Origin of the sequence: Streptomyces ficellus, assembly GCF_030406405.1 — a bacterium.
Classification (GTDB): Bacteria; Actinomycetota; Actinomycetes; order Streptomycetales; family Streptomycetaceae; genus Streptomyces; species Streptomyces ficellus_B.
The window spans coordinates 1-57,671 of sequence record NZ_JAUEPL010000002.1 but is presented as its reverse complement, the minus strand read 5'-3'; the positions used below and the strand labels follow the sequence as shown (position 1 = coordinate 57,671).

41 protein-coding genes (1 of these 41 running past the window's edge) are annotated in these 57,671 nt (G+C 72.6%); 9 read left to right on the top strand and 32 right to left on the bottom strand.

Annotation, left to right across the window (positions count from 1 at the left end; translation table 11 throughout):
• Positions 1-1,263, top strand: the 3' portion of a protein-coding gene (locus tag QWM81_RS01710; protein WP_290109582.1) for an outer membrane protein assembly factor BamB family protein. The gene continues 351 nt to the left of window position 1, outside the view; the window shows 1,263 of its 1,614 coding nt (coding positions 352-1,614); its start codon lies off the left edge, out of view; the stop codon is at positions 1,261-1,263.
• Positions 1,264-1,328: 65 nt separating this feature from the next.
• Here the strand turns inward: QWM81_RS01710 and QWM81_RS01705 are convergent, their stop codons facing one another.
• From QWM81_RS01705 to QWM81_RS01660, 9 genes are all read right to left on the bottom strand, one after another.
• A complete protein-coding gene (locus tag QWM81_RS01705; RefSeq protein ID WP_290109581.1) occupies positions 1,329-2,900 on the bottom strand; it encodes an MFS transporter in 1,572 nt (523 codons plus the stop codon).
• A gap of 73 nt (positions 2,901-2,973) precedes the next feature.
• A complete protein-coding gene (locus tag QWM81_RS01700) occupies positions 2,974-4,365 on the bottom strand; it encodes an alkaline phosphatase family protein (protein ID WP_290109580.1) in 1,392 nt (463 codons plus the stop codon).
• Positions 4,362-5,465 carry a metabolite traffic protein EboE gene (gene eboE, locus QWM81_RS01695; protein WP_290109579.1) on the bottom strand — a complete coding sequence of 368 codons (1,104 nt, stop codon included), beginning with the start codon at positions 5,463-5,465 and terminating at the stop codon, positions 4,362-4,364. Before eboE ends, QWM81_RS01700 begins: the two co-directional genes overlap by 4 nt.
• Entirely contained in the window at positions 5,462-6,322 is an 861-nt protein-coding gene (locus QWM81_RS01690; RefSeq protein WP_290109578.1) for a TatD family hydrolase, read from the bottom strand. Before QWM81_RS01690 ends, eboE begins: the two co-directional genes overlap by 4 nt.
• A complete protein-coding gene (locus tag QWM81_RS29055) occupies positions 6,319-7,854 on the bottom strand; it encodes an EboA domain-containing protein (protein WP_353938269.1) in 1,536 nt (511 codons plus the stop codon). The genes QWM81_RS01690 and QWM81_RS29055 overlap by 4 nt, the downstream gene beginning before the upstream one ends.
• Positions 7,855-7,909: 55 nt before the next feature.
• On the bottom strand, positions 7,910-8,812 hold the full coding sequence (locus QWM81_RS01675; RefSeq protein ID WP_290109577.1) for an SCO3242 family prenyltransferase: 903 nt from the start codon (positions 8,810-8,812) through the stop codon (positions 7,910-7,912).
• Entirely contained in the window at positions 8,809-9,972 is a 1,164-nt protein-coding gene (locus QWM81_RS01670) for an inositol-3-phosphate synthase (RefSeq protein WP_290109576.1), read from the bottom strand. Before QWM81_RS01670 ends, QWM81_RS01675 begins: the two co-directional genes overlap by 4 nt.
• A 58-nt stretch (positions 9,973-10,030) precedes the next feature.
• Positions 10,031-11,320 carry a PQQ-dependent sugar dehydrogenase gene (locus QWM81_RS01665; protein ID WP_290109575.1) on the bottom strand — a complete coding sequence of 430 codons (1,290 nt, stop codon included), beginning with the start codon at positions 11,318-11,320 and terminating at the stop codon, positions 10,031-10,033.
• A gap of 146 nt (positions 11,321-11,466) precedes the next feature.
• Positions 11,467-12,636: an LLM class flavin-dependent oxidoreductase gene (locus QWM81_RS01660; protein ID WP_290109574.1), complete on the bottom strand. Its 1,170-nt coding sequence runs from the start codon at positions 12,634-12,636 to the stop codon at positions 11,467-11,469.
• A 246-nt stretch (positions 12,637-12,882) separates the two neighbouring features.
• On the opposite strand from QWM81_RS01660, the gene QWM81_RS01655 reads away from it, so the two are divergent.
• Positions 12,883-14,301 (top strand): DEAD/DEAH box helicase, encoded by a 1,419-nt coding sequence (locus tag QWM81_RS01655; RefSeq protein ID WP_290109573.1) that lies wholly within the window; start codon positions 12,883-12,885, stop codon positions 14,299-14,301.
• A 197-nt stretch (positions 14,302-14,498) separates the two neighbouring features.
• On the opposite strand, the gene QWM81_RS01650 is transcribed toward QWM81_RS01655, so the two are convergent.
• Positions 14,499-15,944 carry a glyceraldehyde-3-phosphate dehydrogenase gene (locus tag QWM81_RS01650; protein ID WP_290109572.1) on the bottom strand — a complete coding sequence of 482 codons (1,446 nt, stop codon included), beginning with the start codon at positions 15,942-15,944 and terminating at the stop codon, positions 14,499-14,501.
• Between the two features lie 204 nt (positions 15,945-16,148).
• A complete protein-coding gene (locus tag QWM81_RS01645; RefSeq protein WP_290109571.1) occupies positions 16,149-17,639 on the bottom strand; it encodes a carboxylesterase/lipase family protein in 1,491 nt (496 codons plus the stop codon).
• 224 nt (positions 17,640-17,863) lie between these two features.
• On the opposite strand from QWM81_RS01645, the gene QWM81_RS01640 reads away from it, so the two are divergent.
• Together QWM81_RS01640 and QWM81_RS01635 are read left to right on the top strand one after the other, a co-directional pair.
• Positions 17,864-18,841, top strand: coding sequence for an SDR family oxidoreductase (locus tag QWM81_RS01640; protein ID WP_290109570.1), 978 nt, complete (start codon positions 17,864-17,866; stop codon positions 18,839-18,841).
• 105 nt (positions 18,842-18,946) lie between these two features.
• Positions 18,947-19,288: a hypothetical protein gene (locus QWM81_RS01635; RefSeq protein WP_290109569.1), complete on the top strand. Its 342-nt coding sequence runs from the start codon at positions 18,947-18,949 to the stop codon at positions 19,286-19,288.
• A gap of 140 nt (positions 19,289-19,428) precedes the next feature.
• Here QWM81_RS01635 and QWM81_RS01630 read toward each other — a convergent pair whose 3' ends face one another.
• Positions 19,429-20,163, bottom strand: a complete 735-nt coding sequence (locus QWM81_RS01630; protein ID WP_290109567.1) for an oxygen-binding di-iron domain-containing protein — start codon at positions 20,161-20,163, stop codon at positions 19,429-19,431.
• Positions 20,164-20,347: 184 nt separating this feature from the next.
• Between QWM81_RS01630 and QWM81_RS01625 the strand changes: the two genes are divergently transcribed.
• Both QWM81_RS01625 and QWM81_RS01620 read left to right on the top strand, forming a co-directional pair.
• On the top strand, positions 20,348-22,357 hold the full coding sequence (locus tag QWM81_RS01625) for a GDSL-type esterase/lipase family protein (RefSeq protein ID WP_290109566.1): 2,010 nt from the start codon (positions 20,348-20,350) through the stop codon (positions 22,355-22,357).
• A gap of 94 nt (positions 22,358-22,451) precedes the next feature.
• Complete coding sequence (locus QWM81_RS01620) at positions 22,452-23,057, top strand: response regulator transcription factor (RefSeq protein ID WP_290109565.1); 606 nt, start codon at positions 22,452-22,454, stop codon at positions 23,055-23,057.
• 120 nt (positions 23,058-23,177) lie between these two features.
• Here QWM81_RS01620 and QWM81_RS01615 read toward each other — a convergent pair whose 3' ends face one another.
• Both QWM81_RS01615 and lanKC read right to left on the bottom strand, forming a co-directional pair.
• Complete coding sequence (locus QWM81_RS01615; RefSeq protein ID WP_290109564.1) at positions 23,178-23,294, bottom strand: class III lanthipeptide; 117 nt, start codon at positions 23,292-23,294, stop codon at positions 23,178-23,180.
• Positions 23,295-23,300: 6 nt separating this feature from the next.
• Positions 23,301-25,877 carry a class III lanthionine synthetase LanKC gene (gene lanKC / locus QWM81_RS01610; protein ID WP_290109563.1) on the bottom strand — a complete coding sequence of 859 codons (2,577 nt, stop codon included), beginning with the start codon at positions 25,875-25,877 and terminating at the stop codon, positions 23,301-23,303.
• Between the two features lie 348 nt (positions 25,878-26,225).
• Here lanKC and QWM81_RS01605 point away from each other — a divergent pair, with 348 nt between their 5' ends.
• Entirely contained in the window at positions 26,226-27,233 is a 1,008-nt protein-coding gene (locus tag QWM81_RS01605; RefSeq protein ID WP_290109562.1) for an SAM-dependent methyltransferase, read from the top strand.
• A gap of 101 nt (positions 27,234-27,334) precedes the next feature.
• Here the strand turns inward: QWM81_RS01605 and QWM81_RS01600 are convergent, their stop codons facing one another.
• Entirely contained in the window at positions 27,335-28,465 is a 1,131-nt protein-coding gene (locus QWM81_RS01600) for a site-2 protease family protein (protein ID WP_290109561.1), read from the bottom strand.
• A gap of 184 nt (positions 28,466-28,649) precedes the next feature.
• Between QWM81_RS01600 and QWM81_RS01595 the strand changes: the two genes are divergently transcribed.
• Positions 28,650-29,060: a four-helix bundle copper-binding protein gene (locus tag QWM81_RS01595; protein ID WP_290109560.1), complete on the top strand. Its 411-nt coding sequence runs from the start codon at positions 28,650-28,652 to the stop codon at positions 29,058-29,060.
• A 124-nt stretch (positions 29,061-29,184) separates the two neighbouring features.
• Positions 29,185-30,990, top strand: coding sequence for a thiamine pyrophosphate-requiring protein (locus tag QWM81_RS01590; protein WP_290109559.1), 1,806 nt, complete (start codon positions 29,185-29,187; stop codon positions 30,988-30,990).
• 104 nt (positions 30,991-31,094) lie between these two features.
• On the opposite strand, the gene QWM81_RS01585 is transcribed toward QWM81_RS01590, so the two are convergent.
• The 17 genes from QWM81_RS01585 to QWM81_RS01505 all read right to left on the bottom strand — a co-directional run.
• On the bottom strand, positions 31,095-31,514 hold the full coding sequence (locus QWM81_RS01585) for a Pepco domain-containing protein (RefSeq protein WP_290109558.1): 420 nt from the start codon (positions 31,512-31,514) through the stop codon (positions 31,095-31,097).
• A 90-nt stretch (positions 31,515-31,604) separates the two neighbouring features.
• Entirely contained in the window at positions 31,605-32,489 is an 885-nt protein-coding gene (locus QWM81_RS01580; RefSeq protein ID WP_290109557.1) for a peptidoglycan-binding protein, read from the bottom strand.
• Between the two features lie 34 nt (positions 32,490-32,523).
• Positions 32,524-34,086: a DUF6519 domain-containing protein gene (locus tag QWM81_RS01575; RefSeq protein WP_290109556.1), complete on the bottom strand. Its 1,563-nt coding sequence runs from the start codon at positions 34,084-34,086 to the stop codon at positions 32,524-32,526.
• 187 nt (positions 34,087-34,273) lie between these two features.
• Positions 34,274-36,445 (bottom strand): hypothetical protein, encoded by a 2,172-nt coding sequence (locus QWM81_RS01570; RefSeq protein ID WP_290109555.1) that lies wholly within the window; start codon positions 36,443-36,445, stop codon positions 34,274-34,276.
• Entirely contained in the window at positions 36,442-40,293 is a 3,852-nt protein-coding gene (locus QWM81_RS01565; RefSeq protein WP_290109554.1) for a putative baseplate assembly protein, read from the bottom strand. Before QWM81_RS01565 ends, QWM81_RS01570 begins: the two co-directional genes overlap by 4 nt.
• Positions 40,290-43,436, bottom strand: a complete 3,147-nt coding sequence (locus QWM81_RS01560) for a putative baseplate assembly protein (RefSeq protein WP_290109553.1) — start codon at positions 43,434-43,436, stop codon at positions 40,290-40,292. Before QWM81_RS01560 ends, QWM81_RS01565 begins: the two co-directional genes overlap by 4 nt.
• Positions 43,433-43,816 (bottom strand): GPW/gp25 family protein, encoded by a 384-nt coding sequence (locus QWM81_RS01555; RefSeq protein ID WP_290109552.1) that lies wholly within the window; start codon positions 43,814-43,816, stop codon positions 43,433-43,435. Before QWM81_RS01555 ends, QWM81_RS01560 begins: the two co-directional genes overlap by 4 nt.
• Positions 43,813-44,151, bottom strand: coding sequence for a hypothetical protein (locus QWM81_RS01550; RefSeq protein ID WP_290109551.1), 339 nt, complete (start codon positions 44,149-44,151; stop codon positions 43,813-43,815). Before QWM81_RS01550 ends, QWM81_RS01555 begins: the two co-directional genes overlap by 4 nt.
• 77 nt (positions 44,152-44,228) lie before the next feature.
• Positions 44,229-44,768, bottom strand: a complete 540-nt coding sequence (locus QWM81_RS01545) for a phage baseplate assembly protein V (protein ID WP_290109550.1) — start codon at positions 44,766-44,768, stop codon at positions 44,229-44,231.
• A gap of 39 nt (positions 44,769-44,807) precedes the next feature.
• The gene (locus QWM81_RS01540) at positions 44,808-45,947 is read right to left on the bottom strand and encodes a hypothetical protein (protein WP_290109549.1); all 1,140 of its coding nucleotides are present in this window, start codon (positions 45,945-45,947) and stop codon (positions 44,808-44,810) included.
• A complete protein-coding gene (locus tag QWM81_RS01535) occupies positions 45,940-46,314 on the bottom strand; it encodes a LysM peptidoglycan-binding domain-containing protein (protein ID WP_290109548.1) in 375 nt (124 codons plus the stop codon). Before QWM81_RS01535 ends, QWM81_RS01540 begins: the two co-directional genes overlap by 8 nt.
• Before the next feature lie 7 nt (positions 46,315-46,321).
• A complete protein-coding gene (locus QWM81_RS01530; protein WP_290109547.1) occupies positions 46,322-47,005 on the bottom strand; it encodes a hypothetical protein in 684 nt (227 codons plus the stop codon).
• On the bottom strand, positions 47,002-47,586 hold the full coding sequence (locus tag QWM81_RS01525; protein WP_290109546.1) for a HEAT repeat domain-containing protein: 585 nt from the start codon (positions 47,584-47,586) through the stop codon (positions 47,002-47,004). Before QWM81_RS01525 ends, QWM81_RS01530 begins: the two co-directional genes overlap by 4 nt.
• Positions 47,583-54,386: an eCIS core domain-containing protein gene (locus tag QWM81_RS01520; RefSeq protein ID WP_290109545.1), complete on the bottom strand. Its 6,804-nt coding sequence runs from the start codon at positions 54,384-54,386 to the stop codon at positions 47,583-47,585. The genes QWM81_RS01525 and QWM81_RS01520 overlap by 4 nt, the downstream gene beginning before the upstream one ends.
• Positions 54,383-54,733: a hypothetical protein gene (locus QWM81_RS01515; protein WP_290109544.1), complete on the bottom strand. Its 351-nt coding sequence runs from the start codon at positions 54,731-54,733 to the stop codon at positions 54,383-54,385. The genes QWM81_RS01520 and QWM81_RS01515 overlap by 4 nt, the downstream gene beginning before the upstream one ends.
• Positions 54,730-56,790: an ATP-binding protein gene (locus tag QWM81_RS01510; protein ID WP_290109543.1), complete on the bottom strand. Its 2,061-nt coding sequence runs from the start codon at positions 56,788-56,790 to the stop codon at positions 54,730-54,732. Before QWM81_RS01510 ends, QWM81_RS01515 begins: the two co-directional genes overlap by 4 nt.
• A 62-nt stretch (positions 56,791-56,852) precedes the next feature.
• Positions 56,853-57,671 (bottom strand): Pvc16 family protein (locus tag QWM81_RS01505; protein WP_290109542.1); only part of this gene is annotated, 819 nt, incomplete at its 5' end.

The following is a 57,671-nucleotide window of genomic DNA, read 5'->3' as shown; positions in this document are numbered from 1 at the left end:
ACGGTCTACGCCATCGACCTCAACTCCAACGTCTACGCGGTGGACAAGGAGACGGGCCGGGTCCGCTGGAAGCGCGAGTTCGACGACCCCAGCGTCGGGCCGAACGGTGTCGCGTACCGCCACGGGCTGCTCCTGGGCACCACCTTCACCAGCGCGTTCGCACTGGACGCGCGCACCGGGCGGACCGTGTGGTCGAGGCACCTGATCGACGCCGGTAAGGGCGGCGTCGACGTCGCTCCCCAGGTCTACGGGCGCACTGTCGTGGTCAGCACCGTACCGTCGACCTTCGGGACGTACGTGCCCGGAACGATGGGGACGGTCTGGGCCCTCGACATCGCCACCGGCAAACCGAAGTGGAGCTTCAACACCGTCAAGGACGGCGATCTGTGGGGCCACCCCGAGATCAACTCCGGCGGTGGCCTCTGGTTCCCGCCCGCCATCGACAGCCAGGGCCGGATCTTCCTGGCCGTCGGGAACCCGGCGCCCATGCCCGGCACCCCCGAGTATCCCAACGGGAGCAGTCGGCCGGGCCCGAACCTCTACACCAACTCCCTGGTCGCCCTCGACGGCCGCACCGGCAAACTGCTCTGGTACCGCCAGGCCCTGCCGCACGACATACGCGACTACGACCTCCAGATATCGCCCATCCTCACCACCGTGCCGATCCGCGGCAAGAAGACCGGCATCGTGATCGTGGCGGGCAAGATGGGGAAGGTCTTCGCCTACCGCGCCGACGACGGTGAACCGCTGTGGACCCGCTCGGTCGGTATCCACCTGAACGACGAGGGGCCGCTGCCGAACGAGCCGGTCACCATCTATCCGGGCGTCCTCGGCGGGGTGGAGACACCGATGGCCTCCGCGGAGGGACGGGTCTTCGTGCCCTGGGTCGATCTCCCGTCCGAGATGAGCGCCACCGGCGGGATGTCCTATCCGGGTACGGACGGGGGCCGCGGCGGACTCGCGGCGGTCGACACGAGGACCGGCAAGGTGCAATGGCAGCGTGCCCTGCCGCAGATGCCGCTCGGCGCCGCCACGGTCACCAATGACGTGGTCTTCTGCCCCACGTACGACGGCCGGGTCTTCGCCTTCGACACGCGTACGGGCAAGACACTGTGGACCGCGACCACGCCGGCCGGCATCAACTCCTTCCCGGCCGTCAGCGGTGACACGCTGCTGGTGGGCGCGGGTGTCGCCGGGGACTCCAAGGAGGCGCAGCCCGCGCTCATCGCCTACTCGCTGGAGGCCGAGCGTCCGCACACGTAGTGGCGGGCGTGCCCGCCGGCCGGCCCCGGACCGTGACACGGCCCGGGGCTGCGCCGCGCGGGGCGTCAGGCGGACGGGTCGCTGTCCGCGGGTTCGGCGGGCTGCCGGCGACCGGTGGGCGGGACGTGGCGGAGCAGGGCGGTCACCAGGACCGCCGCGGCGAGGAGCAGGGCACCGGCGAGGGCGACCACGGTGTGGAGTTCCGTGGCGAAGGCCGTGCGGGCGGCGTCGAGGAGGACGTCGGCGGTCCGGCCGGGAAGCGTCCGTGCCGCCTCGTCCGCGCTCGCGAGCGAGTCCTCGGCCGCCGTCACGGCAGGCGCGGGAAGCCCCGGGGGGAGGTCGATCGTACGGCGGTAGACCGCGGCGCCGACGCTGCCGAGGGCCGCGATGCCCAGAGCGAATCCGAGCTGGCCGCTGGTCTCGTTGAGGGCCGCGGCGGAGCCGGCCTTCTCCGGCGGGGCGGAGCCGATCACCAGGCCGATGCCCAGGGTGACCATGGGACCCGCGCCGAGGTAGACCACGGCGAAGCCGGTGATCAGCAGCGCCGGGCCGGAGTCGGCCCGGGTCTGGGTGATCAGCGCCATGCCGATGACGCAGATGAGCAGACCGGAGCCGATGACGTGGGCGGGACGGAAACGCTGCGCGAGCCTGGGCGCCACCACGAAACCCACGGTGTTGGTGACGATCGCCGGCAGCATCCACACACCGGCGCTCAACGGGCTGCGGCCGTGGAGCAGTTGCAGCGACTGGGTGACGAAGTACATCACCGCGCCGGTGAGCATGGTGCCGAGGAACAGGCTGACCAGCGCGGCGGTGAAACGGCGCCTGGAGAACAGGCTGAGATCGAGCAGCGGGTGGGACAGTGTGCGCTGGCGGCGGGTGAACACGACACCCGAGCCGATGCCGATCAGGACGGCGACGACCGGCAGGGTGCGCCAGCCCTCCGTGGCCAGCTCCTTCATGCCCCAGACGGCCGGGAAGACGGCGGCCACCGACTGCAGGACGCTGACGAGGTCCAGGCGGCCGGCACCGGGATCACGGTACTCGGGCAGCAGCACCGGTCCGAGGACCAGCAGGAGAACCAGGGCGGGCACTCCGACGAGAAAGGCCGCGCCCCACCAGAAGCGGGCGAGCACGAGCCCGCCGACCAGCGGTCCGACCACGGCGCCGACGGAGAAGCACGCTCCCCAGATCCCGATCGCGGCACCGCGCTGCTTGGCGTCCCGGAACATGGTGGAGATCAGCGAGAGGGTGGAGGGAGCCAGGGTCGCCCCGGCGACGCCCATGAGGGCGCGCGCCGCGATCAGCATGCCCGGACCGGTGGCGTAGGCGGCGCCCACGGACGCGACGCCGAAGGCCGCCGCGCCGATGAGCAGCAGCTTGCGCCGGCCGATCCGGTCGCCGAGGGTGCCCATGGTGATGAGCAGACTGGCGAGCACGAACGGATAGATGTCGGTGATCCACAGCTGCTGGACGCCGCTCGCACCGAGCGCCGTGGACAGGGCGGGCAGAGCGAGCAGCATGACGTACACGTCGATCGAGACCAGCAGGGTCGGCAGGGCGAGCACGGCCAGCCCGATCCACTGCCGTCCGCCGGCTCGCGAGGCCGCTTCGCTCGATGCCGCGGTGGCACTCATCACGGGTCCCTTTCCGGTGGTCGACGCGGTGAACCCCGAGCCTGCCGGGGGGCACGCGGGGGGCCGCCCGCGGTCAGCCCCGCAGGCCCTGCAGGCGCAGCAGCACGTCCGGCAGGTCGACCGCGCGCACGGCACCACCGGGGGAGGCCGGGCCGGGCTGCCAGCCGGGTTCGGAGCAGAGCACGACGGGGCCGTCGGACAGGGAGTCCGGCAGGCGGCCGTGCGAGCCCCGGACACAGGACGGGTCCAGCGGCACCGCGTTCATGGTGTAGCGCAGGCCCAGTTTCTTGCGGGCCAGACCCACGGCCGCCTTGGCCTTGACCAGCCGGTCCGCCGGGTCGAAGAACAGTTCCGCCGGGTCGTAGCCCGGCTTGCGGTGGATGTCGACCGAGCGGGCGAAGTCGGGGGCCCGGGCATCGTCCAGCCAGTAGTAGTAGGTGAACCAGGAATCCGGCGCGGCGACGGCCACCAGTTCACCGGAGCGCGGATGGTCGAGACCGTACGCGGCCTGCTCCTCGCGGCCCAGGACGTCGGCCACCCCGGGAAGCCGCGTCAGCAGGTCGCGCACCTTGGGTACGTCGGCCTCGTCGCCGACGTAGACGTGCGCGATCTGGTGGTCGGCGACCGCGAAGGCCCGCGAGGCCCACGGATCGAGGTACTCCATACCGGCCTGCTCGTACACCTCCAGCCGGCCGTCACGGCGCAGCGCGCGGTTGATGTCCACCGGGCGGTCGACCGGCGTGATGCCGTACTCGCTGAGCGCGATCACGGCCGCGCCTTCCTGATCGGCCTGCTCCAGCAGCGGCGCGAGTTCCGCGTCGACGGCCCGGGCGGCGGCCACGGCCTGCGGGGAGTCCGGGCCGTAGCGCTGGAGGTCGTAGTCCAGGTGCGGTACATAGACCAGCGACAGGTCCGGACGCTCCGTGCGCAGGATGCGGCGGGCGGCCGCGATGATCCACCGGCTGGAGGCCGGCCCGGCGGTCGGACCCCAGTACTGGAACAGCGGAAAGGGACCGAGCTCCTCGGAGAGCCGGTCGTGCAGCGCCGGCGGCCGGGTGTAGCAGTCGGGCGACTTGCGTCCGTCGGCGTGGTAGACGGGGCGGGGGGTCACCAGCACGTCGGTGGAGGCGCCCATGGCGTACCACCAGCAGACATTGGCCACGCGGTAGCCGGGATACCGGTCGCGGGCGGTCTCCCACACCTTCGGGCCCCGGACCAGCCGGTTGTGCTGGCGCCACAAGTGGATCTCGCCCAGCTCGCGGAAGTACCAGCCGTTCCCGACGATGCCGTGCTCGACGGGCAGCCGCCCGGTGAGAAGGGTGGACTGGACGCTGCACGTGACCGCGGGCAGGACGGTGCGCAGCGGGGCGGACCCGCCCCGGTCGGCGAGCCGGGAGAGGTTCGGCATGTACGGCAGCAGACGCGGCGTCATGCCGACCACGTCCAGGACGACCACGGGCTTCATACCGACCGTCCTCCGTCCAGCAACTCGCGCTGTGCCCAGGTGAGTTCGGCGGCTATGCCGTCGACGAGGTCGGAGCCCTGGGGCAGTACCTGCCAGGTGTAGGTCTCGACCTCGACCACGGTCCGGTCCCGGACGGCCGCCACGGCCCGCCGCAGTACCTCGGTGGTGCTCCTCAACGGGGCCTGCGGCTCGGCGTGCAGCGGGATGTGGAAGTGCACCCGCCAGGGCCCGCGGCCGGGCAGCCCGTCCAGGGCCTCCGGGAGGTCGTCGGCCGCGAGCACCCGGCCTTGGCCGCTCAGCTCCCTGACCTGGTGGAGGTACCGGGGCTCGGCGTACTCGGCGAGCAGTCGGCGGGCCCGCGGATCACGGGGGTCGTCGACGTGCAGGGCCGCGGACGCCTGGATCTTGACGACCGCGAGGCCGGCCCGCTCGATCGTGGTGACGGCCTGTTCCGGGTCGGCGAAGGAGACGGCGAGATGGGCGGTGTCCAGGCAGATCCCGATGACCTCGGGATCCACCCGGGGCGCGAGCCAGCGCACGGCGTCTGCGACGGTTTCCAGCACGCAGCCCGGCTCCGGTTCGACGGCGAGCCGCAGCGGACGACCGGCCCGCGCGGAGGCCTTGCGCAGTTCGGTGGCGGTCCACCGGAGCGCCGACTGGGCAGCCCGGTCGGCGGCGGGCGGCCACGGCGTGCGCCAGCCGAGCGGCAGCGTGGACAGGCTCCCGCTGTCGGCATCGTCCGGCAGCAGCCCGGCCAGCACGTGCGCACAGTCGGCGGTGTAGCGGGCGCGGGCCGGATCGGTCCAGTCCGGGCGGTACACGGTGTGCTTGACGACCCGCTGGTGGAAGCCCCCGTAGGGAAACGCGTTGAGGGTCAGCACCGACAGGCCGCGGGCGTCCAGTTCGGCGCGCAGACGGCGGAGCGCGGCCGGGTCGGCCGCCAGTTCCGCGGCGGCCCCGGCCGCCAGCCACAGACCGAGGCCGAGCCGGTCGTACCCGAGCCGTTCGCGCACCGGGACGGCGTGGCTGTCGAGCTGACCGAGGATGCCGGCCACGTCCTCCGCGGGGTGGACGTTGGTGCAGTAGCACAGCCGGGTCACGACTGGCCCCGCAGCACCGAGTTGCCCTCGTACAGGGCCGCTGCGGCGCCGGTTCCGTGCTCCGTACCAAGGAGCAGATGTCCGCTGCGCCCGTAGAACTCGACCGGGTTGTGCCAGAGCACCCTGTCGACGTCGGCGTCGCTGAATCCGGCTGCCAGCATCGCCAGGCCCACCTGGTGGGTCTTGAGCGGGTCCGACCGGCCCCAGTCCGCCGCCGAGTTGACCAGTATCCGGGCCGTTCCGTACTCCTTGAGCACGGCGACCATGCGGTGTTCGTCCATCTTGGTCTCGGGGTAGATGGAGAAGCCCATCCAGCAGCCGGAGTCGGCGACCATCCGCGCCGTGACCTCGTTGAGATGGTCCACCAGCACGGCGCCCGGGTCGATGCCGGATTCGCGGACCACGTCCAGGCTGCGGCGGGTGCCGACCCGCTTGTCCCGGTGCGGGGTGTGCACGAGGACCGGCAGCGACCGCTCGACGGCGAGCGCCAGTTGACGCGTGAAGGCGTCGTCCTCGGCCCCGGTCATCGAGTCGTAGCCGATCTCCCCGACCGCGACCACCCCGTTCTTGCCGAGATAGCGCGGCAGCACGTCCAGTACCTCGGCACAGCGGGGGTCGTTCGCCTCCTTCGGGTTGAGGGCGATCGCGCAGTTGTGGCTGATGCCGAACTGCGCCGCCCGGAAGCGCTCCCAGCCGATCAGGCTGTCGAAGTAGTCGATGAAGGAGGTCGGGCCGGTGCGGGGCTGGCCGAGCCAGAAAGCGGGTTCCACCACGGCCCGGACACCGGCCGCGCGCATGTTCTCGTAGTCGTCCGTGGTGCGGGAGGTCATGTGGATGTGCGGATCGAAGATCCTCATCGGGAGTCGTCCTCTCCTCGCGGCGGCGGCGGCGGGGCGGGCGGTACGGCGGTGCCCAGCAGGGCGCGCAGGTCGGGTTCGATGTCCCGCCCGGCAGCCCGGCGCTCCTCGGCCAGGTCGCGGGCCATCCGGAGCAACTCGGAGTCGGTCCGCCGGCCCAGGCCCGCCACCGCCGCGAGCGGCACACCGATGAACAGGCACTTCAACACGCCCTGCCGCCAGGCCGGCTGGTCCAGGTGCGCGGCGGCGAACGGGCCCATGGCCGCCGCCACCAGCCGCGGGTCGTTGCTGCGCAGGCCGTCCTCGACGAGCGTGAGACCCAGCCGTGTCACCGAGGCGGGCAGCACGGGCAGGGCACGCAGCACCCCCCGCCGTTCGGCGTCGTCCCCGTGCCGGTAGAGCCGTTCCGTCTCGCGTTCCAGTTGCCCTTCGGGCAGTACCTCGGCCAGCACCGACAGCAGCCGTGTGCGGGCACGGTCGTCGGCGGTGCCGCGGACCAGTGAGTCGGGGTCGATACCCGCCGGCCGGGCGGGAGCCCGCCCGGCCAGCGGGTACTCCTCGTGAATGGCGGAGGGCCGCTCCCGTACGCGCCGTTCCGCGGCCGTGAGCCGGTCGTCCTGCCGTGGGTCCCTGGCCGGCGTCCCTTCCTCGGGGACGGTACCGGGGCACCGACGAGCGCCGACGGACCGGCCGGCCGTCCCCTTCCGGGCCCGGCGCAGGGCGGCCAGGGCCTCCGACGCCACCTGGGGCGCGGCGTGGCTGTGCCGTGGCAGTTCGACGGCGGCGACGCCGCGGTACCCGATCCCGTCGAGGGCGGCCAGCGTGCCGGCGAGGTCGAGCGCGCCGCGCCCGAACTCCAGGTGCTCGTGCACACCCGGCAGCATGTCGTCCAGCTGGACGTTGAACAGCAGCCGCCCGGCCCGGCGGACGCACTCCGCGGCGTCCACCGGTTCCACGGCGACACAGTGCCCCACGTCCAGGGTGATGCCCAGCGGATCAGGCTCTCCCAGTGCCCGGCGAAGGTCCAGCGCCTCGTCGAGCCGCTCGACGACCATGCCGGGCTCGGGCTCCAGAGCGAGCCGCACCCCGCGCCGCTGCGCCTCGGCGACGACCGGTTCCAGGTGCCTGACCAGCCGGCGACGGTTGGTCTGCCCTGACACGCCTGGTTCACCCACACCGGACCAGAAGGACACGCACCCGGCGTCGAGCGACTCGGCGATCCGCACGGAACGGCGAAGGAAGTCGACACGCCGCCCGGCCGCCTCCGAGACCAGCGTGGGGTGGTGCTTGCGGGACGGATCGAGCAGATAGCGCGCGCCCGTCTCCACCACACACCGCAGCCCCAGCGAGGAGAGCAGCGCCGCCAGCCGCTCGGTGGCCCTGGCAAGATCGGGCGCGAACGGGTCGAGGTGGTGATGGTCCAGGGTGAGACCGACCGCGGTGTAGCCGAGATCGGCGATGACCCGAACCGCGTCGTGCAGCCGATGGTTCGCAAACCCGTTGGTGCCGTAACCCAGGTCGAATGAACTCATGTCGGACTCCGTACGGCGGCTGAACTCATGTCGGACTCCGTACGGTGGGATGAACTCATGTCGGACTCCGTACGGCGGACAGCCTGCGGACCAGTGGCAGAACGCCCAGCACCAGCGCGGCGCCCCTGACCGACCCGGACCGCGCCGCCAGCCCGGATTGCAGCGGCACCATGCCGTGGATCCCGGCCACCGTGGCGGTTCGGACGGCCGCGGGCTCGACCGGACGGGTGCCGGTGGTCCGTGCCGCGGCCGCGGCGAGCTGGGCGGTGGCCGTGGTCCCCGCGTAGACCAGTGAGCACAGGACGGCCGCTGCCCGGTGCCGCACGGAGGACGCCCGCCCACCGCAGGTCAGCGCCGCGGAGACCAATGTGGTGGTCAGGGCCACCCGGACATCGGCCCGCCGCCCGCCGTGGACCTCGCCCCGGGACAGTACGGTCACCCCGAGGGTGTGGGTCGCCAGGGCCAGCGCAGGCGTCAGGGCGTACGCCCCGCGACCGGCGCCGGCACCGAGCAGGACGTCCAGAGCGCGACAGGCGGCCATACCCAGCGGCGCGGCCCGAGTCGGCTTGAGCACGGTGTCGTACGCCCAGATCGCCGCGGTCAGCGGAACGGCGACGCGCAGGGCGTCGGAGCCGCCGGCGAAGGCGGCCAGCGCGAGCCCGCCGCCACTGAGCAGGGCGGCCGCGGCGAGGGCCGCCCCCGGCGCGATCCGGCCCGACGGAAGGGGACGCTCCGGGCGTTCGTCCGCGTCCGCCGCACGGTCGGCCCAGTCGTTGAGGGCCATGCCCGACCAGTACAGCGCGGCGGAGGCGAGCGGCAGCGCCAACCGCCGCCCGCGCAGCGGCCGCCCGGCGGCGGCCGCCCCGGCCACCGTGTCACCGAGCACGGTGAGGGCCGCGGGGGCGCGGACCAGGTCGAGCCAGGCGCCCAGCCGGTGTCCCGGCGCGGCAGCGCTCACCGGGACACCGCGATGCGCCGCACCCAGGCCACCAGGTCCCGTTCCTGCTGGGCGAGTCGGTGCTCGTCGCTGCCGACCGGGTCCTTGAAGAAGAAGGCGAGCGCACCCAGGGGCCCGGACTCACCTGCCGCGTGCGCGCCCGCCACCAGTCGGGCGAGGTCGAGGACCAGCGGCGCGGCCAACGCGGAGTCGTGGCCCTGCCAGGTCAGTTGGAGACTCATCCGCGCGCCGAGGAACCCCTCGAAGGAGATGTGGTCCCAGGCCACCTTGCGCTCCCCCAGGTCGGGCACGTAGTCGATGTGCAGGGGTGCGTCGGCCTTGCCGCCGAGCAGCGCCTCCAGCCCGCGGGACTTGGAGGCCAGCTTCCCCGCGGCACGGCCCTCCTGGGCGAGGTTCGCGCCGTCGCCGCCGCCGAGCAGGTTGGTGCCCGCCCACGACCGGACGTGCAGCCCGCGCGCAACGAACATCGGCGCCAGCGCGCTGCGCAGGAGGGTCTCACCGGTCTTGCCGTCGCTGCCCGCGTAGGACAGGTTCCGTCGGTGCGCCAGTTCGACGACGGCGGGGATGCGCAGACCGGGCGAGGGGGTGAAGTCGACGTAGGGGCAGTCGGCGAGGAAGGCCGCGTAAGCCGCCAGCGCGCTGGACGGGAGCACATCGCGCCCGGGGGAGGCGAGGGCGCGGTCGAGTGCGGCGAGGTCCGCGTGCTCGGGCAGCGGGCGGACGGGGGGCTCCGTACTGGAGACGTTGACGACCACGACCCGGCCGAGGTCATGGGTGCGACGGAACTCCGCGATGTCGCGAGCCAGGCCCTCGATGGCGTCGAGCTGGCGGGCGGGCCCGTCGACGGCGTCGTATCCCGGCCGGATCTCGCGGTCGGCCGCCTCCAGTTCGTCGGTCACCGCCGCCGGGAGCCGGGCAGGCAGCACACCGGCGGCGGCGAGTTCCTCGGCCCGCTTCCGCAGCGGGGTGCGGGCGATGTCGTGGCCGCCGACCACCAGCTCGGACCAGCTGGGGAACATGGCCGGATCCAGGTCCAGGCGTTCAGTGACGGAGCCGGTGGCCGGCGTCAGGTCCGCCCTGAGTGCGGCGAGGCCGCAGATCGCGGTGGTGGCCACCGATCCCCTGCCGCCGATCAGCCACAGACCGCTTCTGCCTTCCATCGTGTGACTCCCTTTCCCAACCGGGTGACAGATGACGACTGAAATGCCCGCCGGCCGCTCAGCCGTTGGTGGCGGTGGGCCGGTCCCAGCCCTCCCAGCGCAGGAGCCGGCCGCTCCCGGCCTTGGCTTCGACACCGTGGTCGGTCATCTCGAACTCGCCGAAGTCCAGGACGTACAGGGCCGGATCACCGGGTGCGAAGCCGGCATCGATCGGCCGGTGCAGGTCCGGCTCCCACGGCAGGACACGAGTGGACCACCCGTCCGGGTCCACCATCAGCAGGTGCCGGCCGAGCTTCGGTCCGCCCGGCGGCAGCGTCATCGGGGCCTCGTCCCCGAACAGCGTGACCACCAGCTGTCCGGCGAGCGCGGAGCCGGGCGGGACGACGGCGAACTTGGTCGCCGCGACATGTGCCTCGAAATCGAGCACGGGCGGCTCCGGAGGCGGTAGCCGGTCGTGGTTGGCGAGCAGGAACGCCGGCTGGGGGCCGCGCGTGGGCTTGAACCTGGGGTCGGTCACCGGGATTCCGCCGATGAAGTCCGGCCAGCCGTACCATGCGCCCTCGCGCACCTCCAACAGCAGGTCCGGCGCGTCGCCGATGGGCCGGCTGCCCCGGTCGTCCGCTCCCTGGTCCACCGCGAGCAGCCGGCCGTCCGGCAGGAAACCGAGCCCGAAGGCGTTGCGTATGCCCCAGGCCACCAGTTCCAGGTTGCCGCCGTCGAGATCGCAGCGCATGACGGCCGCGGAGCAGGGCAGCTCGGCCCGGATCCGCTGACCGGGGCGGGTGGCGGTGCCGAAGGGGACGAACGCGCCCGTGACGGCCTGCGCGCCGGGTGTGCCGGCCAGCGGGTCGCGCGTGGTGACGTTGACGCCGGTCAGTTCCACGTCGAGGCCGGGGATGTCGTACGAATGCGGCAGCCGGCCGAGCCAGCCGAGCTCGTAGGCGTCCAGTCCGATGATCCCGAGGTTGGACATCGCTCCCTGGGCGAAGTACAGCTTGTCGTCCGGGCCTGCCACCGCCATGTCGACGTGGTAGTTGCCGGGGCCGGGCAGGCCGTCGACGACGACGGTGCGCTGCCCGTCCGGGCCGATCCGGATGATCCGGCCGGCACCGCCCTCGGACACGTACAGGAAGCCCCGGTGCCAGAGAAGCCCGGTCACCGGCGGGGCCAGCTGGTCGGCGACGAGCCGGCGGTCGGCGCCGTCCTTTCCGAGACGCCAGATCCGGCCGCCCGGCGCGGCGCCCCCGAACGGCAACCCCGACTCGGCCAGGTACACGCCGTCGTCGTTGTCGAAGGCCAGGCTGGTCGGGAAATCCAGCCCCTCGGCCGCTGTGGTGGGTGAAGACACGAAGGCTCCTCCAGAGGGTGCGCCTGGCGATCGTCGACGCGGACATCAGCAGGTCGTCAGGGTTACGGGGATCGGCACGGCCCCGCCCCGCAGAGCGCCCCGGCCCGGCGTGGTTGGACGCCGGGGGAGCGGGGCGGACAACCCCGTCAGGCGGCCGCCTCGCCCGGTCCGGACGTGGCGGCGGAGAAGAGGCCGGGTGCCACATCGGTGGCCATGGCCGTCGCCGACTGCCAGCCGACTTCGTGTGCGTTGCCGACTCCGCCGCAGAGCAATACGAAGCGCCGGAATCCGGCCGACATCAGTGCGTCCAATTTCGCCTTGACCGTCTCGACCGATCCGACGAGGGCGAAAGGATTCCTGAGGTAGGAATCCGCCGGTGCGTCGAACAACCCTTGGACTCCGGTGTCACCCTCCTTCGCCAGCGTTTCCAGCGCGCCCGCGGCCGGACCGGCTCCGGACAGCCGCGCCAAATGCCCTCCGGCGGCCTCGACATGCGAAGCGAAACCATCGCGCACGATCTCGGCGGCTTCCTTGTCCGTGTCCGCGATGACGGTGAAACAGCTGGCCGCGACATTCGCCATGGACAATGCGTGCTCGTTTTCCTGACCGATCTCGAAATACCGGTGCAGGCGCGCGACCATGTCCTCCACGCTCACCTTGGACATACCGCCGGCGGACGGGTCGAGGTTCAGTCCCGTGAACACGTTCCATCCGCGCCGTGCCGCGGTCGCGAGGGACCCGTCCGTCTCCGCCGCCACCCACAGCGGCACCCGCTCCTGGACGGGCCGGGGCCACACGGTGACCCTGGCGGTGTCGACGTCCTGCGCGAACGGCGCCAGGGCCGGCGTCAGATCGGCCTTCTCCACCGGGTGGTCGATCCCGTTGAGGACACCGTCGACAAGATCGGCCGCGTGCTCGAACGCGGCACGGTCGCCGCGCCGGCCGAGGCCCACCTCGAGCCGTCCGCCCGAGAGCACGTCGATCATGGCGAATTGCTCGGCCAGGTGCAGCGGATTGTGCAGCAGCGCGAGGTTCACGCCCGAGACGATCCGTGCCCTGGTCGTCCTCGCGGCGAGCGCGGCCAGCATGATGTTCGGATGGGTGACCAGCGACGACGGGCCGAAATGCTCCGGCATGCTGAGGCCGGCGTAGCCCAGACGCTCGGCCTCGACACAGTGGCCGAGGTAGGTTTCGTAAATCTGGGCCCCGAGCCGGGCGTCCCACTTCTCCGGGTCCCGCGATCCCGGCGGCGCGTAAGTCAGGTTGTCCCAGTAGATGAACTTGACGTTTTGCGAGTCGTCGCCGATGTGGCTCATGCCGCCAACGCCCCTCTGTTCGCAGTAAGGCCCTGCTGGACGTGCATCAACTTATCCGCGCGGTGGAGGCCGGCCATCTTCCATATTGCCGAGGCATCCGGACGCCCTCATGGCCCGGCGTACAGCGGGCGTCGGGGCGTCGGGGCGTCCGCTGGTAAAATAGGGGCACGCTTCGACGCCGCCGGGGCCCGTACCAAGGAGTACGGGCCCCGGCGTGTTCCGGGCGCAGACCCAGGAAGGTTCCCCATGAACGCGAAGCCGCCGGCCCCCGGACGTTCCCGCGCCGGCAAGCCCCAGCGCGCGGCAGCGCCTCGGGGCGACGTCTCGACACCGCGGACAGTGGCCCCGCAGCTGCCGCCGGCCGAGTCCTTCGACGCGCTCGGGCTGCCGCCGGAGCTGATGACGACGATGACCGGCCTCGGGGTGGCGGAGCCTTTCCCGATCCAGGCCGCGACGCTGCCCCACGCGCTGGCCGGCCGCGACGTCCTCGGCCGCGCGCGGACGGGCTCCGGCAAGACGCTCGCTTTCGGGCTCGCGCTGCTCGTCCGCACGGCAGGCATGCGGGCGGAGTCCAAGCGGCCGCTCGCACTGGTCCTGGTGCCGACCCGGGAACTCGCGCAGCAGGTGAGCGACGCGCTGGCGCCGTACGCGCAGGCGCTCCACGTGCGACTGGCGACGGTGGTCGGCGGGCTGTCGATCAACCGGCAGTCGGCGCTGCTGCGGACCGGCGCCGAGGTGGTCATCGCCACACCGGGGCGGCTGGCCGACCTGGTGTCGCGCCGGGACTGCCACCTGAATCAGGTGCGGATCACGGTGCTGGACGAGGCGGACCAGATGTGCGACCTGGGCTTCCTGCCGCAGGTCTCGGAGATCCTGGACCAGGTCCGCCCCGATGGGCAGCGGCTGCTGTTCTCGGCCACGCTCGACCGCAACGTCGACCAGCTGGTGCGGAGCTACCTGCACGACCCGGTGCTCGCCTCGGTCGACCGGGTGGCGGGCTCGGTCACCACGATGGAACACCACGTGCTGAACGTCCACGCCGCCGACAAGTACGCGACCGCGACCGAAATCGCCGCGCGGGACGGCCGGGTACTGATGTTCCTGGACACCAAGGCCGGCGTGGACCAGTTCACCCGGCACCTGCGGGCCAGCGGCGTCAGCGCCGCCGCCCTGCACAGCGGGAAGTCGCAGCCGCAGCGCACCCACACGCTCGCCCGGTTCAAGGAGGGTGAGATCACCGTGCTGGTGGCCACCAATGTCGCGGCGCGGGGCATTCACATCGACGCGCTCGACCTCGTCGTCAACGTCGACCCGCCGGCCGACGCCAAGGACTACTTGCACCGTGGCGGCCGCACGGCGCGCGCCGGGGAGTCCGGGAGCGTGGTCACCCTGGTCGTGCCCAACCAGCGGGCCGAGGTGAACCGGATGATGTCCGACGCGGGGATCCGGCCGACGGTCACACAGGTGCGCTCCGGCGAGGAGAAGCTGGCCGTCATCACGGGGGCGAAGCGCCCCCCGGCCGGGGCGAGGACCAGCAGCCCCAACGCCCCCTTCCGCGGTCTCGGCACCCGTCCGGGCCGCCCCGCGAAGGAGTCCCGCAAAGCCGCCGAGGCCCGCAAGACCGCCGAAGCCCGCGCCGCTGCCCGGGTGCGCAAGGGCCGCTGACGCCGGGCGGACCCGCTGGTGGCCGGCGCCGCGCGCTCTGGCGTCCCGCCACCGGCGCCCCTGTCGAGGGCCTGCGAGCCCCGACCGCATGCCGGCGGCCGGTGGCGGCGGGCAGCGGTGGGAGGGCAACCCGGTTGCCCCGAGGGGCGATTGGTCGCCGTCCCGCCGCCGCCCGCCTGACCCGACAGTGGGCGGGATCAGACCGCCGGGGCCGGGTAGGTGGGGTACTCCACGCCGGAGACGTGCTGGACGACGCGGATGACCTGGCAGGAGTAGCCGAACTCGTTGTCGTACCACAGGTAGAGGATCGCGTTGTCGCCGTCGACCTTGGTGGCGCCGGCGTCGACGATCGAGGCGTGGCGTGAGCCGATGAAGTCGCTGGAGACCGCGTCGGGTGCTGTGGTGAAGTCGATCTGGCGCTTGAGCGGGGAGGTCAGCGACACGTTGCGGAGGTAGTCGAGGACCTCCTCGCGGGTCGTCTCGCGCCCGAGCCGCAGGCTCAGGATCGCGATCGAGACGTCCGGCACCGGCACGCGGATCGAGCTGCCCGTGATCGGCGCCTTGAGCTCGGGGAGCGCCTTGGCGACGGCGGAGGCGGCACCCGTCTCGGTGATGACCATGTTGAGCGGCGCGGAGCGGCCGCGGCGGTCGGCCTTGTGGTAGTTGTCCAGCAGGTTCTGGTCGTTGGTGAACGAGTGGACCGTCTCCACGTGGCCGCGCAGGACGCCGTACTCGTCCGCCATCGCCTTCAGCGGCGGGACGATCGCGTTGGTGGTGCAGGAGGCACAGGAGATGATCTGCTCGTCGGGCTTGACCGTGTCGTGGTTGACGCCATGGACGATGTTCGGCACGTCGCCCTTGCCCGGCGCGGTCAGGACGACCTTGGCGACGCCGGGGCGCAGGTGCGTGGACAGGCCCTCGCGGTCGCGCCACTTGCCGGTGTTGTCGATGAGGATGGCGTCCTTGATGCCGTACGCCGTGTAGTCGACCTCCGACGGGTCGTTGGCGTAAATCACCTTGATCTCGTTGCCGTTGGCGATGATCGTGCTGTTCGCCTCGTCGACGGTGATCGTGCCCTGGAACTGGCCGTGGATGGAGTCGCGGCGCAGCAGTGAGGCGCGCTTGACGATGTCCTGGTCGCCGCCCTGGCGGACGACGATGGCGCGCAGCCGCAGGCCGTTCCCGGAGCCGGTCTTCTCGATGAGCAGGCGGGCGACGAGGCGGCCGATGCGGCCGAAGCCGTAGAGCACGACGTCGCGCGGCTCGCGGCGCTCGATCTTGTTCGCACCGGTGGCGCCGGCGACGGCTCCGGCGGTGAACTCCTCCACCGAGAGGCCGCGGTCGTCGGCCTTGTACGTCGCGGCGAGCATGCCGATGTCGATCTGGGACGGGCCGAGATCAAGCGTGGTGAGAGCCTGGAGGAACGGCAGCGTCTCAGTGACCGAGAGCTCCTCACCGGCGATCTGCCGGGCGAAGCGGTGGGTCTTGAGGATGCTGACCACCGACTTGTTCACCAAGGAGCGGCTGTGCAGCAGGACGGTGACGTCCCGCTCCCGGTGCAGCTTCCCGATGATCGGGATCATCGACTCCGCGATCTCCTCGCGCGTCTTCCAGTTGGTGAACGAGTCCACGGTGGCAGTCACAGGTTCCACTTTCGAGCTAGGCGGTGCTCATATGCTAACCCTCCCATCATTTTGATCGTTCATCTGGGTGTGGTGGGCCGGGGACGGTGCTCTGCGGGGGGAAAGAGTCGGATTTTGGGGGGATTTGCCCCGGTGGCGGTGACCCGCTGACACCAGGGCTTCCGCGCACTGACCGGGGTCATGAGGTGGCCGGGCCGGGCCGGGTCAGGCCGGGCCCGGCCGGCACATTGGCCCCCAGATTCGCCGCACGGCTCGCAGCGGATCGTGTGCGACGCGCGGCGGGCTGTCCCAGATCCGGGTCTCGCGCCGGGAAGCGGTGTGGCGGGGCCAGTCGTGGCCCGGCTCCAGATCGCGTACGAAGGCGACCCAGGCCGCGTGCATCGCGTCCGCGAGGTGCTGCGGCGGGCGGGCGCCGAGGGCACCGGTGACGCCTTCGGCGTGCAGGAGGTCGAATACGAAGGGGAGGTCGGCGCAGTGGTAGGCCGTCCCCGTCAGGGCGGAGCCGGTGGCGGGCCACTCGAACTGGTAGAGCCACGTGGGGCGTTCCCGCTCGGCGCGGGCGTCCGCGATGGCCAGGGCGGGGGCACGGAACGTCGTGTCGGTGACCGCCTGGGCCGTCAGGGCGCCGGGCCCGCCCGCGGCCGATCCGTAGGTGTCGAGGAAAAGACGCGTGTGCTCCTCGCCGAGGCCGTGGGCGGCGAGTACGGCGCGCAGGGTCTCCTCGGTGGCGGACGGTGCCGGGACCCCGTTGAACTCGTGCGCGGTGAACCCCAGCATCAGCGGGACGTCCCCGCCCGCGTCGCCGGCCGTGAGCGCGTCCGGCACCGGCGCGGGGACCAGCTCACCGTCCGCGAAGGGGGCGAGGCAGAGCAGCGGCAGTGCGGCCCGGTCGGGTCCGGGGGCGGTGAGCGCGTCCTGGAGCGCGAGGATGTCCTCGTCCGTACGGTCCGTCAGCGCGGCGGCGGTGGCGGGGACGCCGGTGCGGGCCGTCAGCAGCCGGGACACGGCTTCGGCCGTTTCCCGTGCCTGCGGGCGCATCACCGCGCCGGACATCGACACGGCGCCCCGGAACAGCCCCCGGGCGGCGGGGGTGGCCAGCAGTGTCTGCACGGCGCCGCCGCCCGCCGACTGCCCCCCGACCGTCACCTTCCCCGGATCGCCGCCGAAGCACGCGATGGTGTCGCGGACCCATTCCAGGGCGGCGATCCAGTCGCGTACGCCGCGGTTGTCGGGCGCGTCGGGCAGGTGGAGGAAGCCCTCGACGCCGAGCCGGTAGCCGAGGGAGACCACGACGACGCCGTCCCGGTTGAAGGCCGCGCCGTCGTACCAGGGGCTGGCCGCCGACCCCGCGACGAACCCGCCGCCGTGGATCCACACCAGCACCGGCAGCCCCGCGTGGGGCGACGGGTCCGGCGTGAAGACGTTCAGGTTGAGCGTGGCCGCACCCGGGACGGTGGGCTCCGGGATGGTGGTGACACCGGCGAACGAGCGGCGCTGAGCGGTCGGCCCGTACGCGAGGGCGTCCAGCACCCCCGTCCAGGGCCGCGCGGGAACCGGCGCGGTGAACCGGAGTTCCCCGACCGGGGGCTCGGCGTACGGAATGCCGAGGAACCGCACGCCGGTGGCCCGGCGCTCGCCGCGCACGGCGCCACGGTCCGTTCGGACGGTGACGTAGGACGGCGGGTGGCCTGCCATGACGTGTCTCCCTACTGGGTGGGTCCGGACCGGGTGACCGGATCGCGCGGTGTCGTGCTCGGCGTACCGCTTCAGCCTGTCCAGCAGTTGGGGCACTCATGGCTGCGGTGACGGCCCGACCGGCTCGCTTAGGGGCGCACCCTTCGGGGTACTCGCCGAACGGAAAAAGGGCCTATCAGGTGGTTAAGTGAGGAATCGGATACGTCGAGGAGAAGAGGCCGTCCATGCGAGTGCGTGATTCCGTCGTCGTGATCACCGGAGCGTCCAGTGGCATCGGGCGCGCCACCGCCATCGCGTTCGCCCGTAAGGGGTGCCCCGTGGTCCTGGCCGCCCGGCGGGAGGAGGCGTTGGAGGCGGTCAGGCAGGAGTGCGAACGCCACCGTGGCGCGGAGGCTCTCGTCGTGCCGACCGACGTCACGGACCCCAAGGCGGTCGAGGACCTCGCCCGGCGCGCCGTGCAGCGGTTCGGCCGTATCGACGTGTGGGTCAACGCCGCGGCCGTGACCGTGTTCGGCCCCTTCCGGGAGGTGCCCCTGGAGGACTTCCGCAAGGTCCTGGACGTGAACGTCATGGGGTACGTGCACGGCGCCCGCGCCGCCCTGCGGGTGATGTGTGAGCAGGGCCGGGGCACGCTGATCAACGTCTCGTCCATTGTGGGCGTGGTGAGCCAGCCGTACACTCACGCGTACGGCATGTCCAAGTACGCCATCCGGGCCCTCAGCGCGAGCCTGCGCCAGGAACTGCTGCTCGACAAGGCCAAGCACATCCACGTGTGCACGGTGCTCCCCGCCACGATCGACACACCGCTGTTCGAACACGCCGCGAACTACACGGGCCGCAAGCCCGTGGCCATGCCCCCCGTCTACAGCCCCGAGCGTGTCGCCCGGCGCATCGTGGACCTGGTGCGGGCGCCCCGGCGCGAAGTGGTGGTCGGACCGATGGGCCGTTCCATGGTGCTCGAGTCCAGGCTGGCACCGGGGCTGGTCGAGCGGATGATGGCCCAGCAGGTGGACAAGACCCACCTGTCCCGCAAGGAGCCCGCCCCGGCCGGCCACGGCAACCTGCACGTCCCCGCGCCGGGACCGGGCGCCGCTCATGGCGGGTGGGGCGGCCGGCGCCGCACCGCGATGCGCCGGCTGGCCACCGCCACGATGCTGGCGGGCGTGGTGGCGGGCGTGGCACGGCGGGCCAGGGCCCATTGAGCGGCGGGGCGCGCATGAGCTCACGGGAGCGGTGGTCAGCCGCGTCCACGCCGCCGTCCTCGACCGTCCTCGCATGCGGCGAGACCCATCGGGTACTCGCACACCATGACCGAAAAGGATAAAACGCACCGAACCGACCCCGAGGAAAAGGACGCCGCCGCGGCGGCGCAGCAGGCGGACGAGGAACGCGCGAAGGCCCGGCCCTTCAGCTACCCGTACCCCGAGCGCCGTGCCGGGGTCCGGGCCACCCGCAACGTCAGCCGCGAGCAGGCCGACGCCGACAGCGTCCCCGGCGTCCCGGGCGGGTACGGCACCACCGGCGGCGGCCAGCCCGGCGGCAGCGCCGGTATCGGCCCCGACCGCGAGGGCACCATCGACCCTGCCGAGTACGCCGACACCATCGGCGGCGGTGACCCCGACCCCCGCCGGGAAGCGGACCAGGACTGACGTGAACGGACAAGGACGGAAACGAACAGGGACTGACCAGGACTGACCCGACGCGGTGCGGCGCGGCACGCCGTACGGCGCCGGGCGCGTCGAGCGCCGCCGCAGCCGTGCCGGACGGCTCGGTGCCGGTGCCGGACGGGTCAGCGGCCCGGGGGCTCCAGCATCGGGTTCCACTCCGTGACGCCCGTGACGTCGTGTTCCCTCAGAGCCTGGAAGTACGTGCCGATCCTCGCCGCCTTCACGCTTCCGTGGTGGCAGGCGAGCGTCTGCGGGTGGATGGCCTCGATCTTGTCGAGCGCGCTGTTGAGGTGGGCTCGGGAAGGGAAGATGCCCACCGTCCGGTACATCTCGAGCATCACCTCGCTCTGATCGTCGTCGGTCACCGCGTGCCCCGCCTCCGGCCCGATGAAGACGTCCGAGCAGAACACCGTGCCGGTCGTGGGGTCGTAGGGGAGCATCGCCTCCCACGTGTGAACGTACGGCGTGATCAGGAAGCGCAGCCGGTGCGTGCCGAGGTCCAGCTCGCTGGACGCGTCGACCGGCAGCGAGTCGCGTACGGCGAAGTCGCCGAGGTTGACCGCGACGCCGAGCGGTGAGGCCACGGGTACGGCGTTCGGCGCCTGCTCCAGGAAACGGTTGAGCGCGCCGCACTCGTCGCCCTCGAAATGCGGGACGACCAGGTAGCGCAAGGTGGTGGGATCGACGACACGGGCGACGGCCTCCCGCGTCTCGTCGAAGGACAGCCGGAAACCGGTCTCCACGAGCGTCGGCGCCTCGTCGCGGATGACGAAGAAACTGGTGGAGAAGTCCTGGTCCGGTTCGGTCATCACCGTGATGCGGAAGACGTCCGGTGAGATCTCATCGACGGTGGCCATGGCGGCCTCCTCGTTGAGTGCGTTGAGGGGGGCGAACGGATTGAAGGGGCCCTGTGCTCCACAGTAGCCCCGCCGTCCCGGACGTACGGTCGCGTCCCGATCCCTTGACGTTGAACCGTTTCATTGGTTCCCTCGGAGCGCTGCTCATGGGAGCGCTCCCGCACATTCATGGAAAGGGAACCCCGTGCAGATCACCCCCCACCCGGCTCCGGCGCACCGCGCCGGAGCCACACGCGTGCTGCCTGCCCTCCTCACCGCGGTTCTCCTCGCCTGCCTGCTCTCCTGGGCCGGCGCCTCGCCCGTGCGGGCCGCGCCGGGAGACGGCTCGGTGTCCGACCCGCACATCACCTACACCGGCCGCTGGGACACGAGTTCGGGCACCGACGCCGTGCCCCACTGGACCGGCGGATACCTGCGAACCGCCTTCACCGGCACCACCGTGAAGGTCAAGGCCAGGGACGCCGTCAACTTCTACGCGAGCATCGACGGCAAGCCGGACGTCTTCCACGCGGGCGTACGCGGCACGGTGAACCTCACCCCCCAGCCGCTGGCCGCCGGCACCCACACGCTGCGCATCTCCTACCGCTCAGGCGACACCGTCTTCCGTGGCCTGGTTCTCGACCCCGGCGCGCGGACGGTCGCCGCGAGCGCACCGGCCCGGCTGATCGAGTTCGTCGGCGACTCCATCACCGCCGGCGCCCTCACCGACCGGCTGGCGCTCGACTCGTACGCCTGGAAGACCGGCGAGCGGTTGGACGCGCGGCACACCCGGATAGCCCGCTCGGGCTACTGCCTCGTCGCCCGGTCCGGATGCGTGGGCCTGAGCGGCCAGTTCTTCAAGACCAGCAGCACCGGCAGCCAGAACTGGGACTTCTCCCGCTACCAGGCGGACGCCGTCGTCATCAACCTCGGCACCAACGACATCGGGCACGGCGTGCCCGGCACCACCTTCCAGTCGGCGTACACCACGTTCCTCCGCGACATCCGCACCAGGTACCCGAACGCGACCCTCTTCGCGGTGCAGACGCTCAAGAAGCGGTACGTCAACGAGACCAGGGCCGCCGTCAGCGCCCGCAACAGCGCCGGTGACGCCAGGGTGCACTTCGTCGACACCTCGGGCTGGCTCACCGACGGAACCCACTACGAGGACGGCAACGGGCACCCCAACGAAGCGGGCCACACCGCGTTCGCCGACCGCCTGGCGCCCGTCATCAGCGCGAAGCTGCCCGCCCAGGCCGGTGCCCCCGCCGCGGTGGCACCCGGGCAGCCCGGTGACCCCAGCCTGAAGTTCGTCGGGCGCTGGGACACCCACAGTTCCCGTACCGCCTACACGCCGTACTGGGCGGGCGCGTACTACCGGGCGGGCTTCACCGGCAGGACCGTCAAACTGAAGCAGCGTGGCACGGTCGACCTGTGGGCGAGGATCGACAACGGGCCCGTGACGTTCTACGACGACGTCAAGGGGACGGTGCATCTGACCCCCTCGCCGCTGCCCTCCGGAAACCACACCCTTCAGGTCAACTACCAAGTGGTCGCCGGTTCATACCGTGGCGACGCCGTGTTCCAGGGCCTCGTCCTCGACAGCGGAGCCACCACCTTCGCGCCGGCGGCGCCCAGGAAGCTGGTCGAGTTCGTCGGCGACTCGATCACCGTGGGCACGACGACCTCGCAGAACGCCCGCACCGCGTACGGCTGGCTCATCGGCGAGCGCCTCGGCGTCGAGCACACCCAAATCGCCCAGGGCGGCGCGTGCCTGGTCGCCACGGCGGACGGATGCGTGGGCCTGGAGCGGCAGTTCAGCAGGCTCAACCCCAACGCGACCACGCCGGACTGGGACTTCTCCCGCTACCAGGCGAACGCCGTCGTCATCAACCTCGGCACCAACGACGTCGGCCACGGGGTGAGCTCCGCGCAGTTCCAGGCGGCGTACACCCGCCTGCTGCGCACCGTGCGCGCCGCCCATCCGCAGGCCTGGATCTTCGCCCTGGAGACCTTCCGGGGGAGGTACGTCCCGCAGACCGAGGCGGCCGTCAAGACCGTCACCGACGCCGGAGACGCCCGGGTCTCCTTCGTCGACACGACCGGCTGGCTGACCTCCGGCGACCTCACGGACTCCGTCCACCCCAACGACAAGGGGCACCGCGCCATCGCCGAGCGGCTCGCACCGATCATCGCGGCCAGGATCGGGAATTGATGGGGCGGCGGGCCCGGGCGGACGTCATGACCAGCATTTCCGGACATAACTGGGGATAATTCGGCTGGGGCAGATACGACAGCAGGGAGCGACAGTGATCCGTGTTCTTCTCGTCGAGGAAAACGGGCTGCTGCGTGGAGCACTCGCCGCTCTCCTGACACGCGAGGACGACATCGAGGTCGTCGCGGAGGCCGGGGGAGACGGACAGGTCCTGGCGCGTGCGCTGTCGTACCGCCCCGACGTGGTCGTCATCGACGTCGACTCCCGCCAGGACGAGGCGCTCGCCACGGCGAGCACGCTGTGCGAGCGCCTCCCCGAATGCCGGACGCTGCTGGTGGCGGGGGCGCCGGCACTCGAAAGGCTGCGCCGCGTGCTCGCCCTGCGGCCCCCCGGGCTCATCGGCAAGGACGGGCCTCCCGACCGGCTCGTCGAGGGCATCCGCAAGGTGGTCCGGGGTCAGCGCTACATCGCTCCCGAGCTGGCGGTGCTCGTACTCGACGCGGTGGAGAACCCCCTGACGCCGCGTGAACGGGAAGTCCTGCGGCTCGCCGCCGAAGGCGCACCGGCACGGGAGATCGCCGACCGGCTGTCGCTGTCCGTGGGAACCGTCCGCAACCACCTGTCGGCGCTCACCCGTAAAGTCGGCGCCCGCAACCGCATCGACGCGATCAGGATCGCCCGGGAGTCGGGCTGGCTGTGACGTCCGCGGCGTCCGCGGAGTCGGCGGACGCCGCGTGCACCTCCGCCGTCGTGGCGCCGGGCGCCAGACAGGTGTAGCCGGGGCGGGGACGCGCCACGCGTCCTCGCCCCGAGGGGTCCCTCAACAGAGCAGCAGGCTGTACCTGCTCGCGCCGCCGCACTGCTTGCTGGCCCGGCTTCCGGGCGGCGGTGCAGCGCTGTCACGCAGATCCATGCCTTGCAGGTCGAGGATCGTCATGTCGTCTCACCTCCCTTCTCCTTCGAGGAACGGCAGATGTACGGGGGAGTCGTGCAGCGCGGCGCCGAGTGCCAGCAGCACCCCGGCGCTGCCGGTGCCCAGGTCCAGGGAGAGCCGCAGCAATTCCTCGCCGGGGAAGACGAGACGGCCCCGGTGGACCACGGCGTACCGCGCCAGTCGGCGTATGTGTTCCGCGACCACCGGATCCCGCTGGGCCGCGGTACCGGCGGGGTGCGCGCGGCTGAGGTGGAGGATCATCCCGGCCAGGCCGTGGAAGAGACCCGGCTCGATGTAGAACCCGCCCTCGGCGGCCCTGCGGATCGCCGCCGAGGCCGTACGGAAGCCGTCGTCCTCCCGGTGGGCGAGGTAGCCGTCGAGGATGAGCCCGATGCCCACGCTTCCGTCCGCGAGGTACGGCATCGTCCGCCAGCCCTCGTCGACCTCCATGTCCCCCTCCCCGCGCACGACGCACCGGCGCAGGTCCTGCCGGAGGGCCGTCGCGGCCAGGTCGAGGAACGCCGGGTCGCCCGTGTGCTCGTACCACCGCAGCAGGAGCAGCGCGGGGCCGGCCGAACCGCGCATCAGGCCGGCGTACAGGTGCGGGCCGCCGCTGACCTCGGGGACGGAATCGGCCGCACCCAGGCGGGAGGCCACGGTGCCCACCACGTCCCCGGCCGCGTCGTGGAGGGCGGGATCGCCGGTGGCCGAGGCGAAGTGGAGGAGGTTCAGGCCGATGCCCGACAGCCCGCCCTGGAGATCGGGGCCGAGCTCCTTCCAGCGTTCCCCCGCGCACTGGTCGAGGATCTTCAGCGCCTCACGCCGGTGGCCGAGATGGTCCAGGACGTACGCGACGCCGTGCAGGCCGTCGTAGAAACCGAGACGGGTGCCCGGCAGCGGGCGCAGCGCCCGCCGGATCAGCCACTCCTCGTGATCGGGGTGGCGGCCGGCACCGGTCACATCGAGCGCGTACAGCACGCCGGCCGCGCCGTACGCGACCCCGAGGCCGCCGCCCGGCGCGGCGAACTGCGCGATGTCGCCGGGGAAGAGCCGGTCGTCCCGCTGCGGTGTGGCCTCCGCGAGGATGCCCTCGGCCAGTGACGCGCGGGCCTCGGCCCAGCCCTCGGCATCGGGCCGAATCCGGGGTTCCACGTCCGCGCCCGCGCCCGCAGCGGCGTCCGTGCCCGTGATGGTCCGCACCGCTGCGTCGAAGAAACCGTCGGGGAGCGGGAAGGTGCGTGCCGCCTCCCGGGCGAGCTGTCCCGCCTTGCCGGCGTCGATGGAGAACAGGGAGGTCAGCGGCGAGAAGAGGAAGAGCTTGAGACAGGCCAGGGCGTAGTCGTCCACGGCGAAGCCCCGCCGCCCGCGCGGCGCGGTGAACCCCAGGGCGCCCAGGGACTGCTCCCGCTCCTCCGACACATCGGCCGCCCCCTCGAAGTCGATCAGCACCACGCCGCCGTCCGGGCGGACGATGATGTTCGACGGCTGGAGGTCACCGATGACCACACCGCGCTCATGGATCTCGGCGACGGCCCGCTCCACGCGGTCGTACACGCCGACCGCCCAGGAGGTGTAGCCCGCCAGCACCGCCTCGTCCGCCCGCAGCCGGGTGAGGGGGTACCGCTCGACGAAAAGATGGTTGAGCTCCCTGCCCTCGACGAACTCCTCGACCAGGAAGTGGTGCTCACCCATCACGAAGTGATCGTGCACGGCCGGTACGCAGCCGAGGCCGCGCAAGCGCTCCAGCGTCTGCCTCTCACGGCGCAGCCTGGCGACCGCGTCCCGGCCGTCCGCTGTCAGGCCCGCGTACGGCCGGGCCTCCTTCAGCACCACGCGCTCCCCGGTGCGCAGGTCCTCACCGGCGTAGAGGCCGCCGCTGTTGGAGAAGTGCAGGGCGCCCTGAAGGCGGTACGGCAGGTCCGTGACCCGTGCGCCGCCCCGCGCCGCCAGGTGCGGGGCGAGGAATCCCGGCAGCTCCACCCAGTCGGGCACCTGGAACGTCGGCCCCCGCACATCCGGCACCAACCGGCCGTCGCCGTCCTCGATGGCGAGCTCGACCTCTCCGGCGGGGGAGACGCAGTACCGCTCGCCGAAGGCCCCGTACCGGACGTACAGCGGACCCTCGCCCCAGCGCAGGTCGCTCAGGATGTACGGCCCCGGCCGGCCCGCGAGGACCGTGCCCAGCTCGGTGAGGACGCGCTCCAGCTGCTCCTCGTCCACGGGGTAGATCGTCACGAACTTCCCGCTCGATCCCCGGTGCGCGTATTTCGCGTTGGCGAGCAGCAGCAGGTCCTTGCCGGGGAGGAACTTGAACGGAAGCCGTCGCGGGACGCAGTAGTCCCAGACATCGGTGAGGATCCGCGCCGCGTTGTCGAGGCAGGCCGAAACGTGGATCTTCCAGCCCTGGAGGGGGAGTTGGGCGCCATCGGGACGGAGCACGACCCAGTCGTCCAGTTCGGAGCGCTGCCAGGTCTCGGGAGCCGGACGCCGGGTCTGCGCGAACGCGGTGTCCCCGCCGTGGGCGCGGGCCGGAGCGTCGTAGAAGTGGGCGTCCATGAGGCAGTAGACCTCGTAGCGCTTGTCCACCGGTGGCCCTCCCCTTCCGGGGCCGGTCAGCCCCTGAAGCGGCTGTGTCGCGCGTGCGCGGTGCCGCGGCGGGGAACCATCGCTCCCATGCCGCCGGGGCACCGCCTATCAGTGACTCTTCCAGAGTTGCCGAGCCCGGAACACCACCCTCTGTCACGCGATGGGCGTGAAAATCACACGGCCCGGCCGTGACGGGAAGACAGGGCGACCCCAGCGAGCCGCCAGGTGGGCGGGCTGCCGCCGATCGGGCGGTCCGAGGCGTCCGCCTCGGAGTGTGCACCAGGGCTGCTCCCCACCACGCCGTTAGCTGGTCGCGGTGGAGTTCGGTGAAAGGAACCGGTGGCGACCGTGACGCACGACGACAAGAGGGAATCCTCCTACAAGGGCACGTCAACGAAGGCGATCCTTCATCACTACGACTACCTGGGGGACTTCTACCGGCTCATCCTCGGCCAGGACCAGGTCTACTCCTACGGCATGTGGGAGGACGGCGACAGCCTGGAGTCCGCCCAGTTGCGCAAGCTCGACTACCACGCCGTGGCGTCAGGCGCAGTCGGCGCCGAGCGGGTACTGGACGTCGGCTGCGGTTACGGCACCCTGGTCCACCGCCTGGTGGAGACCCACCACGTCAAGCACGCCGTGGGCATCACCATGAGCCCCCTCCAGGCTTCCTGGGCACGTGAGCAGAACTGGCCCGGCTGCGACGTGCGGATGGAGAACTGGTTCGACCACGAGCCGGATGGCCCGTACGACGCCATCATCGCCATCGAGGCGATCGAACACTTCGCCGGGAACACCCTGTGGCGGGCCAAGCGCGTCGCCCGCTACCGGGAGTTCTTCCGCCGCAGCCGGGAGTGGCTGCGGCCGGGCGGGCGGCTGTGCATCCAGGCCAACGTCTGGAACGACCGGGGCTGGCTGGCCTCACTGGTGCTGCCACCCGAGCTGCTGTCAGCGCCCGCGCCCGGCGGAACCGGCGCGGACACGGACACGGACACCCGGCAACGCCGCCCCGGCGTGAAGGCCATCGTCGGCGGCGTCAGGAACCTGCGCGAGGGCCTGCACGCGTCACGGAAGGTGTTCCCCGAGTGCTGCCTGCCGACCCGGGCCGAGCTGACCGAGGCCAGCCACGGCCTGTACCGGCTGGTGGAGTCGCGCAACGACCCATGGGACGGCGTGCGCACCGTGGCGAGCTGGCTGGAGCGGTCCGAGGCCAACCGCGCGCGCGGCGCCGAGCTCATCGGCGAAGAGGCGGTGGCCGACATCATCAGGGAGCAGCGGACCGCCCTCAGGTTCCTCAAGGAGGGACGCTTCACGAGCGTCCGCATGGTGTTCGAGAAGCCTGAGTCCTCGTCCTAGCCAGTCCTGGTCCTGGTCCTGGTGCCAGTCCTGGTCCTGGACCTGGCCGTCCTGGGCCTGGCCGTCCCCGGTTCGTCGGGGGCCGTCCGGCCCGGCTCCGCTCAGCCGGTTCCCCGGCCGCCCAGCGCGTGGCGCTGCATCAGGCGTGAGATGTCGCTCCAGGTGACGATGCCCACCAGCTGCCCCTGGTCCACCACGAGGATGCGCCTACCGGCGCCCGGGCGGAGCTTGTCCAGCGCCTCGGTCAGGAGCTCGTCCGGCGCCGCGACCGCGCACTGCGGCAACGGGGTCGCCACCTCCCGTACGCGCAGCGACTCCCGGCGCGCCGCCGGGACCGCGGCGAGCCTGCGCAGCTCCACGATTCCGCTCGGGCGGCCGTCGAAGTCGAGCAGCGGCACGGCGGAATGGCGCGAGTCCACCGCCACCTCGTCGATGAACCGCTGGACGGTCAGCCAGTCGGCGCCGGTGACCACCGGGCTCGACATGGCGTCGGCGACCCGCACGCCCCGCAGTGCCGCGTCGAGGACGGCGCGCTGCCGCTCCGCGCCGGCGACGACGGTGAGGAAGAGGCCGATGAAGAACAGCCACAGGCCGTCCGCCGCCCCGCGCAGCAGCGCGATCCAGCCGACCGCCATCAGCAGCACGCCCATGACCTGGCCGCCGCGGGACGCCACCCGCTCCGCGCGCTCGCGGTCCCCGGTACGCCACCACAGCAGCGCCTGCACCATCCTCCCGCCGTCCAGGGGCGAGGCGGGCAGCAGGTTGAACACGCCCAGGAACAGGTTCATCCAGCCGAGCCACACCAGGACGGCGGCGGGCACCGCCCAGCCCGTCAGCGCGTGCAGCCCGAGCCCCGCGCCCAGCGTGGCGCCTCCGATGACCAGGCTGGCGAGCGGTCCGCTGACCGCCACCGCGAAGGCGACCGCGGCGCTGCGGGGCCGGTCCATCCGGGTCATGCCGCCCAGCGCCCACAGCGTCACGTCCTGCACCGGGATGTCCCGCCTGCGGGCGGTGGCGGCGTGTGCCGTCTCGTGCAGCAGCAGGCTGCCCAGCAGCAGCACGGACCCTATGGCGCTGGCAAGGGCGTAGACGGCGTCCGAGAGGCCGGGAGTCCACGCGGGCAGAACCTGCCGGCCGAGGCCGTAGGCGAACACCACCACCAGCAGCGGCACGCTCCAGTGCATCCGCAGCGGCACACCGACAACCCGTCCGACACGGACCGAGCCGTTCATGGTCCTCTCCTGCCCAGGCGCTCTCTCGTTCCATTGTCCCTCTGGGGCTCCGCCGGATGCCGCCGAGCCGGATTCCTCCCGGGCCGTTTGCGCGGCCGTACGGGTGATACCCGTCACGGGATGGCCGACGGAGCACCGGGCGGCACCCGGCCGCCGTCCGTGGCCACGGGCAAGGAGACAAGCGATGACCATGTCGGTCAAAGACATGCTGAACACCTACCCCGCCGACCTCGGTGACGTCGACAAAGAGGCGATGGCCCGGTGCATCGAGGAATGCGTCGCCTGCGCGCAGGCGTGTACCGCCTGCGCGGACGCCTGCCTGTCCGAGGGGATGGTCGGAGACCTCACCAAGTGCATCCGTACCGACATGGACTGCGCCGACGTCTGCAACGCCACCGCGGCGATCCTCTCCCGCCACACCGGCTACGACGCCAACGTGACGCGGACGATCCTCCAGGCGTGCGCGACCGCGTGCAAGGCGTGCGCCGACGAGTGCGAGAGCCACGCCGACATGCATGAGCACTGCCGGATCTGCGCGGAGGCGTGCCGGCGCTGCGAGGAGGCCTGCAACACCCTGCTCGCCCGGCTGGGCTGAGGCGACGCGTCAGGTTTCCCGCCGGGGCGGCCCGGTTACCCAGGAAGGGCAGCGGCCGGGGCCGGTGGGGTCCCCGGCGCGCGCCACCGTGTGCGGACAGTGGACAGTGAGAGACGGAGTGCCCATGGCCAGTACGAAGGTTTCCGACCACATCCTCCAGCGACTGCGGGAGTGGGACGTCGAGCACGTCTTCGCCTACGCGGGCGACGGCATCAACGGCCTGCTGGCCGCCTGGGGACGCGCCGACGACAAACCCCGGTTCATCCAGTCCCGGCACGAGGAGATGTCGGCCTTCCAGGCCGTGGGGTACGCCAAGTTCTCCGGCAAGGTGGGCGTCTGCGCGGCTACCTCGGGGCCGGGCGCCATCCACCTGCTCAACGGCCTGTACGACGCGAAACTCGACCACGTCCCCGTCGTCGCGATCGTGGGCCAGACCAACCGCAGCGCCATGGGCGGCTCCTACCAGCAGGAGGTGGACCTGCACACCCTGTTCAAGGACGTCGCCTCGGACTTCTGCGAGACGGCGATGGTGCCGGAGCAGCTGCCGAACCTCATCGACCGGGCGATGCGGACGGCGTACGCCAAGCGCACGGTGACGGCCGTCATCGTCCCCGCCGACGTACAGGAACTGGAGTACACCCCGCCCCAGCACGCCTTCAAGATGGTGCCCTCCAGCCTGGGCCTGGGCAGGTACGCGCCCGTGCCCGCCGACGAGGACATCGAGCGGGCGGCCCAGGTGCTGAACGCCGGTGAGAAGGTCGCCATCCTCATCGGGCAGGGGGCGCGGGGAGCCCGCGCGGAGGTCGAGCGGCTGGCAGACGTGCTGGGCGCGGGCGTGGCCAAGGCGCTGCTGGGCAAGGACGTCCTGCCGGACGACCTGCCGTATGTGACCGGCTCGATCGGCCTGCTGGGCACCCGGCCCTCCTACGAGCTGATGCGGGAGTGCGACACCCTGCTGATGATCGGCTCCAGCTTCCCGTACACCCAGTTCATGCCCGAACTCGACCAGGCACGCGCGGTCCAGATCGACATCGACCCGCACATGATCGGGCTGCGCTACCCCTTCGAGGTGAACCTCGTCGGCGACGCCCGCGAGACGCTGCAACGGCTGCTGCCGCGCCTGCACCGCAAGGAGAGCCGCGTCTGGCGGGAGAAGATCGAGAAGAACGTCGCCCGCTGGTGGGAGGTCATGGAGCGGCGGGCCGCCGTGGACGCCGACCCCGTCAACCCCGAGTACGTGGTGCACGCCCTGGACGGCATGCTCCCCGACGACGCCATCATCACCGCCGACTCCGGATCGGCCGCCAACTGGTACGCCCGGCACCTGCGGCTGCGCGGCCGGATGCGCGGATCCCTGTCGGGCACCCTGGCGACGATGGGGCCGGGTGTTCCGTACGCCATCGGGGCCAAGTTCGCCCACCCGGACCGGCCCGCGATCGCCCTGGTCGGTGACGGGGCCATGCAGATGAACGGCATGATGGAGCTGATCACCGCGGCCAAGTACCGGCACGAGTGGTCCGACCCGCGCCTGATCGTGGCCGTGCTCAACAACGGGGACCTCAACCAGGTCACCTGGGAGATGCGGGCCATGTCCGGCGCCCCGCAGTTCGAGCAGTCGCAGTCCATCCCCGACGTGCCGTACGCCGACATCGCCGAGCGCATCGGCCTGGCGGGCGTGCGCGTGGAGAAGCCCAAGCACGTCGAGTCGGCGTGGAAGCAGGCCCTCGCGGCGGACCGGCCGTTCGTGATCGACTTCCGCACCGACCCGGCCGTGCCCCCGATCCCGCCGCACGCCACGCTGGACCAGATCGAGGCCGCCGTCTCCGCGATCGTGCGGGGCGACAGCGACAGCGCCAACGTGATCAAGCAGGGCTTCAAGGCGAAGGTGCAGGAGTTCCTGCCGGGCAGCCGGCACCGCGAGGGCTCTTGACAGCTGACGGGCTGACACCGCGGCGCCCTTGACGGCCCCGACGGCCCCGACGGCCCTGACGTCCTGCACCGTGGCGCCCTGGCGCCCTCGCTTCTTGGTGGACGTCAGGGCTCCGGCGGTGCGTCGGGCGGCGCCGGCGACTGCGACTGCGCCGGCGCCGGCCTGCGGGTGAACGTGAAGGTCAGGCTGGATGTGCCGGCCGGCTCTCCCCCCGAGCCGAGGAGGGAGATCCGTCCCTTCGCGCTGACTTCGGCGCTGACGGTGACCTGGTCCAGCTCGTACGCGCCGCACGCGTCGGGCAGTTCGGCGATGACCGAGCGCATGGAGTCCACGAAGCCGGTCACGCGCTGGCGGAACACATCGACGGGGATCTCGGTCCGGCCGAGGCGCCATTCCTGGGGCCTGCGGAACATCGAGCGGTCATCGTTGTCCTCCAGCGCCAGCACGCGGACGACACCGTCCGTCTCTCCCACCTGCTGCGGCTGCTGCGGGTTCTCCGGCTGCTCCGGCTGTGGATGCGACATGGGTGCCTTTCTCGGTGACGGGGCGGACCCGCGACTGCGGTCCGGCGTACGACGAATACCACCCGGCCGGAGCACGTGCGAGAGTGCCGGTCAGACGTTGGGCACCTTCAGCTTGTCCCAACTGGTCTTTCCCGGGATGCCGTCGGCGTCACTGCCCGAGTAGCCGAGCTTGCGCTGCCAGGCGGCGTACGACTTCCTGTCGGCCTCGCTCCAGTCGGGGCTCGGGCCCACCTCGTACCGCCCGCATCCCTCCGCCACGAGCCGCTTGCCCATCGCCGTGATGACCGGGCTGCGTCGGCCGGGAGCGAAGAACGCGGCGCCGGGGAACGGCTCGTACCTGGCCGGGGGTTTCTGCGCCGGCGGCTTCGGCGGGCCGTCCGGCTTGCCGCCGAGGCGCTGTCCGATCCTGCCGCGCATCGCCTCCATGGTGAAGCCGCGGGGGTCGATCTTCCCCGGCTGCCACTCCTTATGGCCGATCACCGAGCGGTGCGACCAGCCGTGTGCCCGGCACAGCGCGGCGGACGCCTTCTCCACCGCCTCCAGCTGGGCGGCCGGCCACGGGTCGCTGCCGTTGCCGAGGTTGACGCACTCGAAGCCGTAGAAGTACCGGTTGCCGTCGGTGTTGGCCTCGTTGTCGGCGGGCAGCGCCGTCTCGTTGATCACCGCGCGCAGGACCTCGTCGTCGCCGAGGCCCGCGTGGTTGGTCCGGCCGTAGCCGACCAGGTGGACCGAGCCGTCCTTGGCGATCACACCGTGGCACAGCGGCCCCGGCAGGCTCGCATGGCCGTCGTAGCAGAGGTTGACGGAGCTCTGCGTGCCGGACGTCACGGTGTGATGGATCATCACCCCGTGCACGGGCCCCCACGGGCCCTTGTGATTACGGTTGTGCGTACGCCAGTTGCGGTGCTCGACGACGCGCAGGCCCTCCGCACGGAGGGACTGGAGGAACCTGGCGGCGGACAGGGGCGTTGCCATCGTGGTGTTCCTTTCCGGGGGGCACGGTGGTGGGTCAGTTCTCGGACCGTCCTGGGGCGTCCGGCCCCGGCGAGCCGGCGGCCGCCGCCCGCTCGGCGGCCATCGCTTCCGCCTCGGCCGCGGCCTCCGCCGCCAACTCCTCCTCGTTCGCCGCCGGGACGGGACCGGCCAGCGGCCCGAACGTCAGGCGCAGATCGGAGACCGAGCCCTCACCGAACACCCAGGCCAGCGGCGCGTGGTGGACCGTGATGCCGCTCGGGGACATCAGCAGCGGACGGCGGGCCGCGTCCCTCGGCCACTCCACGTCACCCGTCGCCGTACGCGCGGCGACGGTCCAGTAGTCCCCGCAGCGGTACGTCCGGCCCGGCTCGAAGTACACCTCGACGCCGTCCTCCAGCGGCAGCCAGCGGCCCTCCTCGATCCGCAGCGCCCCGCCCCGCGGCTTCGGGGCGCCCTTGTGCGGGCGGCCGCTCGCGGGGCGGTGGTCCCAGCGGCGCAGGAACGGGTGCAGCTCGGGGCGCCGGCCCACCGACGGGCCCGGCTCCGCGGACAGCCGCACGCGCCGCCCCGGCAGGTCGACCTCCTCGACCCGCAGCAGTGGCAGCGGCTCGCCGCGGCTGACACTTGCGGTGTCGCCGAACTCGACCCAGTCGCCGACGTTCACAGCCAGCTTGTCGTCGCCGCCCAGCGAGGCCAGCTCCACCCACGTACCGTCGAGCCCGTCGACCGGGAAGGTCACGGAGCCGTTCTCGCGCGACCACTTGTACGTGGCGTTTTCCGCCGTACCGCCCTCGTGGATCTCCACCCGGTACAGCTGGTTCTCCGGGCCCCGGTAGCGGGCGTCCGGCGTGACCAGGCACGGGTCCTCGTCCGCGTGGTCGGGGCGTTCGCTGCGGGCGGCCATCCGCGAGGTCGGCGCCTGCGCGGCCGCCCACCTGGCGAAGGCCGCGCGGATCTGGCCCTTGTCCTCCTGGTCCGCCACCTCCAACTGGGCGCCGGGCAGCGGGAGCACCTGCCACACGACCTTCAGCCGGGCCGCCGTGTCGGGCATCGCCGAACCGAGCGCCACCTCGCGCAGCAGCGGGTCCTCGGCCGCGGTGACCGACCGCTCCCACACCTTCAGGTACGCCAGGTACGGGAACTGGGCCGGCAGCCGGTCACCGCGGCGCTCCGGGTCCCGGTGACCGTCCGGCTGGTTCCAGTACGTCCAGGTGGCCGGCGTCGCCGGGGGCGCCGGCGTCGCCGGGGCGGCCGGGGTGTCGCCCTCGGCGGCCGCGTGCCCGTCCTCGGCCACCGGGGTGCCGGGGTGCGGGCGCGTCGCGTCCAGGAGGATGCCGTCCACGTAGTAACGGCCGGGCCCGATGATCAGCTCGTCCAGCTCCTGGCCACGGCCCTCGAAGCCGATCTTGAAGCCGGTGGCCCCGCGCGGGCCGCCGTGCTGCCCGATCAGGTCGGCCGCGATCGTGCGGGCCTGGTGCAACTGGATCGCGGCCTGCTCATTGGCGTCCGCGTCGAGCTGGACGCGGCCCTGCTGCGCGATCACCGCCGAGTAGTTCCGGTCCGGCCGGAAGGTGACGCGGGAGATGTCTGCGTGCATGGGAAGGGGTCCCCCTAGGAAGTTCGTCGTTCGAATGAGAGGTCGTGCCGGGCGAGTACGGGCGAGTGCGGGGCCTGTCAGGTGGCGGGCCGGGTGAGACGGGTCAGGTGGCCTGTCAGGTGACGGGTCAGGTTGCGGATCAGGTTGCGGATCAGGTTGCGGGTCAGGTGGCGGGTCAGGTGACGGGTCAGGTGACGGGGACGATCCCGGCGTCCGCACCCGCCGGGGTGTACTCGGCGAGCCTGGCCCGCAGACTGTCCATGCGCTGCGGCTGGTAGAGGTCGTGGAAGGCGCCCATCTCGGAGCCGTCCTCGGCGCCCCGCCCGATCTCCTCCGGGCAGCCGTGCGCCAGTTGCCCGTACGCCGGCGTCCCGTACCGCTCACTGGTGAACAGCGGGCGCACCGGAAGGCCCGCCCCCGCGCCCGCCAGGTCAGGTTGGCAGCGGTACCGGCGCGGGGTGCGCGAGCCCCGTGGCACGTACGAGAAGCGCACACAGCCGACGCCCCGCCGGGCCACGCGCAGCCACCCGGTGAAGACGCTGTTCTCCGCCATCGCCACCGCATGGGTGTGGACCTCGCCGATGACGGTCGTGCGGTGTGCGTGCAGCACGGCGTGCGCGTGGCGGCAGTCCGGGGCGGACAGCGCCGCCCGGTCGTGACCGGTGGCGTCGAGGATGCTGTCGCGGATGTGGATGTCCAGCGGGTCGGTGCCCACCTCGTCACCGATCACCTCGATGGTGCCGAGAACGCTGCGCTCGATGGCGACGCACGCGGTCGTCCGGTCCAGCACCAGGCTCGGTTCCTCGGGGGAGTGCGGGTCGCACTCCGGCTCCAGCGACCAGCCCGGCACGAGCGTGCAGTGCCGCAGCACGACCGCGCCCACGGGCCCGGAGACGTTCAGGCCGCGCCCGGTGACCAGCAGTCCATCGAGCACGACGCGCGGCGCCTCGCTGCGCGAACAGTCCTCCCCAGCGCGGATGTTGAGGGCGTCGGGCCGGTTGCTGTACCAGTCGAGCAGCCGGATCACCGGCCGCGTACCCTCGGCGGCGCGCACCTCCAGCCGGTCGCCCGGCTCGAGGTCGAAGTCCAGCTGCTCCTGGTAGGCGCCGCTGTGCGTGATCTCGATGATGCCGTCCGGGCCGCACCGCCCCGCGCGCCGGTCGCGCCGCCAGTCTCCGTACGCGTCCATGATCCGCTGGTACGCCCGCCCCGGGCCGACCCGGTAGACCTTCGCCGCCGCCGGAGTCTCCCGCTCGCGCGGGTACTCGCCGCCGCCCATGTCGTCGCAGAAGGCGTAGTGGTAGGTGACCCACACCCCCTGCCGTGGCGCCGAGCGCGATCCGAAGGCGATCCGCCCGAGCGCCGGATCGACGGCGACCTGCCCGCGCCCCGGCCGGTAGCGCCAGCCCGTCAGGTCGGCCACCACGATGTCCGACATCGGCACCGGCTCGTCCTGCCCGTCGCGCCAGATCGTGAAGGACTTGCCCGGCCCGTAGTAGTCCGCGAGCCGTTCGGCGAGCTGCCGGCGGCGGATGTACGCGGGTACGTTGTCGATGGTCGCCACATGCGCGGCCGACGGCTCCGGCACCGGCCTGGTCACCAGCGGACCGTCATTGCCCAGGATGGAGAAGGTGTAGAGGCTGCGGGCGCGGTCCACGCAGTACGCGGGCGCCCGCGTCACCCGGTACGGCTTCAGCCGCCACACGAACACCCCCACCCCGGCGGGCGAGCAGCCCCCTGGCGTACGGGCCGAGCCCGCCCGCCGGACGTCCACCGACTGGGCCACCGCCCCGAACGGCCCGCCCGCCAGATCCAGCGCCGCGCCCTTCCGTACGTCCACCAGCCCGCCGCGCCGAAGCCGCTGCGCGTTCACGGCCGCCGTGCCCGACCCGTACAGCTTGACCGGCTGATGCGCGGCGACGAGCCGGGAGAACTCCACGGCCCGCGAGGGCCACCCGCCGACCGAGCCGGCCAGCTCCTCCAGCAGCGCCAGTGTGCCCTTGCGCCGCCGGTTGGCGACCGTGGCGGCCACGTCCCGGCGCGGCGCCAGGGCCTCGGCCAGCCGTACGCGCCCCCCGTCGCCGTCCGCGTCCGCCAACCCCTTGGCCTGGACCCGCTCATAGCCGGGCAGCGGCGTGTAGCCGACCAGATCGCCCAGGTAGGGCAGCACCCACGGCGCCGCCGTCTCCACGAACCAGTCCTCGTAGTTCTGCGCGACCCCGTCGCGCACCCGGTCGACCTGCTCGGCGATCACCGCCAGCAGGGCGCGCAGCGGCTCCCCGCCCTCGGCGTCACGCAACCGGTGCCACTGCGGGAGCAGGTCCGCGAGCCCGTCCGGTTCCCTGTTGTTCGGGCTCATGCGGTGACCTCCGTCAGAATCAGCGTGTCCGGGACCTGCGGGGACAGCACGGCCAGCCGGGCCGGCCGGATGCCCCGGAACACCAACAGCACCCGGCCCTTCTCCAGCCGCCGGGTATCGGTGATGTCCGGGTTGAGCCGCAGCAGTTCGGCCAGGGGGACGCCGTACCGGGCGGCGACCCCGGAGAGCGTCTCCCCGCCCTCGGCGGTGACCCGGTGTGTGACCTCCTCGTACCGTGCGAACCCGGCCGGGACCGTGGTGCGCGGCTCTCCGAGCGCACCGGCGAGCCGGGCCGGCCCGTCGGGGGTCGCCGATGCCGGCACGCCGGTGAACACGTCCACGTCCACGTAGTCCACGCCCGGCACCGAGTGGGCCGTCGCCAGCACCTCCGAGAGCCGGGCCGGCTCGCCCAACTCGCGCCGCCCGGGCCCGAAGCGCTCCAGCAGGGCGTGGCGCAGTCGTGGCTCCACGACCGTCCAGGTGTGGTCGCGGGCCGGCTTCACCCGCGCCGAGAGCAGCAGCAGGACCGGCTCGCGCACATCCACCCGCACCGGCAGCCGCGCGTCGCCGTACTCGGTGAGCGACGCGCGCAGGGCCCGCAGCACCTGCGAGTCGGGGCCGATCGCGATGTCGTCCACACCCGCGACCGTCACGTGCAGCAGCTGGCGCCGCCCGTCGAACACCTCGCGCGCGGAGGCGCGGCCGATGCCCGCCCGGGAGCGGGCGAAGTCCTCGTAGTCCTTGACGGACACGAGCCGGTCGAGCGCGGAGACGGAGAGGGGGATGGTGCGCCGGGTCAGTCCGGGGCCGTCGGCGTCCGCGCCGCCCGTGGCCGGCTGCGGATTGGTGACGGCGGTGACGCCCAGCGGCCGGGTGATCGCCTGGGTGATGCGGTGCGCGGCGACGTTGGCGGCGCGGCCGGTGCCGAAGCGGTACCGGGCCCGGACGTTCTCGTGTCCGGCGGGGAGCCTGGCGCCGTGCACCCCGTCGCCGAACGTCACGGTCGTGCGCCCGTCCGCCGCCGTTCCCGAGACGTAGACCCGCTCGCGCGGCCCGCGCCCGGCGAGGCTGTCGACCTCGTGCCACAGCAGCCCGTCGACCCGCACCTCCAGCGTGGGCGTCGCGCCCAGGGGAGTGTCGGCGGGCAGCCAGGTCAGCGGCGACTGCCAGAGCGTGAACGTCTGGTTGGCGCGGCCGGCGTCGCCGCTGCCGATCGGCTCGTCACGGCTCTCGCCGTGGGTGGCCGGGACGACGTTCCCCTGGACGCGCACGCTGTCACGGCGGTAGCGGTACGCCAGGTCGGCGGTGAGCGTCAGCTTCGTGTGGACGTGGTCGCCGGGCAGCCGCGGGTCGAGGTACTGCTCCACGGCGGCGATCACCGCGAGTTCGGTACCCCGCACGCCGGCGGTGTTGGGGATGTCGGTGCGCTCGCCCGACACGATCAGATGACGGCCCGGCCGCAACCCGTCGTACAGGTCGGCCAGTTCGAGCTCATTGCCGTGCACGTCCTCGCCCAGCGGCTCGTCGGCCAGGCGCAGCGCCTGCCCGCCGGCGTGCACGGTGGCGTCGCGGACCGTGGAGAGCAGCACATCGTGCTCGTCCAGCCAGGGGTCGGCCAGCGTCAGCTCGGTGCCGCGGCCGGTGATCCCGAAGTCCGTGTACGCGGCGGTGCGTACGGCCGTCACGCGGGTCGTGACGAACGCGAGCTCAGGGTCGCCGGGGACGCCGCCCTCGGCGCCCTTGCGGGGGCGCTCGATCGCGACCCAGCTGCCGACCGTGATGCCGTCCTGGACCGAGTCGAGCCGCAGCACATGGCGGTCGGCCCGCTCCGGCACGGTCGCGACGCCGATCTCGACGTTCGCCGGCTCACTGCCGGCCGTGTACCGCAGGGTCACTTCCAGCCCGCCGTGGGTGACCTGCCTGTGCTCACCGGGCCGCAGCAACCAGTTGAGCGGTTCGCCGTTGTGCACGACGACATGGACGCGCCCGTCCTCGGCCGGACGGGACACGAACAGCGTCCGCTCCGGCAGCCCGGACGTGAACCGGGCGGTCACGCCCGGCTCCTGCGGGTCGGCGGGACGTCGGGTCAGCCAGCTCAGGTCGTGATCCTGGCCCACCCGGGTCCGCAGCTCCACCTGGCCCGGGCCCAGCCGGAAGGTCTTCTCAGCCGGCAGGTTCTCCGAGGTCTGCACCGAGGTGCCCGTCTCGACGTGCTGGAACTCCGCACGCACCGGCACCCGGCCCGCCGTGTCGTACACCACCCGCATCGTGGTCAGGGCCGAGCCGCCGAGCGGCCAGTCCGTCTGCCGGATGATCCGTCCGCGCTCGTCCTGCACGGCCCTGAGCGGAGCCGTCGCCCCGAACGGGGCGGCCGTCACCCGCATCGCCTGCACCTCGCGCAACAGCGCGGGCAGGGCCGGGGCGGCACGGCGCCACGCCGCGTACATCCCGTCCGCGATCCGCGGGTCCAGCGCGGACAGCAGTCGCGCGCCGAGGTCGGAGCCCGGTGCCAACAGGTCGCCGGCGGTGTGCGTCGGGGCGCTCGCCGGGGGCTTGACGACACGGGTGCGCAGCGCGGGCAGGACCCCCGCGAGGGCCCGCATGGCGGCGGACTGCGCCGGGGCAGCCGCGGGGTCCGGTGCGGGGTCCTGTGCGGGGTCCTGTGCGGAGTCCCGTGCGGGGTCCCGTGCGGGGTCCGGCACGGACGCGACCGCGCCGTCCGCCGCGGCCGGCAGGGGGTGGGAGGGCTCCAGCTCCGCCGCCCGCTCCCGCAGTTCGCCCACCACGGCTTCCAACTGCTCGAACCAGGCGGCGACCTCTCCGTACGGAGCGGCGATCGCCTGCGCCTCGGCGAGCCGCTCGTGGGGGTCGGCGAGCCGCCGGGCGAACTGCGCGGGGCTCCTGATCCCGTCCAGATCGGCGCGCAGCGGCGTCAGCACCTGGGCGTCGAACGTCTCGATGATCATGCTGATGGGCCGGGGATTGGGGTTGTCGGGCGTCGGCTCGCCGTCCTCCACCTCGAAGGGGTCCTCGGTGATCCACCGGCGCAGCTCGGCCACCAGCTCGGCCGGCGACGGCGGTGCGGACCGGGGCAGCCCGACCGCCGTCACCTCGTCGTCCCGGTCCACGCGGACCCGCGCCACCGGGAGCAGCAGGCGCCGCCCGCCCGCTTCCCCGTCCGCGCCGAACACGAACAGCAGCTTGTCCCCGGTCCGCAGGGACAGGCCGGTACCGGCGATGTGGATCTCGGACCGCTTCCCCAGGTCGTCGGCGGTCAGCAGCCCGGGCCTGCGCCGCCGTACGGTCAGCTCGTTCCAGGCCCAGCGGGCCGTCAGATCCGCGCTCGTCTCGAAGGTCTGCGCCTCCTCACCGGCCGACGCGGGCACGCTGCCGCTGCGCGCGCCGCGCGCGATGAGCACCGGCGTGTCCTCGGCGCGCGGGTCGCGGTCCAGGGTGTACGCCAGGTGCGTGTCCGCCGCGATGCCCGGCCGTGGCCGGTGCCCCACCAGCCGCCCCAGCAGCGCAAGCGAGCGGTGCTCGTCGGCGGTGCGCAGGTACCCCTCGTCGGCGATCCGCTCGGAGTGGAAGGTCAGCAGGTCCCCGACGACCGCCCACGCGTCCAGCAGTCCGATCACCGGATCGTCGGGGGTGCGGACGGTGAGCCCGCGCAGCGCCGGGTAGGCCGGCGACGCCAGCCGGTCCAGCATGGCCGCGAGGAACGAGCCGTACTCACCGACCCGGTACTCCAGGGCCGTGCGGCCCGGCGGGTTGTACGGGGCCACCGGCGCGTGGCGCTCGTCGTGCCCGCCGGCGCCGCAGCCGCAGCCGGACCCGAGGGCGGCGCTCATCGGGCTCCTCCCGTCAGCTCGATCGACAGCCGGCCGAGCTCCGGCCGGTCGGGGTCGTTGTCGCAACGCGCGATCTCCAGCGGGCCGAGCCGCAGCACGCCTGCCTCCAGTGCGGTGTCGTCGAGCGGGTTCTCATGGAAAAGCCGGGTCAGCCGGGTCACGCGTACGCTCTCCACGCCCGGGACGGCCGCCGCCACGGCCACCAGCCGGCTCAGCCGCACCGGTTCGCCGAACGACAGCGCGTCGGGGTGGAAGAACCCGAGCCGCCCGCCGGGCAGCCGGCGGCTGCCGAGCAGCCGGTAGAGCTCGGCCAGGATCTGCCCGTGCTGGTGGCCGGGCGCGGCGCACACGGTGAGCGCGATGTCCAGCGGTACGTGCCGGGCCGGGCCGACCACCAGGTCGTGACCGATCCGGCGGTAGCGCTCCAGGGCGTACGCCACCGAGTCCAGCAGCTCCGGGGACGGGTCACCGCTGCCCAGCGCGTCGACCGCGATGTGCGCCTCGCGCACACTGCCGGTCCAGCGGATCTCCGCCGCCGCGCGCTGCACCCCCGGAAGCCCGGCGGCCAGCGCCGCGTAGTCCTCGGCGGTGACGGCGCGCAGCCGCGAGCGCTTCAGCTCCAGCGGGGCCGACTGGCGTACCCGTTCCAGCGGTTCGGGATCGGTGCCGCCGACGGCGGGCAGCGGGTTGCGTACCCCCGCCACCGGCAGCGGCGCCCCGGCGTCGGACTCCCCGGGGTCACGGCAGAGCACCAGGTGGTTGATGGCCTCGGCGCCGACGTTGCCCGCCGTGCCGCCGCCGAGCCGGTAGCGCAGCTCCAGCCGGGCCCCCGGCCGGGGCCGCGCGCCGTGCGTTCCGTCGCCGAAGCGCAGGGCGATCCGCCCGTCGTCCTCCAGCTCACCGACGAAGTGCCGCTCGCGCGGGCCGCTGGCGAGCAGGTCCCGCTTCGGCGTCCACGTCTCGTCACCGTCCACGACGGTCACCGCGGGCAGCGCGTCCCGGGGGTCCGGCGCGAGCGCCGCGGCGGGCCCCCGCAGCACCGGCTCGTCCGGGTGCAGCCCCGCCGCGTAGGCGGGCCCCCAGGTATGGGCGATCTCCCAGGCGATCGAACCGTCCAGCACCGCGCCCGCCCGGGCCCGGGCCGCCAGCACCTCCAAGCGGCGCAGCTTGGCGGCCAGCAGCCGCTCGCTGCGGTGCAGCAGCTCGCGCAGCGCCCGCACTGGGTGCCGGCGCAGCTCCAGACGCTCCAGCACCCGCAGCCCGAACAGCACGGTCAGCTCGGCGATCTCCGGCTCCGACAGCCCGTCGCGGTCGCGGGCGCCGCGCCACAGCTCGACCAGCCGGGCCCTGACCCGGCCCGGGATCGCCGCCAGGTGCCCGGCCTGCCCGGCCGAGACGTGGCGCGGCTCGGGGAAGGGCACGCACTGCGCGACGGGGGAGCGGTGCAGCACGGGCCTGAAGCGCGGGGTGATGCCGGGGTACACCACCTGCGCCAGCAGCGTGTGGAGCGCCTCGGCCTGGGCGTACGCCGTGCCGGGCACCACCTTCTCGCGGCGCCGGCCGGCCAGTTCCAGCCCGAGACCGGCGCGGGTGGTCGCGTCCTCGCCGACGACGGTGAACAACTCCCGTATCTGATGAGCCGTCAGCAGCCGCCCGGCGCGCGTCTGGGACAGCCGCGCGTGGATGAGCTCGGCGGGGGCGTTGCCCCGGCCACCGTCCCAGCAGCCGAAGCCGGACGGTTCGCACGCCCCGAGAACCGCCGGCACCGGCGGCACGGTCACCGTCTCCGGCGTACCGCCGCAGAACGTCAGCGACCGTCCGTGGTCCACGAGGACGACGTTGCCGCGCGCCACGCTCACGTCCTCGACGGGCTCGCAGCCCGGGCCGCCGCGCGTGGCCAGGCACACGGGGAAGGTGAGCGCGTCCTGCTCCGCCCACGTCACCTCCAGCACCGGCCGGCCGGCCAGCCGGTCCACGACCGGGGTCACGGACGTGAGGCGTACGGCCTGCCGGTGCGCCGGATCGGCGTCGCCCGGCGTCCCGGACCGCACCCCCCGCACCTCCTCGATCAGCAGCAGATCGCCCGGCGCCAGCGCCAGCGCCCGCACCGAGCACTCCTCGTCCGCCCACTCGTCGCGCAGCGTCGCGGCCGTGGCCCCCTTGGGCAGGACGCACACCTCGCCGCCCCAGGTCCAGAAGCGGACCGTGTTGTGCGCGGGGCGCAGCACCAGCGGCTCCGCCGCCAGGACCGGCTCGAACACCTCCACCGACCCGCGCTCGTCCAGCACGGCGAGGTCCCGGTCCTCGATGACGGTGCCGATCTCCGGCCGGTCGCGCGGCCCCAGCGTGCGTACGTCCACGGCGGCGAAGCGGAACGTGCCCGGCAGCAGCGTCACTTCGCGTACGGTCTCCACCGTCACCAACGCGCGGGCGTTGACGCCGTCGTGCATCGGATAGTCGATGAGCCGCACATGCCGGCGCACGGACACCCGGCGGCGGGCCGTGTCGAGGTACGCCTCCGTGGCCACCGCGTCCTGCTGGTAGCTGATCCGGTCGGCGGTGTGGGCCAGCAGCTCGACCAGGGTGCTGCCGAGGTCGGCGGCATTGCGCTCGGCCCAGCCCGGGGTGGTCAGCGCCAGCCGGTTCAGGATCAGCGTGCGGACCGTGTCGTAGTCCCGCGCCGTGTAGTCGATGACGGGCGCCGGAAGGTGCACGGGCGGCTCGCCCTCACCCTGCTCGTCCTGGCAGTCGAACGGGGCCGGGCAGTCCGGCCGGAAGGTGAACTCGGCCGTGTAGTACCGCTGGTCGAAGCCGGGAAACGGCTCCGTGCCCGGCCGTCCGTACGGATCGGTGTCCACGACCGAGAGCCGGTAGCGGGAGGAGTCGCCGGTACGGTCCAGCGTGACCACCAGCGTGTCGTCCAGCTCCGGGTCCTCCTCGCGTTCGACGGACACCTCGACCGCCTCGATCCCGGTGATCCGGCGGCCCCCGTCGATGCGGATGTTCCGCGGGCACAGGCCCTCGGGGGCCTTGCCGAGGAAGGTGACCACCAGCGTCAGCCCGTCGTCCCCGACCTCGACGGCGTCCACGCCGCCCAGCTGCGCCGCGCGTACCTTCGCGCGCCTGTCGCGTGTGCCGTTCATGCCGGGCCGCTCCCCTCGAACGCGTCGTCGCGCCGGCTCCCGGTGGAGCGCACCACATAGCGCAGGTACACCCGGACCACGTTCTCCTCGCTCACCACATCCAGGGCCTCCACCTCGATCAGCTCGCCCAGCCACCGCTGCAGCGAGGCCTGCACCGACAGCTCCAGGGCCGAAGCCAGTTCGGGACTGTTGGGCGTGAACACCAGGTCGAGCAGTCCGCAGCCGAAGTCGGGGCGCATCACCCGCTCGCCGGGGCTGGTGAACAGCAACTGCTCGACCAGGTCCCGGACATGCTCGTCGTACTCCGCGTGCGCCGTCCGGCCCCGTGCGTCGACACGGAACGGGAAGGCGATGTCGGTACGCGCGGCCCTCGTCCTCATCCGCAGGCCACCCCCCGGTCCGCCGCCGTGGTGATGACCGGTGGCCCCTGCGGCACCAGGCCGGCCGTGAAACACAGGCCCGGCGTGCTCTCCAGCAGCACCGGCGCCCCGTCGACCAGCACGCTGTCGGCCGCCGGGGTCCAGCGGACGCTGGTGCACGGCACCGGCACCCCGTCCACCGTGTGGCGGCAGCCGGTGACGGTGTGGACGAGCGCACCGGTCGCGGCAGGCAGGCTGTCGAGCAGCACACTGTGCGACGGGGCGGGCGCGGCGCCGGCACGGCCGCCGTGTGGGCAGCCGATCAGGGTGCCCGCGTGGATGACATTCCCGGACAAGCTCTCTCTCCCCGTCTCTTGGTTCTTCTCGTCGTGCTCTCGTCTTGCTGTCGTCTTGCTCTCTGCGTCGCTTCGCGCTAGCGCTTCTTGGGCACGGTCAGCCGCCCCTGGTTGATGTCGACCCGGTCGCCGGACACCAGGACCGAGGCCCCCTGCCCGTTGTCGATGTGGACCCCGTCCCTGTTGATCCGGATGGAGGGGCCGGTCCCGTCCCTCCCCGGGGCCTGGAGGAGGATCCCGGACTCGGGATCGTCGGAGAGCACGATCTTGTGGTGGCCCTGCGTCTCGATGACGACGGGCCGGGCGTCGCGCTCGGCGCCCGCCAGGGCGTCGGCCGGCAGCTCACTCCGGTCGCCGAACCAGCAGCCCGTCCAGATGGGGTAACTCGGGTCGCCCTGCTCGAACTCGATCCACACGCCCGCCCCTTCGGACGGGATCACATACTGGCCGGCCTGCTTGCCCGTGAACGGAAAGCAGGGCATCGCCCAGGTGGACACCTCGTCACCGAGTACGTCGGGGACGTACGCGGTGATCCGGCCGATCCGCAGCGGATCGTCGTTGTCCGCGACCCGGCCCCGGAACTTGCCGAGGAAGCGGTTGTTCGATGCTGGCGCCATACGGGCTGCTCCTGCTGTCGCTGAGTCTTCGCTGTCGGGCTACGGGCGGACGGTGGTGCCGCGCGCGATCAGCCCCTCGCGCGAGAGGGTGAAGTTCTGCCGGTACGAGCCGGGCGTGAGGTTGTGGGTCACGGAGGTGACGTAGTAGTCGCCGTCGTACGTGATGCCGGCGCCGCGCACCCCCACCAGCTCGCGCGGCCGCAGCACGTAACCGTGGCGGTTGACGTCGAGCTGCCCGGAGCCGGAGATGGCGTCCGCGGAGGTCGCGGCGCGGGCGAGCGCCTCGGCCCGCGCCCGCTCGAACCCCATCTTCGCGGTGCCCGGCAGGCGCTTGCGCTTGAGCGCGGGGCTCGCCCGGCGGCCCAGCGGGGGCCGCAGCGGGCTGATGTCGGGCTGCGGGAGCAGGGTCGACTCCCGTGACAGCGGGTTCTGCCAGCGGGCCTGCGGTTCCTCGCGGGCGGCTCCGTCGTACGCGAAGGTGAGCTGGTCGACGGTGGAGTTGACGTCCATGTTGACGTTCAGCGCGTGCTGACGCTGCCCCAGCCGGCGCTGGGGACCCCAGTAGGCGAGGGACCGGCCCGGTACGGGACCGGGTTCCAGGTAGAACGTGTAACCGTTCGCGCGGGCCAGCTCATTGACGTACGCGAGGTCCGTGGCCGTCTGGTACTCCACGCGCGACTGCTGGCGGGGCGGCTGGGCGATCTGCTCGGGCACGACCTCCGGCTGGATGCCGTAGTCCACGTACTTGGCGAGGATGCGGCTGACGCGCTGGGCGGGGGAGAGGTTGGGGAAGCGGTCGGTCCGCTCCTCCAGGTCCATCAGGACCGACAGGTCCTCGCCGGTGACGGTCAGCGTGCTCTGCCCGGGCTGATTGCTCGCCCCGACCTCCTGGCGGACGATCAGGCCGTCGAGGAGGACGGTGGGCGTGCCCTTGATGGTCGTCGAGACGATGACCCGGGTACGCGGGTCGAAGAACCCCTCCGGCAGCAGCCGCTCGACGATCGCGCCCTTCTTGGTGAGGTCGAACGCCAGTTGAAAACCGCTGCGTTCGCCCGCCGTGCTGGTGATCTGGGCGGACAGCAGCGCCTCGCTGACCGCCTGCGGCACGGGGCGGGTGAGTTTGGGGCCCATCTGGAGCGTGAGATGGATGGGCCCGCCGCCGACGTACTCGTCACCCACGAAGGCCCCCGGTCGTCCCGCCACCCGGCAGCGGGACGTCGATCTCCCGGCCGGGCTCGCCGGTCAGCTCGTACGGATCGAGCACCGGGTTCGCGTCCGCGATCCGCCACCACTGGGAGGGGTCGCCGAAGTAGCGCTGGGCCAGCTGGTCCGGCCGCTCCCCGCTGCCCACGGTGTGCGGCGCGGTGTCCTCGCCCCGGTCCCGCTCCTCGGGCAGCGGCGGCAGCAGACGGCGCTTGGTGTAACGCACCTCGCTGCCGTCGGCGGCGCGGTGCACCCCGATCTCGGCGTCGTGGTACCGGCTGGAGCGGGGGTAGGGGTGCGCCCCCGGGATCGCGTCCAGCGGGCTTTCGTATGACTGGGTCATGCTTCTCCTACACCCTCCCCATTCCGATGTCGGCCCCGGTCAGCCCGAGCGCCCCCAGCCCGCCGGAGCGAGCGGCGCCGGCGAGGCGCTCCTTCTGCGCGAGATGCGCGAGGTACAGCTCGGCGCCGCGGTGGCCGGCGGGCAGATCGCTGACGGTGAGCACCTTCATGCCGATGCCGAGCGACGCCCGTATCGGATTGAGGTTCACGTCGAAGGCGGACTCGTTGATCGACAGCTCCGTCAGCCGAACGGGCATGACGCGCTTGCTGCCCCACGTGAACAGGGTCAGCGGCATCTCGATCGGGCTGATCTCGATGGTGCCCTTCTTGCTGAGCCGCGTGGCCTCCCGCAACTGCGCGGCGGTCGGCTGCACCAGCATTTCCAGAACCGCCAGCTGCGGATGGATCCCGTCGGGCGCGGACACCTCGAACTGATCGGTGGCGTCGATCTCGGCGGTGAACTTCCACGTCTCCTGCGCGGGCCCCTTGAGACGCAGCGCCTCATTCCGGTCCCCACCGCCCCCGCCCCCGGACCCGTCCCCCGCGCCCCCGGCCACCTGGGGCGCGAGGCTGCGTTCGAGGGTGTCGGGGTTGAACTGCAGCACGATGATGCGCTGCGGCGTGCCGCGCTCGGGGTCGACGATGACGATGCCGGAGCGGATGGGTTTGGGGATGTCGGCGTAGCGGGTCATCGCTTCTCCACCAGGCCTTCCCTAAGTGCTCCCAGCACGGACAGCACGTCCGTGTCGGTCTCCATCGCCATGGCTTCTCGGACGACGGGCAGTGCCTCCGGCCATGCCGAATAGGAGAGAGCCCAGGCGGTGGCGAGGCGAACCTGTGGTTCGGGACTTCTCAACAGGCGCGTGAACGTGCCGAGAAAGGCCGGATCGCAAGCATTCGGCGCGCCAAGCCCCGCCCGGAGGATCTTCTGGTTGTCCCTTTCCGTGGCGGTCGCGGGATCGGGCAGGTCCGAAAGCAGGCGATCAAGGCTCACCGTACGGAACTGGGTTTCCAGGAGCGGCTCCATCCCCTCGGTCGTTTCCTTGTCGGAGCCCTCCGTGTACACGAAGGCGCATTGGGACAGGGAGTCCTCGACGTAAAAGACCCTGACGCCTTCGATGACCTCCCAGGCTCGTTGCCGGTGGAAACCGCGCCGCTCCGGCTCGTCGATGTCCACAACAAGGGGGTATCCCGCACCGGAGAACACCCGTGTGACGTCGTCGAGAGGCTTGTCCTCCAGCACCAGACGGCGAGTGACATGCAAGGGGCTCATGAACTTCTCGTATTCCTTCGGTTGTTTACGGCGTAGACGTTCAGCAGGAATTCCTCATCCCCGAGCCTGATGTGCAGTTGCTCGATGAGCTCCCTTATCACTGCCGGTTTGTCTCCTGTCAGCGCGTACACATCGTCGATGCCGGCGAAAGCCGAGAGCGTGTTGTACATGCGCTCCACGAGGCCGAGCCGTGTCGCCTGGGCGGCTTCGAACTCCTCGCGGGTCATCCCCCGTGCGGCGCCCATCCGCCGGTTCCACCGGCTTTCCATGGTCCGTGGCGGGATCCGGGAGATCCGCTCGCGGACCCTTCTCAGGTCTGCCGCCGTCATGGCACGGAGTCGTGGCGCCCTGTTCAGATGGCTCCGTGCCCCCGGAACCGTACTCACCGCCTGCATGCCGGTCATCGGCCCACGTGTGAAGATCCGCGGGAAATCCCAGCCCGGGACGCCCTGACTGATGTTCTGCAACTCCACCGCGGGAATCCCGTACATGGGAAGAAAACGGTGGGACTCTGCCGTCTGCCGGACGAGCAGCACCTGAAGTATCTCCAGGTCCGCCGGACTGAGATCGGACAGATCTCCCAGAAGTGAGAGCCCTCTGTTCGCTTCCGCCGTTCCCCAGGCGGCGCTGCGACGTCCCATGGTGTCGTAGCCACTCATGCGGAGACCGGGAAGGTAGATGATGCCGGAGGCATCGGCGACGGACCCTCTCTCCCGCACCGCTTGAATGCCATGGGGCAGCGTCAGGTTGCTGACCGTCGGCGGCCTTGGCTGACCGCGCGGGACGACAGCGGGGGCGGGCAGGGGATTGGCGAGCATCTGCTGGGTGAGGGATGCGACGCTCGCCCCCGAGTTGCCCGTCGGGGTGATGTCGCGATTGTCCTGCCCCGCTTGCTGCCAGGACGGATTCGATGCCTGCTGCTCGGCGACGCGCTCCCGGGCCTGTTCACTGTACTGGGCGAAGACATTGATGGCGTCTTCCCGAATCGGTTCGGCGTTCTCCGGCGGGGAAGGGAGCCGGGGGTTGAGCGTGGCCCAGATTTTCGACGCACCGGCCCCCTCTTTGGCAAGTGACGTCAGCCGGTACCAGCTACGCATGACCGAGAGCATGGCGTTCATTGGGCCGACGGACATTCCCCGCTTCAGCCGTGACCTGATGCGCGGCGTGGTGCGGGCGACGATCCGGCGCAGCCGTTCCAGCTTCGATTCCTCGGAGTTCTCCTTCTTCCGCCGCTGGTCCCGCTGCCGCCTCTTCTGCTCCTGACGCTTCTTCTGCTGCTCCCGCAGCAGATCGCGGCGGCGCCGGTACGCGTCGCGCAGACTGCGGGAGGTGTTGTCCAGCTCGCGGCGGCGCCGGTTGTCGCGGTCGTTGTCGCGGTCCAGGTGGCGCTGGGCGCGGCGGTTGCGGGTCAGGGCCGCCTTCACCGTCTGCCTGGCGCGGCTCGTGGCCCGCTCGGCCGGTGAGGGCTCGCGGCGGCGCGGGGCCGGCTTGGTGCCCTCCTGCTCGCGGCGCGGGCGGGTGCGGTCCCGGTCCTGGGCGTCGGTGCGCCGGCTGGGGCCCGTCTCGCGGTCACGGTCGTGGTCCGGCCCGCGCGTGTCGGGCCTGCGCGTGTCCGGCCGCGTCGGGCGTGGTGTGGGGCGCCGGGTGTCGGGGCGCGCGGGGGAGCGGGTGGGGCGGGGGCGGACAGGACGTGTGCGGCGGGCCGGTTTCTTCAGGTCGTCCTTCGCCTGCTCCGTCTTCCGCCGGGCCTGCTCCGCCTCCTTCCTGCCCGGCCGGTCGGCCGGACGCCCGTCGGGCTTCTGCGTGGCCTGCGGCCTGTCCGGGGGGTTCGGACGCGTCGGGTCCTTGGGGGCGTTGGGCGCGGTCGGTGTCTTCGGCCGGTCGGAGTCCTTCGCCGCCCCCGGCTTCTTGAGGTTCGCCGCGACCCCGCGCAGCCGGTCGCCGACCTTCTTCACGTACTTGCCGACGCCACTGAGCAGCGCCTCGTACGCCAGTTCCAGCAGCGCCACCACACCGGAGGCCACCGCCTTGGCGAACAGCACACCCGCGTTGCCGCCCTTGACCGCCTTCAGATAGTCCATGAACGCGCCGAACGCCTTCAGGATCTCGCTCAGCGCACCCCACGCGGCCTTCAGCGCGTCGATCACGGCCATCACCCACCCCGCGCCCGGGATCAGCTTGGCGATGATCTTCGTGACGACGACCTCGCCGATGATGACCGGCAGTTCGGGAAGCGCCGCGTCCCACGCCTCCTTCGCCATCTGCTCCCTGCTCACCCCTCCTCTGAGCAGGGCGTCGAAGATCTCCTTGGGCAGGCCCAGCACTTCCTGGATCTTCTCGTTGAACCAGTTCTTGACCGCCGAGGTGACCTCGCGGAACAGATGGTTCTTCGCTCCGTCCTCCGCCGACGCCTTGGCGCCGCTGAGCCAGGCGCCCGGGTCCACGATGATGTCGGCCGCGATCATCGCCCACTCGCCCAGCGCGTTCAGCAGCCCCAGCGCGAAGTCCATGATGGCCTTCACCGCGCTCATCACGGCCGCGACCGCCAGCCGCAGGCCCTCCTTGAGGGCGTTGAGAATGTCGCTGAGGATCCTGCCGATCCTGTTGAGCAGCTCGGTGATCATCCGCTTCAGCTCGTCGGCGATCCGCTGGACGAGCGCGATCGCCGCGTCGCGGAGACGGATGATGAGGTTGCGGATGCGGTTGGCGATGTCGAGGATCGCGTCGAGGAGGTCCTTGGCCAGCTGGATCAGCGCCTCGGTGAACTCCTTGAACTTGTCGATGATGAACTGGCGGGCCTCCTCGATCCAGCGGACCACCGTGCCCTTGAAGTCGGTGATCAGCTGGACTACCGCTTGGCGGGCACGCCGGAAGAACCCCACGATGGCGTTCTTGAGCTGGATGAGCTTCTCGCGGATCCAGTCGAACGCCTTGGACAGCCAGCTCCCTGAGCTCTCCTTGGCCGTCTGGCGCTCCCTGACGGCGTTGTCCCGCGCGTCCTTGTTCTGCTTCCCGATGCTCTCTTCGTCGTTCTTACGGCGGTCCTCGACCTCCTGGTCGGTCTTCTTCTCCTTCTCCTGGACTTCCTGGCGGATCTTGCCGACCTTCTCGGTCTTCTTCGTACCGAGGCTCTTCAGCTCCCTGTCCTGCTCGGTACGCCACTGCTCCCGCTGCCGGGCCACCTCGGCCCTGGTCTTCTCGCGCTCCGACGCCTGCGCCCTGGTGTTGGCGTCGATCTCGCTGCGGACCTGCTGCTTGTGGCGTTCCTGGGACTCCCTGGTGTCCCGGTCCTTGACCTGGCGCTTGTCGGACATGGTCTTCTGACCGTCGCCGTACGCGGCCTGGAGCTGCGGGCCGCGCTCGTGCTCCGCCACCTCGGACACGGCCTCCGGCGGAATCCGGCCCGCGGCCGCACCTCCCGCACCTCCCGCGCCGCCGCCCGCGCCCTGGCCGCCCTGCGCTCCCGGCACCTTCGAGGCCAGGGTCTCCTTGGGGACATCGGGGTAGACCTGGTCCTCACCGAGCGGACGCGCCGCGTCGTCACGTCCGGCCGCGTGCAGCTCGTTGCCCTTGCTGTCGACCTCGGTGCCCTGCTCGGCGGCGCGGCCACCGGTCTCGCCCTCCAGCCCCACACCCGGCGCCGTGCCCACCGACGCCTTGGCGAGCATCTCGTCCTCGGTCGGCAGGTCCAGGATCCACCGGACCAGCGCGTCGGAGTCGATGATGTCCTCATCCGCGCCGACCAGTTTCCCGAGCCCGTTCACCGCCCCGGCGATGAGCTGGGCTCCGCCGGCCAGCAGCCCTTGCAGCGTGCTGGGTTCCTCGATGTCCATCCCCGGGATCTCACCCTCCGGGGTCTGCTCGCCCTCGACCTCCGCCTTCTCCTTCTCGGGAGCGTCGACCGTGGCGGCCGGGTCGGCGGAGTACTGCCCCGGCGCGGAGGTCGTGGGCGCGCCGTGCAGTGTCTGGGGGGCGCCCACGGGCCGTTCCATGGTGGGCGGCGCGCTCCGCAGCGCCCGGTGCTCGTCACCGACCGTCCGGTCCACCGCGCCGTTCACCCCGCCCAGCGCCTCAAGGGCCCGGTGCGGCTTCAGTTTCGCGGCGCTGCTCAGCCCGGCTTCCGGCGACACCCTCGACAGGTTGGGCGGAGCGGGGTCCTGCTTGGGCTTCGCCGCCGCGGCGGCGCGTGCGCGGCCACCACCGCCACCGCCTCCCGAGGCGCGGCGCGTGCCACCGCCGCCGCCCTTGGTACGGGGAGCCGGGCCGGCCGGCCGCGAAGGGGCCGGCGCCGGGGCACGGGCCGGCGAGGGAGCCGGTGCGGAATCGGCGGTGGAGGGAGCGGGAACCGGCGCATCGGCCGCGGTGCTGCCCTGGCCCGTGCCGCCCGCCCCCGAGACATGGCTGTCGCGCGCGGGGGAGGAGTCGGTGTGCCGCTCCACGCTCCCGCCAGGTCCGCCCGGCCCGGCAGAGCCGGCAGACCCGGCGCCACCGCCGGGCGAGCCCTCGGAGCGGTCCGCGGAGGGGGACGCCGCAACGCCGGTCGTGGCCGAGGCAGTTGGCGCCGCACCTGATGAGCCCGCGCTCTGCGACCCCGTGGAGCCCGTCGAGCCGGCCGCCGGGGATTGCTCCTGCGGCGAGGAACTCCCGCTGGACGCCGCTGCCCGCTCCGTCTGCTGCCGCTCGGCGGCGGGCGTCGTCGGCTCAGCGTCCGGCCCCGGCACGGCTGCCGCCTCCGCCTGCCGCTGGGACGCTTCCCCCTCGGCCTGCTCCCGGTCCTCCCCGCCGGTTCCCGGCTTCGGCCCCTTCTCTCCGCTCTCCCCCAGGCCGGTGGCCTCCGGCGCCGTGGCACGTCCCGCGACCGGCGGCGCCGCCCGCAGAGCCGGTGCGCCCAAGTTCCCGGCCCCGGTGGCGGCGCCCGACGAGTCGGCCGCCCCGTCGGCGCCGGGAGCGGGCGCCGGTGCCTCCTCGTCGTCCGACCGGGCCTCCCGCGCGTCCTCCTCCTCGCGCCTCGCCTGGACCTGTTCGGCCTTGGTGGGGGGCGGCTGCGGGAAGGAGGGCATCTGCTGAGCCGCGCCGGAACCCTGGCTCAGCCGGTCCACGGTCGGTACGCCGGAGACGTCGGGGTCGGCTTCGGGTACGAAGTCCTCGGGCTTGAGCTCGGTGTCCCAGGCGCTCTCCTCCCGCTCTCCCTCCTCCTCGCCGGGGGCCCCGAGCTCACCCTCCACGCCCGTCTCAAGGCTGAACGGGTCCTCGTCCGCCGCCTGCTCGTCCTGGCGGCGCTTGCCCTCCAGGGTGCTCCGGGCGCCGGGATCGGCGGTCTTCAGCAGCGGTCCCGGTTCGACCCCGGCGCGCTTCCCGCCGCCGTCCTCGCGCTCGTCCTCCTTGGCCGGCCGCTCCCCGGCGACCAGCGGCTCGGCGGCGCCGGGCCGGTTCTTCGCGGCCGACTCCTCCGTGCCGGGGGCCGGAGCCTCACCGGGCTCCTTGCCCTCGGTGTCCTTCCCGCCGATCTGCTCCCGGCCGCCCTTCTCCTGCCCGCTCCGGGACGCCGAACCGCCCCCGGCCGCGTTCGCCGCCGTCCCCGTACCGGCCCCGGCCCGGCTGCCGCCGCCGCGTACGGGCGTCTCGGCGGAACGCCCCCGTGAACCCGACGCGGCGGGGGCTCCACCGCCGCCGGGCCGCTGCGACCCGGGCCGCCGCGCACCGGGCCGCCCCGCCCGCGGATCACGGCCGCCCGACGAGGAACCCCGCTCCCCCTCCGGACCACGGGCCTCCTCGGGAACACGTTCCTCCCCCCGAACACGTTCCTCCCCCCGAACACGTTCTTCCCCCCGAACACGTTCTTCCCCCCGAACACGTTCTTCCCCCCGAACACGTTCTTCCCCCCGAACACGTTCCTCCTCCCGAACACGGGCGTTCTCACCGTCCCGGGGCGCCTCCTGCCGGCGCGATGCCCGCTCCCGGTCGTCCTCCAGCCGCTCGACGGCGTCCGGCAGCGCACCGGGAGTCTCCGAGGTGTCCTGCTCCTGAAGGTCCGCCTCCTCGGTCTCCTCCACCAGCTCGATCAGGTGCTCGTGCTCCGAGCTGAGCAGCCGGACCCCCAGCCGGTCCAGCACGGCGTCCTGCATCTCCTCGGAGAGCCGCGCGAGTTGGGTGCGTACCCGCTTGGAGCGGTCCTGCGGGTCGCCGCGCAGGGACCGCACCACGCCGTTCGCCAGCCGGTCGAGCAGGCTCGCCGGGTCCATCTCCTCCAGGCGCCGCCGGTCGGCGTCCACGGTCGCGTACCGCAGCCAGCCGGGCGTCACGTGGCCCGGCCCCACCTCGGGGGAGGTGCCGGCCTCCCGTACGAGGTTTCGCGCCGCCGACTCCGCCTCGCGTTCCACCGACTCCTGCGGCAGGCTCACCGCGCCCAGGTCCCGTCCCGCGCGGAGCGCGCCGAGACCCTCCGGGTTCTGCACCGTGTGCAGCAACTCGTGCGCCAGCAGCCGCTGCCCGTCCACGGTCCCCGGACGGTACGCCCCCGCACGGAAGAAGATGTCCTGGCCGACGGCGACCGCGTCCGCGCCCAGCATGTCCGTGAGCGCGCCCGCGTCCCGGTCGGTGTGCAGCCGTACCCGGCTGAAGTCGTGCCCGAGCCGCTCCTCCAGCTCCCGCCGCACGCTGAGGTCCAGCGGCTGACCGGCCCCGCTGACGATGTCCCTGGGCTCCGGCGTACGCGACGCGGACGCGGACCGCTCCTTGCGCTTGCGGCGCCGTTCCCCCTGCGCCGCAGTACGGGCGTCCTGTGCGCGGGACGTGCTCATCGCGGCTCACCCCGCCCCGAAAGCCCGGCGTGCACGGCGCGTGCCAGCGCCTCGCCGAGCCGCCCCGGCGAGGTGGTCGCGGGCAGCGGCGGCAGCCCGGACAGGGCGTCCAGCGCACGGCCACCGTCCGCGGCCAGCGGTACGCCACGCTCCCGTACGAGCCGGGCCAACTCCGTCTGGAAGGCGGCCGACACCCGGTCGGGGTCCAGCGGCCCGAAGCCGTCGAGCACCAGCTCACCGATGTCGACCCGTACGGCGCGCACGGCGCGCACGGCGTGCTCCGCGCGTTCCGCGCGTTCCGCGCGTTCCGCGCGCTCCGCCCGTGGGGTACGAGGTGCCTCGTTCACACCCATCCGTGGACCTCCGAGGGTGTCAAGGAGCGGTCCAGCTTCAGGTATTCGGTGCGGGCGGCCGCCAGCATGTGGCGCATCTGGAGACGGTCGCCCTCCTCCGCGGCGAGGAAGGCGCCCGACAGCGCGATATTGCGGATGGAGCCGCCCGCCACGGTCAGCCGGGCCAGCAGCGCCGGATCGATGCCCTTCATCGGCGCCCGCGCGGGCAGCACCCGCCGCCAGATCTCGGCGCGCTCGCTCTCGCCGGGGAAGGGGAAGTCGACGACGAAGCGGATCCGGCGCAGGAACGCCGTGTCCAGCGCCTGCTTCATGTTGGTGGTCAGGATCGCCAGGCCCCGGTACGCCTCCATCCGCATCAGCAGATAGCTGACCTCCAGGTTCGCGTACCGGTCATGGCTGTCCTTGACCTCGCTGCGCTTGCCGAACAGCGCGTCCGCCTCGTCGAACAGCAGCAGCGCGCCGCCGCGTTCGGCGGCGTCGAAGACCTTCCGCAGGTTCTTCTCGGTCTCGCCGATGTACTTGCTGACCACCTGGGACAGGTCGATGATGAACAGATCCAGCCCCAGTTCCCTCGCCATCACCTCGGCGGCGAGGGTCTTGCCCGTGCCGGACCCGCCCGCGAAGAGCGCGGTGACGCCGAGCCCACGGCGCAGTGTGGCCGCGAAGCCCCACTCCTGGTACACGGTGGAACGCTGCCGCACATGCGCGACGACCTCGCGCAAAACCTTCACCTGCCGCTCGGGCAGCACCAGATCCCCCCACCCCGCCTGCGGCTCGATCCGCCGGCCCAGCTCGTCCATGCCCATCCGGGCCTCGGCCAGCCCGGCCCGCCAGGCCGACCCCGCGGCGTCCAGTCCGTCGTCACCCGGCAGGCCCCGTGCGGCGGCCGCGCCCGCCGAACGGATCAGGTGCGGCGGCAGCGAGAACTGCGCCACCAGCTCCTTGAGGTCGTCCTCGGACACCTCCGGTACGCCGGCGAAGGCGTCCGCCCACACACTGAGCTGCTCCTCGGTGTCCAGAACCGGAACGGTGACCCGCTCGCCGCGCGTCGCCCGTGCCGTCTGCCGCGGATCCGCACTCGATACGACGAGGGGGACCGCGGCGCTCTCGATGAAGGCGTCCGTGGCGACGACCTGGTCGCGCTCCAGGTCGCCGACCTCCACCAGCAGCGCGGCCGGCAGCAGAATCGCCTCCCGCTGCCAGAGCCGGGCCAGCCGGTCGCGTGCGGCGGGGTCGGTGGGGATGTCGTCGGCGGCCATCGCGTACAGACCCAGCCCGGAGCGGCGCGCGGCCGCGGCGGCGATGTCGGCGCGCGAGCGCGGGTCACCGCCCACCAGCTCGACACGGAGCGGGGCGTGCTGCCCGGCGCCGCCCGTCCAGCCAGCGGCCACGCGGCCCGCGGCCACGTCGTAGGAGGGGGGCAGCGACGCGGGCACGGCCGTACGGCGCAGCAGCCCGTGCAGCCGGGCGTCCAGATACGGCGTGCCCACCAGGAAGTGCAGGATCCGCTCGTCGAGCCGCAGGCGGGAGGTGGTCAGCCGGGTCTCGTCGTCCAGTTCGACCAACCGCCAGCGGCGCAGCGGGGCGACGGGCGTCAGCGCGCTCCAGTGCGGGTCGGCGAGCGCGGCGAGGGCGAGCGAGAAGGTGGGGTGGGCCCGGTCGGGATCGCCGCACGCGGCGGCGCAGCGGCTCGCGGCGGTGGGGTCCAGTTCCGCCGCGGCGGCCAGCAGGACGACGTCGCGTTCGAAGGGCGTGAGCCCGAAGCAGCCGACGAGAGCGTCCAGGGCCGCCGGGCCGGCCCCGCCACCACCCTGCGACGCGGACGCGGACGTGGACGCGGGCGAGGACGCGGACGCGAGCGTGGACGGCCCGGACGTGGACGTGGACGTGGACGCGGGCGTGGCGCCGTCCCCGGTCGCCGTGGCGTCCGCAGCGGTGGGCCGCCCGTCACGGCCGGGGGCAGCGCCCCGCCCCGCCCGTGCCGCGTGCGCGTCCACGCGGGCGAGGACCGAGCCGATGGCCGCGGTCAGTGCCCGGCCGTCCGCGTTCATCGCCGCGTCGGCCGCTCGTACGTGCCCATGTCGTCACCCGCCCCCGTGTCCCGCACCGTCCCTCAGCTCTCCGTCTCCGTGGCCTTGCGGGAACGGGCGGGAGCGGAGCGCTTCGCGGCCCGCTTCCTCGCAGGCGCGGCCTTCCCCGCCGGCGCCTTCTCCGCCGGCGCCTTCTCCGCCGGCACGCTCCCCGCCGGCGCCGCATCGGCCGACGCGGCCTCTTCCACCCGCTCCGCCCCCGGCGACGGAGGCACCGGAGCGCCCGGCGCGCCGAACGGCAGCGCCCGTACCGAGTGCCGTTCGACCGGCTTCGCCGGGACCGGCCTCTCGCGGCCCTCGATCAGGACCAGCGACGCCTGGTACGCCACCGACAGCGCGTACGGAGTCTGGTGCAGCATCCCCCACAGCTTGGACGTCTCGTCGATGTCCATCACCGTCGGCGTGAACCGCACCCTCTGCGGCGACTGCGCCAGATCGCTGCCCGCCAGATACGGGCGCTCCGCCGCGAGGGCGATCAACTCACTCGGCAGCACCGGGAACTCGTGCAGTGTGCGCACCACGCACCCGATCAGCCGCTGGCCGACGAGCTCGGCCTCCTCCCCGTACGCGCTGATCAGGTAGTGCAGGTCCAGCGGCGCGGCCGCGCGCTTGACCAGCGTGCCGTCCGAGGCACGCGTGGGCAGGTCGTGGTGGCGCATCGAGGCGTTGGGCGTGACCTGGTAGAGGAAGACGTTGATGGTCGGCTCGGTGGGCTCCCGCAGCTCGATCTGGCTGTAGTCGGCGGTCATGAGGGATTCGAAGCCCTCGCCGACGACGAAGCCATGGCGGATGGCGCGGCCCTCGTCGGTGCGCACCGGCACGTTCTGCAGGTTGGGGTCGGT

What these genes read in the sequence shown, in the direction of transcription:
- QWM81_RS01705 (WP_290109581.1), bottom strand. Translation starts at nt 2,900, where the DNA reads ATGAGTGCCACCGCGGCATCGAGCGAAGCGGCCTCGCGAGCCGGCGGA.
- QWM81_RS01700 (WP_290109580.1), bottom strand. Translation starts at nt 4,365, where the DNA reads ATGAAGCCCGTGGTCGTCCTGGACGTGGTCGGCATGACGCCGCGTCTG.
- QWM81_RS01690 (WP_290109578.1), bottom strand. Translation starts at nt 6,322, where the DNA reads ATGAGGATCTTCGATCCGCACATCCACATGACCTCCCGCACCACGGAC.
- QWM81_RS29055 (WP_353938269.1), bottom strand. Translation starts at nt 7,854, where the DNA reads ATGAGTTCATTCGACCTGGGTTACGGCACCAACGGGTTTGCGAACCAT.
- QWM81_RS01670 (WP_290109576.1), bottom strand. Translation starts at nt 9,972, where the DNA reads ATGGAAGGCAGAAGCGGTCTGTGGCTGATCGGCGGCAGGGGATCGGTG.
- QWM81_RS01660 (WP_290109574.1), bottom strand. Translation starts at nt 12,636, where the DNA reads ATGAGCCACATCGGCGACGACTCGCAAAACGTCAAGTTCATCTACTGG.
- QWM81_RS01655 (WP_290109573.1), top strand. Translation starts at nt 12,883, where the DNA reads ATGAACGCGAAGCCGCCGGCCCCCGGACGTTCCCGCGCCGGCAAGCCC.
- QWM81_RS01645 (WP_290109571.1), bottom strand. Translation starts at nt 17,639, where the DNA reads ATGGCAGGCCACCCGCCGTCCTACGTCACCGTCCGAACGGACCGTGGC.
- QWM81_RS01640 (WP_290109570.1), top strand. Translation starts at nt 17,864, where the DNA reads ATGCGAGTGCGTGATTCCGTCGTCGTGATCACCGGAGCGTCCAGTGGC.
- QWM81_RS01635 (WP_290109569.1), top strand. Translation starts at nt 18,947, where the DNA reads ATGACCGAAAAGGATAAAACGCACCGAACCGACCCCGAGGAAAAGGAC.
- QWM81_RS01630 (WP_290109567.1), bottom strand. Translation starts at nt 20,163, where the DNA reads ATGGCCACCGTCGATGAGATCTCACCGGACGTCTTCCGCATCACGGTG.
- QWM81_RS01615 (WP_290109564.1), bottom strand. Translation starts at nt 23,294, where the DNA reads ATGACGATCCTCGACCTGCAAGGCATGGATCTGCGTGACAGCGCTGCA.
- QWM81_RS01600 (WP_290109561.1), bottom strand. Translation starts at nt 28,465, where the DNA reads ATGAACGGCTCGGTCCGTGTCGGACGGGTTGTCGGTGTGCCGCTGCGG.
- QWM81_RS01595 (WP_290109560.1), top strand. Translation starts at nt 28,650, where the DNA reads ATGACCATGTCGGTCAAAGACATGCTGAACACCTACCCCGCCGACCTC.
- QWM81_RS01590 (WP_290109559.1), top strand. Translation starts at nt 29,185, where the DNA reads ATGGCCAGTACGAAGGTTTCCGACCACATCCTCCAGCGACTGCGGGAG.
- QWM81_RS01585 (WP_290109558.1), bottom strand. Translation starts at nt 31,514, where the DNA reads ATGTCGCATCCACAGCCGGAGCAGCCGGAGAACCCGCAGCAGCCGCAG.
- QWM81_RS01580 (WP_290109557.1), bottom strand. Translation starts at nt 32,489, where the DNA reads ATGGCAACGCCCCTGTCCGCCGCCAGGTTCCTCCAGTCCCTCCGTGCG.
- QWM81_RS01575 (WP_290109556.1), bottom strand. Translation starts at nt 34,086, where the DNA reads ATGCACGCAGACATCTCCCGCGTCACCTTCCGGCCGGACCGGAACTAC.
- QWM81_RS01570 (WP_290109555.1), bottom strand. Translation starts at nt 36,445, where the DNA reads ATGAGCCCGAACAACAGGGAACCGGACGGGCTCGCGGACCTGCTCCCG.
- QWM81_RS01565 (WP_290109554.1), bottom strand. Translation starts at nt 40,293, where the DNA reads ATGAGCGCCGCCCTCGGGTCCGGCTGCGGCTGCGGCGCCGGCGGGCAC.
- QWM81_RS01560 (WP_290109553.1), bottom strand. Translation starts at nt 43,436, where the DNA reads ATGAACGGCACACGCGACAGGCGCGCGAAGGTACGCGCGGCGCAGCTG.
- QWM81_RS01555 (WP_290109552.1), bottom strand. Translation starts at nt 43,816, where the DNA reads ATGAGGACGAGGGCCGCGCGTACCGACATCGCCTTCCCGTTCCGTGTC.
- QWM81_RS01545 (WP_290109550.1), bottom strand. Translation starts at nt 44,768, where the DNA reads ATGGCGCCAGCATCGAACAACCGCTTCCTCGGCAAGTTCCGGGGCCGG.
- QWM81_RS01535 (WP_290109548.1), bottom strand. Translation starts at nt 46,314, where the DNA reads ATGACCCAGTCATACGAAAGCCCGCTGGACGCGATCCCGGGGGCGCAC.
- QWM81_RS01530 (WP_290109547.1), bottom strand. Translation starts at nt 47,005, where the DNA reads ATGACCCGCTACGCCGACATCCCCAAACCCATCCGCTCCGGCATCGTC.
- QWM81_RS01525 (WP_290109546.1), bottom strand. Translation starts at nt 47,586, where the DNA reads ATGAGCCCCTTGCATGTCACTCGCCGTCTGGTGCTGGAGGACAAGCCT.
- QWM81_RS01520 (WP_290109545.1), bottom strand. Translation starts at nt 54,386, where the DNA reads ATGAGCACGTCCCGCGCACAGGACGCCCGTACTGCGGCGCAGGGGGAA.
- QWM81_RS01510 (WP_290109543.1), bottom strand. Translation starts at nt 56,790, where the DNA reads ATGAACGCGGACGGCCGGGCACTGACCGCGGCCATCGGCTCGGTCCTC.